The organism is Phormidium tenue FACHB-1052, from assembly GCF_014696675.1.
Taxonomy (GTDB): domain Bacteria; phylum Cyanobacteriota; class Cyanobacteriia; order Phormidesmidales; family Phormidesmidaceae; genus Nodosilinea; species Nodosilinea tenuis_A.
The window spans coordinates 169,675-215,553 of record NZ_JACJQN010000011.1 but is presented as its reverse complement, the minus strand read 5'-3'; the positions used below and the strand labels follow the sequence as shown (position 1 = coordinate 215,553).

Below are 45,879 nucleotides of genomic sequence, written 5' to 3'. Positions count from 1 at the left end.
TGCTGTCGATGCAAGCCGAGATTAAAGCCTTGACCAACTATCACTGGTGGCCCGCTTGACTAGCCTAATTATTTCGGGGGTATGCTATTCGGATTTGGTATGAGTTTTCTCTCCATGCTCTAGCAGCTGTTCGATCGCCCTTAGCCGATGCTGCCACGATCGCAGCCTGTAGCCACTATTTGCTGTATCCACCAACATCCCCTGGTTCACCGAGCTACGCACCCTAGCCAGTTCGACTTTCACCGTTTCTAGATTGCGCCGCGATGGCTCTTGGGCCAGGGCGTCAAACTCATGACCTAGACTATTGACCGCGCTGATCCAGGGTTCTAGGGCATTGCGATCCATCCAGAGGCGATCTTGGCTCAGCAGCCAGCTCCACTCGCGCTGGAGAGCGGCGTAGCGGCTAGCGGCCATGGCATAGGGAGTGGTGGGGCCAGGCGGTCTGCCGCTCTGGGTTTGGGCTAGCACGGCGTTTAGCTCAGTATTGAGATCGGCGGCGGCAAATAGGGCATAGCCGGGGGTGGGCAGGTCGCGGCTGGCCTGCATTTGGTCGAGGGTGGCAGAATTCGACAGGTTCAGCAGCCGAATCGCCGGAATCACCAGGGCTGAGCCAAAGGATTCATTCACCAGCCAGGGGGAAACAATGCGCTCAAAGCGGCTGGTGTCTTCCGCGTAGCTCATCAGCACAATCCAGTCGAGGTAGTCGGCTCTGGCCCAGGCTCCCCAGTCTTGCTGAATGCGCTGTAAACGCTCGTGCTCGGGGTTGGCAAACACCGCCGCCGACATAACCAGGTGAGGATGCTGCCGCCGCAGGGTGCTTGAGATGGATTGCACAAACGAGGTGACCTGCTGGACGCGAAACTCGTTCCAGCGCTCCCAGAGCACCTGCTGCTGAATGCGCTGGTTGCGATCGAGGGCACTGTCAGGTCGAGGATTAATGGTGACAGGGTCAACGCCGGTCATGCTCTGAAAGCGCCAGCGGGCGACTTCGCCATAGCCGTAGGTGCGGTTGGCCCCAGGATCTTGAAAGGGGTAGCGAATGTAGTCGAGGTGCAGACCATCGACCCCGTAGTTGGTGACGATTTCGGTCATCAGCCGGGTCAGGTAGCTGCGCACCTCGGGGTTAGCCGGGTCTAGGAACGGCTTGTCTTGCCCACGGGGAATCAGGCTGCCGCTGTTGTCGTAGGCGGCCCAGCTGGGGTGCCGGGAAATCAGCGGGCCGGGATAGGCAGCGGGCTGGTTGAGTAGGCGGTTGTGGCGCTGGTTGCCCGCCGCAAACACCCACACCCAGGCGTGTAGGGTCATGCCCCGCTGGTGGGCCAAATCTACGGCGGCGGCGAGGGGATCCCAGCCTTGGGTGAGGGGATTTTGCTCGGGAGCCACCTGGCTAGGGTAGATGGTATAGCCCGCATTCACGGTTTCAAAGAAGACGGTGTTGATACCGGCGGCGGCCAGCTTGTCGAAGATGGCGCTCAGCCCCTGGGGCGACCTGGCCCGCACAATGGTGCCGCGATCGAGCCACACGGCGCGAAGCTCACCCTGGTTGATGGGGCGATCGGTGGGAAAGTTGTCCCACAGGGCGGTGCGGCTGGCCAGCCAGCGATCGCGCACCTCCCCATGCTTGCCCGCCGCCAGCAGCCCATCCCAATCGTTTAAAAGCTGCTGGGCCTCGCCTAAGGTAGGGTGCAGATCGGCCCCGCGCCCCCCGGCCACATTGACCGGGTCGGCAGCAGCGGTAAGCACGGGTGGGCGATCGGGCAGGGTGAGCGCCGTGGGCGCATCCAGCGAGTTGGCCATAATCAGGGCGCTCTCAAAGCGGCCAATCAGGTTCTTGAGCTCCTGCTGCATGGCCAAAAACACCACCGGGTTGGGGGGTCGTCCGGTAGGCGACAGCTCAATCACCGCCGGGGCAATCTGCTCGGCGGGGTCGCCCGAGATGGGGCTGGGCGAGTCGCCTGGGCCACTGTCTAACGGAGCAGGCTGAACCACCCTGGGCCGCTGGGAAGGGGGCAGCGGCGGCGACGACGGCACTTGAGTGGGTCGCCGTCCGGGGCGGGGTGCGGGCGACGGCTCGGCGGTGGGAATCAGGGGAAAGCTCTCGGTCTCGGCATTGTCCGTGAGGTCGAGGTAGAGCTCTAGGTTGTCGGAGAGAGCGGCGGCGCTAGCCGGTTGCCCGGAGGAGGTGTCGGCCTGGGCCAAGACCGGCAGCATCGGCAGGCCCACCCCAACCAACCCGGCGAGGGTCAAAGATCGCCCCAATAAGGCCATCGCGACCAGTAAAAGGCCCTTGCCTGACTGCTGTGTCACAATGTCATCCCTCCATCACACGGCGCTAATTGTGGCACAGGCCAGCCCATTCGGCGCTGAAAAGGCGATCGCCCTCCAGCAGAGGCATAGCGGATCCAGACACGAATCACTCAGCCTAGGTGGTCTGCTACTTCTTCAGTAAACCCACTATGCTGGCAGGCTAACCGTGAAAGTAGTGCCCACACCCACCCGACTGGTGACCTTGATGGTGCCCTGCTGGAGTTGCACAAACTGCTTGACAATGCTCAGGCCCAGCCCCGTGCCGGGAATGTTGCTGACGTTTTGGCCCCGGTGAAAGGGCTCAAATAGCTGCCTGCGATCGCCCGCCGGAATGCCAATGCCCTCGTCTTGTACCTTGATGATGACCTGACCCCGCTGCTTGATCAGCTTGAGCCAGATGGGGCGATCGCCTGGGGTGTAGCGAATCGCGTTTGACAGTAGGTTGTTGAGGATCGATCGCAGCAGCCGCTCATCAAGGCAGGCCAGCACCTGGCGACTGCGGCAGCCAAACTGAATCGGGGCCTGGGGCCGCCGGTAGTCGCCCTCAGCCAGCAGATCCTGGCAAAACGCCATTAGATCGAGCGGTTTAGGGTTGACCTCTAGCACCTTGGCCTCGATCTTGCCGATCACCAGAATGTCGTCGATCATGTGGGTCATGCGCTCGACGTTGGCGTTGATAGTGAGCAGGTAGTCGGTTTTTTCGTCGGGGCGCAGCTGGGTGTCGTAGCGGTTGAGCGATGACACCGTCAGAGCAATGTTGTTGAGCGGATTGCGAAACTCGTGGCAGACCATCGAGACAAAGCGCGATCGCAGGTCGCTGAGCTGTCGCAGCTGCTGGTTAGCGGTTTGCAGCTCGGCGGTGCGCTCCTGCACCTTTTGCTCCAGCTCCTCGTTGGCCCGCTGCAAGATCTCCTCGGCCCAGCGCCGCTGGGTGATGTCGCGAAAGGTGACCACCGTGCCAATCAGCTGACCCTCTTCGTCGCGCATCGGGGTGCTGATATATTCCACCGGGAAGCTGCTGCCGTCTTTACGCCAAAACACCTCGTTGATCACCCGCCGCACGCTGCCATCCTGAAATGCGGCGTAGATCGGGCATGCCTCCCGCTGGTAGGGGCGACCATCGGCCAGGGAATGATGCATCACCGCATGCATTGACTGGCCAACTAACTCCTCCATTGACCAGCCAATCATGGCGGCAGCGGCGGGGTTGACAAAGGTGACATTGCCTGCGACATCCAGCCCGTAGATGCCCTCACCCACGGCATTGAGAATCAGCTGGTGCTGGCGGCGCAGGTGCTCTATCTGCCCCAGGGGTGCAGTGGGGGCAGCCGCCGCTCTCGGGGGTAGCCAGTAGGTTTGGGTCATTTAAGGGTTCGCGATCGCCATAAATATCTTGCCAGTCCCAGGGAAAGGTCAACCCCTCGGCCATCCCGTCGGCCAGGAAGAAAGTATCACCCTATACAACGGCCCGTTCCCCCAAGGTTTACTACAGAACTGTGGAGCCATTAACTATTCTCAATAGTAGCGGTAAGCATCTGCGATCTAAGCTCGGAGTTTTTCTGAATTACAGTCTGGTTTTAATACTGATCTGAGCTGTATTAATATTGCTTAGCCCAATAAATTTTGACAATCAATTTGAGCAAAAGAACCTAGTACCTAAACCACCCTAGCCTGCGCCACCGACCTAAAAAAGAGAATGCGTGTGAAGACTATTCTCATTATCGAAGACGAGGCCCAAACTCGCCATCTTTTTCTCAAATGCTTAGAGTTTGAGGGGTTTTGTGCCGTGGGGGCCAGCGACGGTACCACCGGGGTAGCCATGGCCCAGCAGCACACCCCCGACCTGGTCGTCTGCGACATCATGATGCCCGATATGGATGGCTATTCGGTGCTCTCGGCCCTACGCAAAACCAGACAGACAGCGCTGATTCCCCTCATCTTTCTCACCGCTAAGGTCACCATGGCCGACCTGCGCCGAGGCATGGAGCTAGGGGCTGACGACTACTTGACCAAACCCTGCACCGTTGAGCAATTTTTGGCCGCCATCAACAGCCGCCTGCACCGCCAAGAGCAGCTCTCAGAGCTTTACACCGATGGAGAAAGCCGCCCTCAGGAACCCTTCCCAACACCCCCATCAACCCATCTCTTTCCCACTGACCCCAGGCTAGCCAACGTCTTTTGCTTTATTGAAGCCCACTACCGACAGCCAATTACCCTCAATGATGTGGCCCAGAATGCGGGCTATTCCCCGGCCTATCTGACCAATTTGGTGCAGTCACACACCGGGCGCACGGTTAAGCAGTGGATTATTGAACGCCGCATGGCCGAGGCGAAAACTCTGCTGGCCACCACTGCCAAGAGCATTCGCCAAATTGCTGAAGCTTCAGGTTATAGCGATGCGGGCTATTTCACCCGCCAATTTCGTCAGTTCCACGGCGTTTCTCCCCAGACATGGAGACGAATTTCTGTATCAGAACTAACAGATTAGTACTTGTTTTTGAACCTAAAACTAATTCCAAAAGAAAGTCCTACTATATGCAAAACTTGCTCCAGTGCGTTTTTCGTTGGGACTTGATAATCTGTCTAACAACTTGATCTAACCTTGCAGATAAGAGTAGGGCAACAGCAGCAGTCAAATCCTCTTTGCCTACGTTGCTCAGTTGGGTTTTCAAGGTGATTGGGGAAAGGTTTTTGTCGCGTTCAACCATCTGTTTATGGTCATTTCAGCAGTAGCAAAGTCGCTCAACGACTGGGGCAGTTTGAGTTGCACATCACCCTCCCTGATGTGGCCCGGTCGCCCCTGTCGAGACTGCGGCACGGTGCATTTCACGGGCGACCACTCGCGGTTTATGGAAACCATGCCCCAGGATCCGGTCGATATGGTCGATGATCTGGTGAAAATGGGGGTCTATAAGCAAAACCAGCTGCGCGCCGCCGACACCGTCAACACCTACGAGCTACGCAAGGCGCTGTTTCTCAAGCGCGTGGGCCGCAACGACCCCAAGCGCGAAAAACTGATTTTGGCGCTGTGTGAGCAGGCGGGCGGGCTAGAAAATGCTTTCGCGGCGGCCTTTGGCCCCCAGGCGGGTTTGTTCTTTGCCGACTCGGTGCGTAACAGCGGCGCAACCCGCCGTGAGTTTCTCAAAAATATGGCGCTGGGGGCCGCCCTGGTCACCCTGGCGAGCTGCGCGGGTGGCAGTGAGGAGCCAGTGGCCGAAGACACCGCTGCCCCCATTGACACCAGCAGCTTGGAGAAGACCGACATTCAGGTAGGCTTTATCCCTATTACCTGCGCGACGCCGATCATTATGTCGGAGCCGCTGGGCTTCTACGAAAAGTATGGCTTCAACGCCTCGGTGGTGAAGATGCCGAGCTGGGGTGCCGTGAGGGATTCGGCGATCGCAGGCGAACTCGACGCCTACCACATGCTGGCCCCCATGCCCATTGCCATGACCCTGGGCCTGGGCTCCGCTGCTTTTGGCGTCAAGCTGGCCAGCATCGAAAACGTCAACGGCCAGGCGATTACCGTCGCTCAGCGCCACCTGGGCAATGTCGAAGGCCCCGCCGACTTTAAAGGCTTTGTGATTGGGGTGCCCTTCCCCTACTCGATGCACAATCTGCTGCTGCGCTACTACCTGGCATCGGGCGGCCTTGACCCCGACGTGGATGTGCAGATTCGCCCTGTGCCCCCGCCGGACAGCATCGCCCAGCTGATCGCAGGCGACATCGACGCCATGCTGATGCCCGACCCATTCAACCAGCGGGCGGTGTATGAAGAGGCCGGGTTCATTCACATGCTCACCAAAGACCTGTGGGACGGCCACCCCTGCTGCGCCTTTGCCGCCAGTGACGACTGGATTACCGCCCATCCCAACTCCTTCCGATCGCTGAATAAGGCGATCATCGAAGCGGCGGCCTACGCCCAAGACCCCGCCAATCGGTCTGAAATTGCCGCCGCCATCTCCGATCGCGCCTTTTTAAACCAGCCCGTAGAAGTGGTTGAGGCGGTGCTCACCGGCAACTTTGACGATGGCCAGGGCAACACCCTCTCGGTGCCCGATCGCATCGGCTTTGAGCCCTACCCCTGGCAGAGCTTTGCCAAGTGGATCTCATCGCAGCTGGTGCGCTGGGAGCTACTGGGTGAGGGCAACACCGCCGCCACCGTGAGCAATAGCGACATCGACCAGGTGGGGGCAGAGGTCTTTTTAACCGATCTGGCCCGCGAGCTGGCCCTTGAGCTAGGCCAAGAACCCCCCTTCGAAACCGATCGCACCGAAACCCTCGCCTTTGACACCTTTGACCCGACCGCATCGGCAGACTATGTCAAAAGCCAGATCGACCAGTTTGGTAAGTAAGTTGCTCTAGGCCCAAACCTGGGTTCCACCGCTAGCCTAGGGCCGGGCGGGGTCGGTGGAACCGCGATCGGCGCAGTTTTTAGGAGGTATGAATATGGCAGCGAGTCACAGCACGCCTGGATTGAACGTAGCGGAGCGGCAGACACCGCTCTGGCAAAACGAGAACGTGAGAGCATTCGCGCTGTTTATGCTCTCCCTCGGCATTTTTCTGCTTTTTTGGGAAATTGGCGCGAAATCGGGCTGGTTTGTGAAGGGCGTGCCCACCGCCACCGAAACGATCAAAGAATTTTGGTGGTGGGTGACTAACCCGTTCTACCGCAACGGCCCCAACGACCTGGGCATCGGCTGGAATTTGCTGATCAGCCTGCGGCGGGTGGCGATCGGCTACATTGCCGCGTCGCTGGTGGCGGTGCCCCTGGGGATTTTGATCGGCATTTCGCCGGTGGCATTTAAGGCGTTTAATCCCTACGTGCAGTTGCTCAAGCCGATTTCGCCCCTGGCCTGGTTGCCTTTGGGCCTTTACCTGCTGCGCGACTCCGAGAAAACCGGCATTTTCATCATCTTTATCTCCAGCATTTGGCCGACGCTGATCAACACCACCTTTGGGGTGGCCAACGTCAACCAAGAGTACCTGGATGTCTCCAAAACCCTGGGAGCCTCGCGCCTGCGTACCATTCTCAAGGTGATTATTCCGGCGGCGCTGCCGAATATTGTCTCGGGTCTGCGGATCAGCATGGGCATTGCCTGGCTGGTGATTGTGGCGGCGGAGATGCTGCTGGGCACGGGCCTGGGCTACTTCATCTGGAACGAGTGGAACAACCTGTCAATCCCAAATATTTTGGTGGCTATTTTCATTATCGGTTTGACGGGGCTGCTGCTGGATAGCCTGTTTGCCGCCCTGGAAAAATTTGTTGCATTTGGTCGAAACTCATGAGTGCTGTCCCTTTGAACGTAATAGATCCCGTCGGTACCCGGTCATCGACAGCCCAGCTGTCGATTCGCAATGTAGCCAAAGTCTTCCCCGGCAAAAAAGACCTGTTCAGCAAGCTCACCGGCAAAGCCCGCCGCGATTTTGTTGCCATTCAAGACATCAACCTCGACATCGAGCCCAATACCTTTGTGTCGATCATCGGCCCCTCCGGCTGCGGCAAATCGACCCTGCTGAATATGATTGCGGGCCTGAGCCCGATCTCGGGGGGCGAGATTTTGCTCAACGGTGCCCCGATCGCCGGGCCGGGGCCAGACCGGGGCATGGTCTTTCAAAACTACGCCCTGATGCCCTGGATGACGGTGGAAGAAAACCTGCGATTTGCCGTGGAAACGGTAGACCCCAAGATCTCGGCCAAAAAGCGCGATCGCATCATCAAAGAGCACATTCAGCTAGTGGGCCTCACCGGGGCCGAGCGCAAGCACCCCCACGAGCTATCGGGCGGCATGCGCCAGCGGGTCGGCATTGCCCGCGCCCTGGCCATCAACCCGCAGATGTTGCTGATGGACGAACCCTTTGGTGCCCTCGACGCCCTCACCCGAGGCTTCTTGCAAGAAGAGGTCGAGCGCATCTGGGAACAGCAGCGCAAGACCGTAATCATGATCACCCACAGCATCGAAGAGGCCCTGCTGCTGAGCGATCGCATCGTCATGATGACCCGTGGCCCCGCCGCCCGCATCGACGAGATTTTGGAGGTGCCCTTTCCTCGGCCCCGCGATCGCGAAACCATCCAGCAGCACCCCGCCTACTCTGGCCTCAAAGCCGAGATGGAGAGTCATCTGTTTCGTGAAACCCGCGCGGTGGAGGCGGAGCGAGTAAGTGGATAGAGAAGGGAGAGTTTTGAATTCTTAGTGTTGAGCTTTGAGTGAAAGACTTGAATTCAGCCCTTAAAACTCAACACTCAAAACTCCATTTCCCCAACTCTCGAAGTCTAGACTGCAAAAATTTTCTCAATGCAATTAGCCAGAAAAGAGGACTTGAGCATGACCGTTTCTTCCATTACCGAAAAGCTTCTGGCCGCTAAAAAAGCCGCTGGCCTCAGCTTTGCCGACCTCGAAGCCAAAATTGGCTGCGACGAAGTGTGGATCGCCTCTGTCTTTTACCGCCAAGCTAGCGCCTCCGTCGAAGAAGCCGCCAAAATCATCGAAGCGCTGGGTGCCGACGCCTCCCTCATTGAGGCGCTGACTGATTTCCCCGTCAAAGGCGGCCTCGACCCCGTCATTCCCACCGACCCGCTGATCTACCGCTTCTACGAAATTATGCAGGTCTACGGCATGCCGATGAAGGCCGTGATCCACGAGAAGTTTGGCGATGGCATCATGAGTGCCATTGACTTCACCCTCGATATCGAAAAGGTTGAAGACCCAAAGGGCGATCGCGTCAAAGTGATCATGAACGGCAAATTCTTGCCCTACAAAAAGTGGTAGACCCCAGTTACGCGTCCTGACTCACAATCTCTGGGCTGTTGGCGATCGCTAACAGCCTTTCCTATCTCGGCGTTGCTGAATTGAGGAATGAATTTGCAAAAGCAACAGTTGCTGCATCGGCCCCCCAACCCCCCAATTTTGGGGGACTTTGAAGTCGTCTGGTTCCCCCCAGAATTGGGGGGCTAGGGGGGCAAATCATACTGCTGATCAGCAACGCCCCTTTCCTATCTCTCCGCTTTTTCGTTCTTCTTTCCCCCCATTTCCCCACCCCTATGCCCACGCCCATCGTCCCGCCCTTTACGCTAGAGACTGCGATCGCCAAAGCCCGCATGGCCGAAGACGCCTGGAATAGCCGCGACCCCGATCGCGTCGCCCTGGCCTACACCGAAGACAGCCACTGGCGCAACCGAGCCGAAATCTTCCAGGGCCGCGACGCCATCCGCGCCTTTCTGCGCCGCAAGTGGGATAAAGAACTCGACTACCGCCTGATTAAAGAAGTCTGGGCCTTTGGCGACAACCGCATCTCGGTGCGCTTTCAATACGAGTGGCACGACGACGCCGGTCAGTGGTACCGCGCCTACGGCAACGAAAACTGGGAGTTCGACGAAAACGGCCTGATGCGCCGCCGCGAAGCCAGCATCAACGATCGCCCCATCGCCGCAGAAGAACGCCGCTTCTTTTGGGATACCTCTGGCCCTCGTCCCCAAGACCATCCGGGACTGATCGATTCGCCGGTTTAGCCCACGATCGGGCCATACTCCAGGGCTGAGGTGCTCGCCGAGCAAATGTCTTTCCCTGGGTAGACCTCAGCCGCAGCCACCTCTGAGATGCTGGAGGACACACACCATGGCCTGAGGGGCGATCTATGGCTGGCATGAATCTGTTCAGAACCTTTGCGCTGTTGGCGTTGCTCAGCGGGTTGATTGTGCTGGCGGGCTACCTGCTAGTCGGTAACGAGACGGGCCTGCTCTACGGGCTGGGCTTTGCGGCGGTGAGCAGCTTTGGCTCGTGGTACTACTCTGACCAGGCGGCGCTGGCGGCCTTTAAGGCCCAGCCCACACCCCGCGACGAGGCTCCTGAGCTGTATGCGCGGCTCGAAAAACTGAGCGATCGCGCCAACATTCCCACCCCCGCGCTCTACCTGGTGCCTTCGGAGTCGCCCAATGCCTTTGCTACCGGGCGGGATCCCAATCATGCGGCGATCGCCCTAACCAAAGGCATCATTGACCTGCTGCCCGACGACGAACTCGATGCCGTCATCGCCCACGAACTCACCCACGTGCGCAACCGCGACACCCTCACTCAGGCGGTGGCAGGCACCCTGGCCGGGTCGCTCACCTTTTTAGGCCGCATTCTCACCCTGGGAGCGCTCTACTTTCCCATGGCGCGGGCCGGTGGGCGGCGCGGCAACAACCCCATCGCCATTCTGTTTTTGCTGGTGATTGCGCCCTTTGCCGCTGGGCTGCTGCGTATGGCGATTTCGAGAACGCGAGAGTTTGCCGCCGATGCCGGAGCCGCCGAAATCACCGGCAACCCCCTGGCCCTGGTGCGGGCGCTAGAGACTCTGGAATCTATGGGGCAAAAGGTACCTATCCACGGCAATCCGGCCTTTTCGGCCATGTTCATTGTTAACCCCCTCTCCAAGGAAGGGATGATGACGCTGTTTATGACCCACCCGTCCACCGACGATCGCATCCAGCGACTGAGGGCCATGGCCGAGCAGGCGATCGCAGGCAAAACCGATGAGAAAGCCCTCAGCCCTAGCGCTTAGAAAGCTTCAAGCTTGACTTAGCTCAGTAAGGCGAACCATCTTTGTGGTTGAATTGCCACTGGCCATCTGGGGTGAGAACCGCTTCAATGTCGTCATCGGGGTACAAAACCCGGTCGTTGGGGCTGCGATCGCCCATTTCCAGATAAACCACATCCTCGCTGGTTTGATTGACGAGGCAGTGGGCGTCGCCATCACCTGCTTTAAACCCAGCACACATACCCGGTTGCAGCAAGGTTTCGCCAGCGTTAGTCACTAGCGTGGGCTGTCCCGAAATAACGTAAACAAACTCATCTTGAGTGGCATGGGCATGGCGCAATGCTGAAACCCCACCGGGGGCTAAGGTCACATAGTTAACACCAAAGTTTGACAACCCAAAGATACTACCCAAAGGTCGCTTTTCACGACCCGCCATTTTAGAGGCAAAGGGCTCTGGGTAAAGTGACGGTCTCGTTCGCAGCGGAGCTTCAGAGGCTAAGACTGCGACGGGTCTGGGGAGGTCGCTCATATGTTTGATTTCAAGCCTATCGAGCATTGTTTTGCTCTTCTATTTTCGTTCTTTTGCTGTGTTAGGGTGCATTGTGCGATCGCATTCCCCCTCACCGCTCCAACAGCGGCAATCTCACGGTAAACGTTGCCCCTTGGCCCTCTCCAGGGCTTTCTGCTTGCACAGTGCCACCGTGCAGCTCCACTAGATTTCGCACGATCGCCAGCCCCAGCCCCAACCCGCCAAACTTGCGAGTAGTTTTGCCATCCTCCTGACGAAAATATTCAAATACATGGGCGATAAAATCGGGATGAATGCCTTTGCCGCTATCGCTGACTTGCACCTGAGCCTGGGTGCCAACCCTCGACAGCCGAATCATCACGTCACCACCCTCACTCGTAAATTTAATCGCGTTGCTGAGCAAATTCCAAAATACCTGCTGAAGCCGGGTGGGATCGCCTAAAACTTGCCCCACCGTCAGATCTAAATCAGTTTGAATAGTAATCGACTTTGCTTCTGCGGTTAGTCGCACTGTTTCGATCGCGGCTTCAACAATCGTCCCGACATTAACCGCCATCATGTTGAAGCTGAGCTTGCCCTGCATAATGCGGGTAACGTCTAACAGATCTTCAATCAGCTGGGTTTGCAATTTAGCATTGCGCTCGATCGCCTCTAGGGCAAATGCTGTTTTTTCGGGGTCTAACCGGCCCGTGCGCAGCAGACTAGACCACCCCACAATAGGATTTAGGGGGGTGCGCAACTCATGGGAAAGCACCGCCAAAAATTCATCTTTAATGCGATTGGCCGCCTCCGCTTCTTCTCTAGCGGATTCTGCCCGCAGGAGGTGTTCGGTGCGCTCTTGCTCTCGCTGCGACAGCAAATTGGCCGCAAATTCTAGCGATTGCCCCAGCAAAACAATCTCCCGGATGGAAAGCGTGCTCACCTGCGGCGGCTCACCGTTGGCCAGCGCTTCTGCCGCCAAAGCCGCCTTAGTAATGCTGCGAGAAATCTGGCGCGACAGCAAAAAAGCCCCCACGCCACTGACCAAAAGCAGCGCTAAACCCGGCCCAATCACCAACCACATCGCCCGTTGCACAGGCCGTTGAATCACATCAACTGGCACCGTGACTGCCGCCGTCCAAGGAGTATTGTGAACTCGGCTAAAGGCGACATACACCTGGTTTCCTTCTAGGCTAGTGTCCCGATAGACGCCCTCCTTAGCTGCCCCAACGCGCTGCAAGAAGGAGGGTGTGCCAGGCTTTCCCACAAAGCGTTCAGGATTGCGGGTGCGAGCGACGACAATACCCTCACCATCGACAATGGTGCGCGTCCACTCTCCTTCGACCGGAATGCGAGCGACCACCACTTTAGACAGGGTCTCAGGCGTAATCACAGCCGTCAGAATGTACTGTAAACTCCCCTGCTGGATGATGGGTACGAGCACCGGAAACGTAAAGTTATGCCCCAATTGCCCCTGCCCTAAATCACCTACCGTAGGCTGACGGGTTGCAATCAGCCGCTCTAGGCTCTTCGGCTCATGGGTGTAGGGCAGGGGCCGGCTCAGGGCGTGCCTACTGTTTAGCAATTCTTGCCCATCAGGTGCCAGCAGCATGGTGGTCAACCAAGTCGGCTGCGTTGCCGTGAGGCGCTTGGCCTCACTGTGAAAGCTGTCGAGATTGCCTTGATAAAGCTGCTCAGAGGCCGCTAGGGCCTGGAGCGTTCGGGTTGTACTTGAAAATTCACTTTCTACGGTTGAGGCCAGGTTGCGAGCTTCTCGCAGCATCAGCCGCTCCGATGCCGCCTGCTCCTGGTTTGACAGCCTCAACACAACTGCGGCAGCAAACAGCACCACCGGCAGCAACGTCCCCGCGACCAATAGAACGAGGTACCACTTCAGCGAAAGCGCCTGACCCCCAGACGAGATCGGAACGGGTTGCGGGGCTGCCAAGGCAATGCGCTTAGCCAGCGAGTCAAAGATAATACCAATTCGTCTAAGGGGTTTGTCTACCATTTATTTGTATGGCATGCGCTGTGGAGTTTGCCGTAGGAGGCGACGATCGCCCTGCCCTCCCAACGCTGCACTCGTTTCCCACAGTTGCTCGTTCAGATCATTATGCTACCCAGCATCCCACAATGGTCTCTACTCACGAATGCAAACGGGGCAATCATCAGTCTTAGGATAGATTTTTGCGAAACCCGTCGCAAGGCCGAGAGCAACCAAGGTAAGGGCAGCGATCGCCCCCCACATTCCAAACCATCGCGGGTTCAAAATATTACAGGCACCTAGCATTAAGCCTAAAAAATCCATCACGGATTTTGCCAACCTGCTGCACAACAGCGACAACACAAATTTTACGACTATTGGATTTTCCTGCTGTTTCTTTTAAGCTTTAAATTACAAAAAGCGTATTCAAAGCGATCGCATTGGCACTCAACTCGCTCATTGTATCTCTCCATACTCTGCATCGAAGCCTATAGGCAGTTCATCAACTTGCTAACGACACCTTCTATCAAATGGGTGATGAATTGTTGCAAATTTACCTGATATAACCGTTGAGATATTTTATTTCCTAGCCCGTGCCGGAATGCCTACCTCCCCATCCTCAGAATCATCAATACCGAACTCAGTTTCTGAACGTCTCAAGCAGAATTCTAAAAAAATTCTGGAGATATGGGAAATACGCACCCGCGACGAACTAAGTGCATCGATTCATCAAAATTCGCTGGCTTTGCGAAACTCTTTGCCCCTTTATCTAAATCACTTAGCTGATGCAATCTCAGATCAATCTGACAAAACCTCTGCCCAAATTCAAACCACTAAGCTAAAAAGCACCCACGTTGGCAAGCAGCATGGCCATGAGCGCGCCGGCTATGCTGACTACACCGTCAGCCAACTCATTTTGGAATACCATATTCTGCGTCAGGTCATTTTCCAAGTTTTAGAAGAGGAAGCTCCTTTAGAGATAAGAGAGCGCGACATCATTATCGACTCCATTGAGCAAGCCGTTAACGATGCTGCTACACAGTTTTCTGATACGCTAAGGGACATTCAGGAAATGTTTATGGTGACGTTAACCCACGACCTTAGAGGGCCGGTTAATATCGTTAAGATGGGCACGCAGCTAATTTTGCGCCGATTTGAACGCGGCGATGCCCATCTTGATATCACCGTAAGAATGATCAGCGCCATCGATCGCATGGATGCCATGATTCAAAACCTGCTTGATGCGAGCCGGTTGCGGGCAGGCCAAGGCTTAAACCTAGAATTTGAGGAATGCAACCTTCATCAGTTGATCAAAGATATTGTCGAAGATTTGAACTTTACCTACGGGGATCGTTTTGTCGTCGTCTCAAATTCAAGCATCACAAGCCGATGCAGCCGCAAGCAAATTCGGCGAGTAATCGAAAACTTAGCCAGCAACGCCGTGAAATACGGCGATCCAGATACGCCTGTTACGGTCAAGCTTTGCGAAACTGATGACCACATTTGCCTGACCATTCACAATCAAGGCCCCCCTATTCCCCCAGACACGCAATCTATTCTCTTTCAGCAATTTCGTCGAACTCCCTCTGCCGAGGAAAAGACCGGCTGGGGGTTGGGGCTATTCCTAGCCAAGAATATCGTTGAAGCCCACCAAGGGACAATCGAAATTGAAAGCGCAGCAGGCAAAGGCACCACCTTCGTTGTCAAGCTGCCTGCTTAGATTTGGCTGCGCAAAGCATAACGTTCTGCGGCTTTTCCTAAACCTATTTCGCTGGCAGATAAACAAATTGCGGCGTCCAAATCAATCTTTGAACTCCGCAATTGTGTTGTGTAGCGATCGCAGCTAGCGCTTATTTGAAGCTGGTGTCGTTGTTAGAAACGTTCTGCTCACGCCGATGCCATGCATCCTGGCTAGCGTGCCTTGCTTTATCCCAGCCCAAACGATGGGTACCATGCTGCTCATAGCTTTGTCTCAGATGAGGCTCAGCATCTTGGTAAGACAATCCCTGTTTCGAGTAAGTTGAATAACCTTCATAGCCAACGCGATAGGCAGGGCCATAGTCTTCATAGCTATGGTCAGTCTCTACATAGGGACGGGTGGCATAGTTATGGCGCCAATACTCGTCTTCAACTGTGGGGTCTAGGGTCTCAGCCACTCCCTTACCCAGCAAACCACCGGCTACCGAGCCGACCACAGCCCCTACAGCACCCCCAATTGGGCCACCAACAATAACCCCAACAGCGGTGCCTACTGCGCCTGCGCCTGCTGCACCAACCCCTGTACCCACGGGACGAGCGCCATGCTCTCCAGTGATCGGGTCTGGGTTGCTATCAGGATTTGGCTTGTGCTCAGGCGTCAATTTATAATCTGGATCATGGTTTGGATCCAGTCTTTGGTTATTCCTTTCGTTAACATTCATATTGACTATATTCCTTGCTAAAAGTCACTACTCAATAGAAGCTAACAGCCGATTTAGTTCTACTGAACCATGCTTAAAACGTTAGTTGTTAACCCACCTGAATAAAATCGACTTTTCGGCGGAGATTCATCCATCAACAAGGAAGAGATTAAGTCCAAGTCAGAATTTGAGCCCAACGCTGACCTGCTGTGATCCCCGCAGAGCATGGGGTCTTGACACTATCGGTAGAATGCTAGGGCGCAAACTCTCTGGATGAGTCAGCTCTACCTGTCTAGGATATAAGGCCTATATGAGTCCAACGGAAATTGTTATTCACGTTTTAGTCGCCATTTTGGTCGTTATTGGCCTTTCCCGATTGGTAGGGTACGGATTTAATCAGATTAAGCAGCCCTTGGTGATTGGCGAAATTGTCGCTGGGATCATGCTAGGCCCCTCGCTATTGGGTTGGTTAGCTCCTACATGGCAAGCGACGCTGTTTCCAGCAGAGATCATGCCTTCGCTAAACGTGCTATCGCAGGTGGGGCTGATCTTCTTTATGTTCTTGATTGGGCTTGAACTCAACCCCAAGTATCTCAAAGGAAATCTTGATGTTGCCATCTTGATCTCCCACGTCAGCATTTTGGCACCGTTCTCCATGGGGAGTATTTTAGCGCTTTTGCTTTACCCGCTGGTTTCTAATGGGGCCGTTTCGTTTACAGCGTTTGCCCTGTTCTTAGGCGCTGCAATGGCCATTACGGCGTTTCCGGTGCTAGCTCGCATCATCACCGAAAACAATCTGCAAAAAAGCCGTTTGGGCACCCTGGCATTAACCTGTGCCGCAGTGGATGACGTGACTGCCTGGTGTGTCTTAGCTTTGGCGATCACAGTGACTCGCACCAACAGTATGGTAGGTGCTCTACCAACTGTTGTTTTCTCACTAATTTACATCGGGCTGATGGTAACGGTGGGCCAGCGTTTCCTCCGCAATCTAGGCAAATACTACGAACGCACCGGTAAACTGTCGCAACTGCTCGTTGCCGGCATTTATATGGCGGTGATCGCATCGGCTTTAATTACAGAAATTATCGGCATTCACTTTATTTTTGGCGCATTTTTGCTTGGGGCTGTGATGCCCAAAAATGTCGGTCTAACCCGAGAGCTAGCCGAAAAAACTGAAGACTTTGTCTTGATATTTCTATTGCCAGTATTTTTTGCCTATAGCGGGTTAAAAACTCAGGTGGGCTTGCTCAATAGTCCTGGCAAATGGCTACTGTGTTTGGCTGTGATTGGCGTGGCGATCGTAGGTAAATATGTTGGCACCTATGTAGCAGCTCGATTCTCTGGCATTGATCACCGAGAGTCATCTGCCCTGGGCTGGTTGATGAATACCCGAGGGTTAACTGAGCTAATTGTGCTCAACATTGGCCTAGAGCTGGGGGTTGTCACACCGTTACTCTTCACGATGCTGGTCATCATGGCTCTGGTAACAACCTTCATGACCTCTCCATTGCTAGAGCTGATATATCCTAAGCGGTTAATGCGCTTAGATGCTTTAGAAACCGATGTAGACGCTGACGCCGAAGATGGTGAGGGGACTGCACCCTACCGGATTTTAGTACCTGTTGCCAACCCCAAAAGCCAGAAGGGGTTGCTCAGATTGGCCGTGCAGCTTGCCGGAAACCAACCATCTGCGAGGGTTGATCTTTTAAACCTAGTTGAAATGCAGGAAGATTATGCTTTTTCAACAACGCCGACTGAAATCGATCGCTTAATTGAGCAACGGCAGCAATCGCTCAATCAGTTAATTGAATCCTTAGGTATTGCCACATCGAAGCAAACCATTTTGCCGATTGTCCGAGTTACTAACGATGTGGCGCGCGAAACCTCAGAAATCGCTCAGTTAGAATACTCTAATTTGATTGTGATGGGCTGGCACCGACCTGTGTTTGACCAAAACCGATTGGGTGGTCGGGTTGGGCAAGTGTTGAGTGCTGTACCCAAAGATGTAGCAGTTTTTGTCGGGCGAAATCTAACGTCTATCGACACCGTTTTGGTACCCTACATGGCCAGCCCGCACAATGATTTAGCCTTGGAGCTGGGGCTACGGTTGGTGGCCAATATACCCACATGCCACCTAAAAATCTTGCAGCTTATGATTGACGACTACAGCGAACATACATTGAGCAGTGAGTTTAGTACGGTGATAGCTCAGATGAACGAGGTGATGGGCGATCGCATCGAAACTGTTGTGAAATCTACTCGTGAACCAATCGCAGCCATTGTGGAAGCCTCTCGCAACGCTGATCTGACCATCGCTGGAGCCAGTCGCGAGTGGGGAGTAGAGCGTCAAACCCTAGGGCGCTATGCCGATGCGCTGTCTAACCACTGCCACTCGTCGCTACTCATTACCCGAAAATATCGTCAGGTGGCCTCTCCCCATTTGGCCTCTGTTTTAAGTACTTCAGCCAAGGCTGCATCTTAGTTAGCTGAGCACTTAAATCTGCTCAGTTTCTCATTTTCTTAACCTTATTTCTTCCGTCGAGGATTGCGATTTGAGCCACTTTGATCGAAAGTCTTTGATTTTTTACGGGGTTGCCATTAGCTCTGTAGTGACCCTCTTCAGCGTAGTCAGCCGGTATGGCACAACTCGTCTACAAGCCCCGACCGCGATCGGAGGTGACTATCAATTGCAAATTGAGCCCAGCGAGCAGTGTTCTGAGCCCCCCTCCTTGCAGTTGCGCCTTCAGCAGTCAGGTATTTTCGTCAATGGAAAGCTAGTGGCAGATAGCCCCGAGGCGCAGTCGGCCGAAGCAGGGGGCGAGCCCTTTAATCTAGACGGGAGATGGCGCTCTCCCGATCTCGATTTGACCGGTAGCTCACCGGCTATGACGGTATGTGGGCAGCCGGTTGAGAGCGTTGCGATCGCCAGCACCCACGAGGGAGAAAGCTTTAGCGGACAACTCACCTTCGCGGGCTTACCGGCTCCGTTGACGTTCAAGAGCCAGCTCATACCCGATCAAACCTCTACCAGTGAAACGTCATCCCATTAGGTCACACTAGGCTGAACACCTGTCTTTAGCCCAGAACTCTTGTTCAGTTAATGCCTTTAGGTTCTTAGCTTAAAGAAATAGCTCAGGGAAGTAGCTCAGCCGCAGAACTTAATGAATTCATCTGCGGTTAGGTTCATCAGACCTAATGTAGCCGCTAAAACTCCTAACAGTTGGGCAGCCTAGACGACGCCTAACCCGGCCTTTTATGCTCGATAAGCTGAACTTGACCCCAAGTTTCCACCCTGTGTTTGTAGTTCTAGACACGATTCTTTCAAACAAGTTAAAGTGGTACTGAGTATGAATTACCTCTTCTACCATGGATGAGTTAGCTGTCCTGAAAAAGCCTATCACTTGCCTGGACGATGCCATTGAGCGCTGCCAGGCCCTTGGCATGCGGCTAAGTCGGCAGCGACGCTACATCCTAGAACTCCTGTGGCAGCATCAGGGCCACCTCTCCGCCCGCGAGATTTACGATCGCCTCAATCAGCAGGGCCGCGAGATCGGCCACACCTCCGTCTACCAAAACCTCGACGCCCTATCCGAGCAGGGCATTATCGAGTGTGTTGAGCGCGCCGATGGTCGTCTCTATGGCCACCTGAGCGACTCCCACAGCCACGTCAACTGCCTCGACACCAACGAGATCATCGACATTGACGTCACCCTGCCCGCCGACCTCATTCAGCAGATTGAAGCCCGTACCGGGGTCACGATCACTGACTACCGTATCGACTTCTTCGGCACCACTGTCACCGCCAAGTAGCTTTGGTCGTTCTAAGGCCAGCCTCGCGGGTTGCCAGGTTGCCAGATGCAAAAGTCGGAAAGTTCAACTTGCTAGCTGTTTGACCTGGCAACCCAATCAAGTAGAACGAACGGGGCGCTGTTGACGTTGCACCGGCTTGGCCGGGGCTAAAATTTGCACCATAGAATCGACCAACCAGGGCACCAACCGCTGCGCCCAGACCACGGCGTGGCTTTGCCAACCCACCAAAATCTCAGACTGGCCTTGCTGTAGCCCCCGCACCAGCGCCTCAGCCACTTGCTCTGGGGTCGAGGGCTGCACGCCGCGAAACCGCTCAAACCCTTTCACCATGTCAGTGTCGGTCAGCGAGGGCAGTAGCGCCACCACGCGTACTCGGTGGGGTGCCAGTTCACCTCGCAGCGCTTGGGTAAAGCCCACGATCGCAAACTTGGTCGCTGAGTAGGTCGCCATAGTTGGGGCTGCCACCTTGCCCATTAGGCTCGACACGTTGACAATGCAGCCCTCCCGGCGGGTCGCCATGCGGCGAGCGATCAGGCGGGTAACTGTGTAGAGGCCAATTAAATTGGTCGAAATCTCAGACTGTACCTGGGGCAGTTTGGCCTGCAAAAAGGGGGCCTGATGGGCCACCCCAGCACAGTTCACCAACAGATGCACCGGGCCGTGGTGCTGCCAGGCGCGGGCAATCACCACGTTGGCCGCAATTGGATCGGTCAAATCTACGGGCAAAATAACGGCCTCTGCCCCAAGTTGCCGCACCTCGGCGGCCACTTCCTCTAGGCGCTGGGCGCTGCGGGCAACCAGCAAAATGCGCTGCATGCCTTGGCGAGCTAGAGCATGGGCAATGGCACGGCCAATGCCGCGAGAAGCGCCAGTAATCAAGGCGGTTTTACCGTGAAAAAGCATAGAAACCTCCTGCTGAGTCTGAAGCATTTCAGCCAGCGTAATTAGAGTTAAGGTGCTGCGCAGAATCAGCCGTTTAGCGAAGCGCTGAATTCTGTAGCACTACAGCCGTACTTGAAGTCAGGTCAAAAAAGTTGAATGAGTCAGAACTACCCGTGGTGTGTGCTGAGTTCAGATGATGGGGGCAAGGGGCGTAGCTACGCGCTGAATCTGAACCGAGGGACAGGGCGCTGGCCTAACGCGCCAAAAGAGATGCTCTGTAGGGTTGGGTCATGGTTTTAACTCTTTTTGCTGTAAGGCTATCCGAACCATGACTCAGACGTTAGCACCGGGATCAGACACCGACAACGATCCTGAAGGAAGTCGCCGGATTGTAACAGTGCTTATCAGCATTCTCATAAACACAGCATTTGGGAACGCTGAGTTCCCTAGAGCCACTTTTTATAGCCCATAGAGAATTCTTAGCCTAAAGGAGTTTCAGGGCTTTAATAGCTTCCATGAGAATGGCAAAAGTGGGGAACCTAAATCTGAGAAAGCAGGCGTGTAGCCTAAGTTACGTATCGTTGTGTTGCAGAAAACAAACTGCCTGGCCTGTTTGTAGCGATCGCCCTACAACCAAGGACTGTCATCCCACCGCGATCGGAGCACCAGATCGCTGGCACCTCAGCCCGGCGTAAACATGAGTCCGTATCATGGTGATTTGATAGTACCGGAACAAGGTATTTCTCAGCGATGAGCGTTGCCCCCATGACCACCCCAACTACCGCCCCCGGCGATATTTTGATTCTCTCCAACGGGCCGGGGGAAATTTCAACCTGGGTGCGCCCGGTGGTGCAGGCGCTGCGATCGCGTCTGCCCGACTCCGATCAAGTCCGGATTTCTGTGGTGCTGTCGCCCTGTGCCAACGCTTCGGGGCGCGAGGCCGAGATGGCCCGTAGCCTGCCGGGGGTCGATCGCGTTCAGGGGCCAGAGCATTTCTTCTCCTTTTTGCTGTCCGGCAAAACAGCGGAAAACTGGGACTGGCACCCCCACGGTGTAGTGCTGTTTTTGGGCGGCGACCAGATCTATCCGGTCGTGTTTGGCAAGCGTTTGGGCTATCGCACCGTCATCTATGCCGAGTGGGATGCCCGCTGGCACCGCTGGATCGATCGCTTTGGCTGCATGACAGCCAACATTGTGGAGGCGGCCCCCGATGAGTTTCGCAGCAAGTGCGACGTGATTGGCGACCTAATGGCCGATGTGCAGGGCGATGGGGACGGGCAGTCGGTGCGCGATCGCCTTCACCTCAAACCCGACTACGACCTGATTGGCCTCATGCCCGGCTCAAAAAAGAACAAGCTCAGCGTGGGGTTGCCCTTCGCGCTGGCCACCGCCGAGGCCATTCATCGCCTGCGCCCCCAGACCCAGTTTGTCATTCCGGTAGCGCCGATGTTGTCGCTAGAGGCGCTGGCCCAGTTTGCCGACGCGGCCCGCAACCCAGACCTGCGCCTGGTTGAAGGGGCCACGACGGCCAAACTGATAGAACCAGATGCAGCCCTACCCCGCTTGCAGACCCCCAGCGGGCTAGAGGTGCTGCTGTGGCAGGGCACTCCCGCCTACGATGTGATGGGCCAGATGCAGTTTTGCCTGACCACCGTGGGGGCCAACACCGCAGAATTAGGATCCCTGGGTATTCCAATGATGGTGCTGCTGGCCACCCAAAAGCTAGAGGCGATGAAAGCCTGGGACGGCATTCCGGGCCTGATGGCTAACCTGCCTCTGATAGGGGATGGCTTTGCCAAACTCATTAACCGGCTGGTTTTGCGACAGGTATATAAGGAGGGGCGGCTATTTGCCTGGCCCAACATCTGGGCAAAACGCGAGGTGGTGCCCGAGCGCATTGGCCCGATCATCCCCCAAACTGTAGCCGCAGAGGTAGTGGGATATTTGGAGAATCCAGACGCGCTGAGGGCTATGCGTGGGGAGCTGCGATCGGTGCGGGGCGCAGCGGGAGCTTCGGCCAAGCTGGCGGACATGGTGCTCGAAGAGCTAAGGTCGTCTTACTCACGCGACGCGAACGATTAGCGCTCTATGGAAAAACCTGCGGCAAAGTCGATTCTCTGGGGCCCGGTGTGGAGCCTAGCGTTTATGCAGGGGGCGATTACCCTGCTGTGGGTGATTTACAACCTCTATTTGGTGCAATTGCTCACCCGGCTGGGGTTTTCCCAGGGGCTGGCCGTAGGTTTGTTAGTGGTCGAGAACCTGTTAGCCATGGTCGTAGAACCCTTGATGGGCACCTTCTCTGACCAGATGCAGCATAAAATTGGCACCCGCCTGCCCATTGTTAGCCTTGGGGTGGTACTGGCGGCGGGCATATTTGTCGTGATTCCAACGGCGCTGCTGTGGGGGCAGGGGGTGCTGCGCTGGAGCCTACCTCTACTACTGGTGGCCTGGGCACTGGCGATGTCGGTGTTTCGCAGCCCGGCGCTGTCGCTGCTGGGGCGCTATGCCATGGGCACCCAGTTACCCCAGGCGGCCAGCATTTTGACGCTGGTGGGTGGGGTGTCGGGGGCCATGGGGCCGCTGGCGGGCCAGTTTATTTTGGGCCTAGGGCCGTTTGTGGCCTTTACGCTAGGGTCGGTGGTGCTGCTGGTGGCCACCCTGGCGCTGCGCTGGGCGAATCCTAAGCGTGGGGATGAATGGGTGGAGGGTGGGGCGATCGCCCCCAAACCAACCTCTATACCTTTGCCATGGGCCAAGCTGGGCCTGATCTTTGGCACCGGGGTCGGGGTGGGCCTGGGCTTTCGCCTGGTGATGACTGCGATTCCTGCAACCCTGGCCCAGCGGGTGCCCGAGGCCAATACCCCCCTGGTGCTGGGGGCATTATTCATCGCCCTGGCCCTGACGGCAATTCCGGCGGGGCAGCTAGCTCGGCACCTGGGCAATCGCCGCGCCATGGTGCTGGGGCTGAGCGCCATGGCCTGTCTAGCCATTTTAGTGAGCGTGATCTCAAGTACAGCCGTAGGCATGATGCTAGCGGCGCTGTTTGGAGCCGCCCTCAGCCTGGTCTCGAATGGCACCCTGCCCTTTGCCCTGGGGATGGTGCCCCCCGCCCGCGCCGGGTTAGGGACAGGCACCTACTTTAGCGGCGGTGCCCTGGCGGCTAGCGTCGGGGGCGGGCTGTTTAGCAATAGCGGGCTGACTCCGACGGTGGTCACCCTGGTGGCGGCCCTGGCATTTTTGGTAGCGGGGTTGTGCGTGGGCGCTAGTGGACGAGTGGGGCAGAAAGTGACAAGTGAAGTATAGATCCGAGGAATAAAGGTTTAAGACAACCTACCCCCTTAACCCTCTACTCCCTACTCCCTCGATCTGCCGAGTTACCTCTAAATAAACATGCTCCAGCTTCACCGGGCTACGAGCGATCGAGTCGAGGGGAATGCCGCCGAAGCGATCGATTAGATCCTTTAGCTCTAGCTGGTCGGGCACCCAAAAGGCCAGGTCGCCGCCGTAGGTGCGGTGGGGGTAGCCTAGCTGTTGGGCCCGGGCGATCGCCCCCTGTCGATCCTTCGTCTCCACCGTGACAATTTCTCGGGCGGGAATGCGCGATCGCAGCTCCTCCAACGTACCCTCCGCCAGCAACTCGCCCTGGCGCAAAATGCCGATCCGCTGGCACAGGCGCTCGACCTCATCTAGCAGGTGGGAGGTGAGCAGCACCGTCACCCCCATCGATTTGAACTGGCGAATTAGCTGCCATAGCTCTTGGCGGGCCTCAATATCAAGGCCAGTGGTGGGCTCGTCGAGAATTACCAGCTTGGGGCGGTGCAAGATCGCCGCCGCCATGCTCAACCGCCGCTGCATGCCGCCGCTGAGGCGCTCAACGGGCACGTGTTTTTTGTCTAACAGTTTCACCGACTCTAGGCAGACATCTACCCGCCGCTGACAGTCCTGGCGGGAGAGGCCGTAGAGACGGCCAAAGAAAAACAGGTTGTCACTGCACGTCAGGCTGCCGTAAAGCAGGTTGCTCTGGGGCATCACCCCCACCCAGGCTTTGGTGGCCTCCCCGGCGGGGCGATCGCCAATGGTGACGGTGCCGCTGTCGGCCTTGAGCAAGCCGCAAATAATGTTGATGGTGGTGGTTTTCCCGGCCCCGTTGGGGCCGAGCAGACCGTAGATTTCTCCCGGCTGTAGGTTCAGGCTGAGATTTTGAAGAACAGGCTTAGAACCGTAGCGCTTACAGAGATTGACGAGTTTCAACATTGGGGTGTGCAACATTGCTGCCGGAGGTGGTTGCCTCCCCCTACCGTTGGTTATGCTCAAGACGGGAGGCAGGGAAAGCCCCTGTATCTTATCAGTGAGGACCCTATGGCTGGCGATCGCGAACTGGTCTTGGCCGCAAACCAGGCTTTCTACCGCTCCTTCGAGAAGAAGGACATCGAAGCCATGGAGGCGGTCTGGTCAAAGGGCATGGGCTGCCTCTGCATTCATCCTGGGCGCGATGCCCTCAAAGGCTGGGTCGAGATCCGCGAGGCCTGGGCACGCATTTTTGAAAACACCAGCTACCTCGAAATCGACACCGACATCCTCACCGTAGAGATCAGCGGTGACCTGGCCTACGTGGTGCTGATTGAGAATGTGCTGCAAATCAGCGGCAGCGAAGCCGGGGGCGATCGCTTTGGCAGTCGCCGCTTAGAAGCCAGGTCAATGGCTACCAATGGGTTTGAGCGCCTGGCCGGACAGTGGTACATGATTCACCACCACGGCAGCCCGGTGGTCGATTGAGGACGATCGCCCCAGCAATAACCCCAAAAAAACGTCGCTCGTCAGCGTTAGAACCAGTCACAAATCAACCCTAAGATAGGTGCATTCAGGTTAATTTTTGCCGCGTTTTCACCCCCAGTTAATGTGAAACCGATATCCTACTCAATAATCTTTGGGGATGGTGGAGAACGATGAGTAGTTTTAGTTCTGATTTGATCGGTCGAGACTACGAGGTCAAAATCGGTGATTACTTTAGCCGAGGGTGGGAGATCTTTAAGGCCAAAGCACCGCTGTTTGTTGCGTTTACGCTGCTGCTGGTGCTGATCCAAATTGTGATCTCGATTCTGCCCGCTCCTATTGGTACCAGAGGCTCGGATGGTGCCAGCGGCGGCATTCTCAGCCTCGCCTTTAACATAGTTGCCCCAGCTCTCACCGCAGGCTATTACTTTGTGGCCTTTCAGATCGCACGTAATCGCGATGCAGTGTTCAACGACTTTTTTCAAGGGTTTAACAAGTTTCTGCCGATCTTTCTGGTTTCGCTAGTTTCGACTATTTTGACCGCGATCGGCTTTGTGCTGCTGTTGCTGCCAGGCATTTATCTGGCCGTGGCCTACCTATTTGCCCAACCGCTAGTGATCGACAAAGGCGCTGAGTTCTGGCAAGCCATGGAAACCAGCCGCAAGCTGATTACCAAAAAATGGTTTTCGTTCTTTGGGCTGCTGCTGCTGATTTTCTTGCTGAATGTTGTCGGTGCCATTCTGCTCGGCGTTGGCTTGCTTGTCACCATTCCGCTATCGGTTTGCATCATCGCAGCTGCCTACGAGGACATTGTGGGCCTCAATTCAGTGTCCGATGTCGCCGTTTGAGCGATCGCCCAATCCAGAGTTTTTAGGGGCTTCAGCTTTGGCTGAAGCCCCTATTTTTTGACCTCTTTAGCTTTTTCTAAGGGATGCGATCGCCAAGGCCCATCCCACACAAACTGCCATCGCGCCGTGGCTGGAGAGTATCATCAGCTTTGGGAGTTTTCGTGCGGTGTTATGCGGTTATTTAAAACATGGCAGCTGCCACCCACAGCCCGCTGGATGCTGCTGTGGTTTGGGTTCGCCCTGGCAATTCGTTTCCTAGGATTGGTGAGCAAGCCCCTCTGGATGGACGAGGCCGCTACGATGATCTTTGCCTTGGGCAACAGCAGCTACTCGGCTCCCCTCGATCAGGTCGTTCCCCTAGACCAGCTACTTACGCCCCTTCAGCCCCGACCAGAGGCGACCGTGGGCACAGCCATCCACTACCTCATGCAGGAAGATAACCATCCGCCGGCCTACTTTGCGATCGCCCACCTGTGGATGAACCTGTTTCCCGACGTGCAAGGGGTGGCCTCGCCCTGGGCGGCGCGCGCCCTGCCCGCTCTGTTTGGTGCCTTGAGCGCGCCAGCGGTGTATTTGGCTGGGTGGTTAGGATTTCGCTCAGTGTGGGCGGGGCAAATTGGTGCTGCCTTTATGGCCGTGTCGCCCTTTGGCGTGGCCATATCCCAAGAGGCTCGGCACTACAGCATGGCCACCCTGCTGGTGGCGCTGGGGCTAGCCTGTTTTGCCGTGGCCGGCTGGAGCCTGCGCCCCCCCCGCCCTGGGGAAGCCACGCCCCAACCCATTTCCCTCCCCTTGGCACTGCTGTGGGTGGGCATCAACGCCCTAGCCTTTGCTACCCACTACTTTACGGTGCTGGCGCTGCTAGCCCAGGCTTTTGTGCTGGTGGTCCTCGCCCTTCACCAGGGGCAAACCCAACCTAAGCTCCTCTGGCAGCGCCCCTGGCGACGGCTGTATGGGGTCATGCTGGGAACGCTAGCTGCTTGCCTGGTGTGGTTGCCGGTGCTGCTCAACTTCTATGGCAGCAGCCAGTCCTCCAATTTGGCCATTGACCTCAGCCAACCGAGGGTTTGGCTTGACCCGATCGCCCAGACCCTCGTCGGGCTAATCTTCATGGTGATCACGCCCATTACTAATGCCCAAGGCGTTGCGGGTATTGTCGCCGTGGTGCTGTCGGTGCTGGTGCTGCTGCCCGTGTTGCTGGGGATGGTAGCGCGACTCATCCAAGCTGGCCGCCTGGTCAAGCTGACCGACCAGGGCCGGTTTGGCCTATTTTTGATGGGCGGGTTCGTGCTGGCGGCGATCGCCATCTTTTTTGCCGTCACCTACGGCTTAAGCATGGATATCACCCGAGGGCATCGCTACAACTTTGTGTTCCATCCCGGTGTGATGGTGCTGGTGGGGGGGCTATTGGCCGTCTACTGGCCAGAGACCACAGTGCAGCCGCGATCGCTCCGCATTCCCTTTACCCAGCAAAAAATCTCCGGGCGACGAAGTGTTCAGGTGTTTTGGCTGGCGGGCCTGGTCAGCGCCCTATTTGTGGTGAGTAATCTGGCCTTTGCCAAATACTTTGCACCAGCCGAACTTGTGCGCACCATTCAGGCAGAATCCACCCATCCGGTGCTGATAGGCTTCCCTGCCCAGATCGAAGCAGGCAAGCCTACGGTGATTGGTCATGAGATGCTAAGCATCGGTTGGGAGATCCACCGCCATTTCCACCCCAGTGACCCAAACAGCGGGTGGACTGTGCCGCCCCAATTTTTTCTTTGGAGTTTGCCCAGCAACCCAACCGCTCCCCCCGAAGAAAAGCTGGCCGAGATTCTCTCCACCATGCCTCGCCCCTTTGACCTCTGGTTTATCCACATTGGCTCAGATTTGAGCGCCAACGGCTGTCAGCAGCTTAGCCAAACGGGCAGCGGTGGCCATCCCTACAGCCACTACAAATGCACGCCCTTTTAGACGACTTGAGGCGACAGAAGTCCACTTCTTCGCAACCTTGGGAACTTGTAGGGATGAGAAACCGTCCTTTCGAGACGGACTAGCTATGCTCCTTAGAACGCCCTTAAACGATATAAATCTACGGGGAAGCCGGTATTCCTAACTCCCACGCAGCATCTGATTAACGCTTCAGTCCAAAAACTTTTAGGCCTAGTGTCAGACCCATAGGTACTGAAGGATTCTCTTCGTAAGAAATTAAAAAAGCCTTCTTGTAACCTATAAACACCCGTACTTTATAAATCTATGTCTTTAGGTATATGTTACGAATGTGTCTGAGCCGTCGCATTTTTTAACGTTTATCCTTAAATGGGAAAAGGCCTCTGGCTATGGTTCGATTACGTAACGCGTGGGTGTTGGGTTAAACCACCATGAGAGATCTCTGGAATGCTCAGCGACCAAAGCTGCGGTCGGTGCGACTCAAGTCTGTCCGGGTCAAACCGCTGCATCCCAAACCACTGCCATGGTCTTGGGCATTGGGTAGTAAGAGCCGCCGCATTAAAGTTTTTGGTGGGTTAGTTTTTGCCAGCCTGCTGCTGGTGCAGGTGTCGGCGACTCCTTTTGGGGGTCGGGATACAAAGGCCGGTAACCTAAGCCCAGTTCTGTGGGAAACCACGGGCATGGTGCGGCAGTCCATTGTCGATCTCTATCGGGCGCGGCGATTGCTGGTGCAGGCCACGCTGCCCGCCGATGGCGAGGCGACCAGTACCGCCGTCAAAGCTCCGACAGCAATTCCTGCTGCCTCGGCCCCCGCTAGCCCAGCGGTTAAGGCCCCGGCTGCGTCTACCAACCAAGCCACCAACTCTGGGGCAGCGCGATCGCTACCCCAGCCCTCGGCCCCACCGGCTCCTAGCAACGCTGGCGCTGCCTTTGACCCCGGCAAAACCATTGACACCAACTTAGAAATGCGGGTGGCCGTGGCCAAAAACGCCTCCAGCCTAGAGGTGGCCACCTCCGTAGACGGCTACCTGATGGATATCAACGGTCAAAACCACTGCAACCTGCCTGCCCAGAGCAGCCTGGTGCTCAAACCCCAGGGTTCGGGCATGGCTGTCGGCAACTGCGCCCTCAGCAACACCGCCTGGCTAGAACCGGGCGAAGGTGGCTATGTCTTTGTGGGCGACAGCTGGTACAAGGGCCGCGTGCTGATGATCACCGATGGCTCGGGTCTGATGGCCGTCAACTTTGTGCTGATGCACGACTATCTCAGCAGCGTTGTCGGCAGCGAAATGTATGTAGATTGGCCAAACGAAGCGCTCAAGGCCCAAGCGGTAGCCGCTCGCTCCTATGCGCTGGTGCACCATGTGCGTCACGCCCAGCGCGCCTACGACCTCGACAATACTCAGCGCTACCAGGCCTATAAAGGCATTGCTAAAGAAACCAATACGACCCAGGCGGCGGTGGCTGACACTACGGGCGAGTTCATTAGCTATAACGGCGGCATCGTTGAATCGCTCTACGCGGCGTCGGATGCGATCGTGCAGGCCGCCCACGGTGGCAACGGCATGAGCCAAACTGGCGCGATGGAACTGGCCTCTAAGGGCTACAGCTACACCCAAATTTTGGGCAACTACTATCCCGGCACCAGCCTCTCCCGCCTAGTCGTAGAGTAGAAATATCGACCACCGACCGAAGTAGCCGCGGATTAGATTGGCTTCTCGCCAGGGGTTAGCCGACGCCAAAATTGGCGTTGCTGAATTGAGGAATGAATCTGTAAAAGCAACAGTTACTGCATCGGCCCCCCAACCCCCCAATTTTGGGGGGCTTTGAAGTCGTCTGGTTCCCCCCAGAATTGGGGGGCTAGGGGGGCAAATCATACTGATGATCAGCAACGCCCCAAAATTTAACCCTGATCCTTAAACGCTCATCCTCGCAGGGTGAGCGTTTTTATTACGTAACGTACTACATGTGTCACACATTGCTTTCTACCTTCACTTATGAGCGAGGGGAGAAAAGGAGGCACATTTGCCATGACTATCTTAAATACACCAATCAGAGCCATGCTAGAAGGCAAATTTTATCCCGGCGTTGGGGTGATTCACTCTGTGGAGCAGCCGGGTTCGGAGTGGGTCGTGCGCGTCAACGGCGTGTATTGGACAGCTCGCGCTGCCCTGGCAAGCTACAGCTTTCAGGCTGGCGACGCCATTCGCCCAATCGATCGCCAGGGCAACACCCTGCTAATTGAACCTGCCTAAGCGTTGAAGACAGCGGCGGTGATCTGTTGCTGAATTAGCCCGGTTAAGTTTTCAGCCAGGGGTTGGTAGGCATCCATTGTGCCCAACGGCTCCATGGGCAGCAGCAGACTCACCGCCACCCAGGGGGTGAGTTGGCGCTGGGTGAGCTGAGACCACTGGTTGGCCCAAAACCAGTGGCTGGGCGACGGATGGCCGCCGCTGGGCAGGGCATACCACTGCACGATCGCAAAGCTTTGGCGATCGCCCCAGGCCCGAAAAAACCTGGCCTCTACCGGCCCAGTCTGGGCAGAGGTAACCTTGAGCCTGCGCCGCGACTCAATACGCCATTTTTGCGACCCGGCCAGATCGATCCACTCTAGCTGAGGCTGGTTGCTGTGCCAAGGCTGGGGGTGCAGCAACACCGCAAACTGCTGCACCGGGGCTGATTGGGCCTCAGGGGAATCTGCCCGATACTCCGCCAATGTCCAGGTTTGGCGGTTGATCGGGACGGGCTCAACGGTGGTTTGCTGCCAGCCGGGCAGAGCCAACCCTTCTTTTTGCAGGGCGCGGAGCTGATCGATCTGGGCGACCTGGGGGCTGTTGGCCCAGGGCCACTGCCCGTTCAGGTAGGCAGGCAAAATCGCCATCCCCGCCAGAGCAGCAAGCACAGCCACCAAAGCTAAGTTGACCCAGCGGCTGGGGAGCAGGCTAACAGACGAAGGTCGAGGGGTCATAGAAGCGATCGCATTCCACAAACAACAGATCTACACCGACGATGACGGCGACTGCACCGCCAGATTGAGGCGATCGGGCACCCGATCTTGAATCAGCCGCAGCAGCAAAATGATAGTGAGCAACATTAGGGCCGAGTAGAGGTCACCGCCCCAGCTCTCGTGCAGCCAATCAAACGCGCCATCGCGCCCCGTGCCGTGGAAGTAACTCAAAAACGTGTTGCGGAGAATGTTGCCCACCACGCTAATGGCCACCGTTCCGCCAACGAAGAGGACGGTTCTCAGTCGCGATGTGTAGGCCCCAGTCCAGTAGGCCAGCATCAGGGCGACGTAGAGGCTGGTAAACAGCATCTTAAGCCCGGCGCAGTGGGGGGCAACCTCTACTGTTTGACCATTCACGAACAGGTAAATAGTCTCGACCGTCACCGGAACGCCGAGCTGCACCAGCAAGAACCCCGCCACCGACGCAATCAACCGCTGCAAAGGCAAAATGTAAGGCTCAATTAGGTAGGGCAGCTGGTTTGGCGTGGCCAGCGCCACCAAAATGAGAGAAATCGCTTGCAAACGCAGCCCCGCAATCGATTTCAAGCTCAGACACAGCCCCACTAGCATCACTGGCAGCGATAGATTCATCCAGTCAGGCAGATGGGTGAGGTACATCAGAGCCGCCAGCCCTACCAACCCTAGACCCAGAGGATGACAGCGATTGGGCAATTCAGCCCAGGCCTGGCGCTTACCCCAGGCGATATAGGCGGCAAAGGGCAGCCCCAACAGCCCATGGCTAAAGTACTCGTGCTGAATGCTGATGGACTTGTTTAGCCACCCATCGACCCAGTGGAGCAGCAGCGGCCCGTAGAGGATAGCCAGGAGCGCGGCGATCGCCCAGGGGGGAGTGAGGTAGCGGCGGAGGGAGGGCATGGGGGAGGTGGGGAGGATGAGGGAGGTGGGGAGTTTTGAGTGTTTGGTTTTGAATTTTGAGTTCTGGCTTTAATTCAAAACTCAAAATTCAAAACTTAAAACTTTTCTTCACCCATTCACGGCTTGCAAAACACCGACAGATCTAGCGGCGGTGACTGCTTCAACCATAGCGTCTACGACGTAATCGACCTGCTCTAGAGTCATGCCGGGGTACATCGGTAAGGAGAGAATCTCTTGGCTGAGGGCTTCGGCTTGAGGGAAGCTGCCGAGGCCATAGCCGAGGGCGCTAAAGGCGGGTTGCAGGTGGCAGGGGATGGGGTAGTGGATGCCGGTTTGAATGCCAGCGGTGGTGAATTGGGTCTGGAGATTGGCACGGCTGATGGGGCAGGTGTCGGTGATGCGCACCACGTAGAGGTGGTAGACATGGCCGGGGCCAGCGCCGTTGCCTATGGGAAGGATGCCGTGCTCAACCAGGGGGGCGAGGCGGCGATCGTAGTGTTGGGCGATCGCATATCTCGCCCGATTCCACCCTGCCAGGTGGGGTAATTTGACGTTGAGCACGGCGGCTTGCAGGGTGTCTAACCGGCTGTTGGTACCCAGGGGTTCGGTGTGGTAGTACTTGCTGGTGGCTCCGTAGTTGCGTAGCGATCGCGCCATCCCCGCAATCAACTGATCGCCGGTGACAAACATGCCACCGTCGCCTAAAGCGCCGAGATTCTTGCTGGGGTAAAAGCTAAAGGCAGCCCCAAGGCCGATGCTACCAGCGGTGTAGCCCTCGCGCTGGGCCAGGTGGGCCTGAGCCGCATCTTCAAAAATAATCAGCCGGTGGCGGTGGGCCAGATCCAGCAATCCCTGGGGCGAGACCATTTGGCCATAGAGGTGGACGGGCACAATGGCACGGGTGCGGGGGGTAATGGCGCGCGCGGCAGCGTCGAGATCGATCAGGGCGGTGGCGCGATCGCAGTCTACAAACACAGGCGTTGCCCCCGATCGCAGCACCCCCATCAGCGTCGCCACAAAGGTGTTGGCGGGCAAAATCACCTCATCGCCGGGGGCAACGCCGCAGGCAATCAGACCCAGGGCGATCGCGTCGGTGCCGCAGCCTACCCCGACGCCAAACTGAGTACCGCAGGCCAAAGCAAAGTTCGCCTCAAAATCGGCCAAGGCCTGGCCTAGCACAAAGTCTCCCTGGATGATGACGGCATTAATTACCCCCTGAATGGCCTCCTGCAACGGCCCATGCTGCCAGGTCAAATCGACAAAAGGAACCGCCAAAGGAGCTGCCAGTGGAGAAGGGATGGTCATACGCACCTGTGTAGGTTTGGGTGAACAACGGGCGATCGCCAGTTACGCTCAGCTTGCCCGCATACTGTGACGCCTTATCAACTGAAGGAAGACACCGTTCTACAGTTCCATGCTGCTGAAATCCGACCAGACGGTAAACTGGGGCAAACTTAGCGTCGACTCAGCCGCAACCATCAGCACACGCGGGGCTAAATCACCCTATTCAGCTACCGTTAACCCTATGGATTTTGAAACCTCTCGCGAATTTGTCGTCCGCCAAACCCTTGGCACCAGCGAAGACCTGCCCGATACCTTTATCGCCTGTCTACGCCAGGGCAAACCACCCGTGCCGGGGCAGGTCACCTCTCTGCTGCTCGCCCTCAAAGCGCTGTTTGAAGGCCTCAAGAACGAACCCACCCTCGATCGCACCCTCACCAAAGCCCTTTTCATCCTCTCCTATGAGAGCCGCCAGCTCTACGCCCAGGGGCAAAAAACCGGAGTCACCTGGCCACCGCTGCTTGACGAAGACCTGGGGCGGATTGGGAAAGCGGCGCAGTCGATTGTGTTTGGGGAATGGCAGGGGTGAGTGGGGAGTGGATGGGTAAGGGGTGGATGGGTGGATGGGCGACCCGGTCCCATGACTCTTTTGCCGGTTTACGCCTTCACTTCGTTAAACTCATCCACCCATCCACCCCTAACTCCCCACCTTTAAGTTCGGCAAACCACACCTCCCAGAGAATTGCGGAGAGAACTTTCTGGCGGCTAAATTAGCACTCAGGATGCGCGAGTGCTAACGCATTCTGAATTACTCAAACGTCTACTAAGCAAACCTTTGGAGGTACGTTATGGCCGCAGTCACCCTGAGTGTGTCTACTGTGAAGCCTCTGGGCGATCGCATTTTGGTCAAAGTCAGCGAAGCCGAAGAAAAAACTGCTGGCGGCATTTTGCTACCCGACACCGCTAAGGAAAAGCCCCAGGTGGGCGAAGTGGTGCAGGTCGGCCCCGGCAAGCGCGATGACAACGGCTCGTTCCAGCCGGTGGAAGTCAAGGTCGGCGACAAGGTGCTCTACTCCAAGTACGCCGGTACCGACATCAAGCTTGGCACTGATGACTACGTGCTGCTGCGCGAGTCCGACATTCTGGCTGCCCTCGGCTAAGTCAATTTTGGATTTGCGATTTTGGCTAGGTAGGGTGGGCAGTGCCCACCATTCACCGGAGCGATCGCAGCTCAACCCGTAAGGTGCATCCGCGCTAGCAATGCACCGCCCGGAAAGCACCTCAAGGCGATGTCTCATCCACTCGAAACATCCCTGCAAAACAAACCTGGTGCGTTACGGCTTTGCCTAACACACCCTACAAACTTCAACTAAACGCAGTTAGTCAACAATTCACCTTTTGTTGGGAGGATTATTTACCAATGGCTAAAACGATCACCTACAACGAAGATGCCCGTCGCGCCCTGGAGCGTGGCTTCGACATTTTGGCTGAAGCCGTGGCCGTTACCCTCGGCCCCAAAGGCCGCAACGTGGTGCTCGAGAAAAAGTACGGCGCGCCCCAAATCGTCAACGACGGCATCACCATCGCCAAAGAAATTGAGCTAGACGATCATATTGAAAATACCGCTGTGTCGCTGCTGCGCCAGGCGGCCTCTAAAACTAACGACGCCGCTGGTGACGGCACCACCACCGCTACGGTGCTGGGCCATGCGATCGTCAAAGAAGGCCTACGCAACGTCGCCGCTGGGGCCAATGCCATTTCGCTGAAGCGCGGCATCGACAAAGCCACCGCCTTTCTGGTTGAGAAAATTGCCGAGCACGCTCGTCCCGTCGGTGACTCCAAGTCCATCGCCCAGGTCGGTGCTATCTCCGCTGGCAACGACGACGAAGTTGGCCAAATGATTGCCAACGCCATGGATAAAGTCGGTCGCGAAGGCGTCATCTCCCTAGAAGAAGGCAAGTCGATGACCACCGAACTGGAGGTCACCGAAGGGATGCGCTTCGACAAGGGCTACCTGTCGCCCTACTTCGTCACCGACACCGAGCGCATGGAAGCAGTGCTCGATGAGCCCTACATTCTGATCACCGACAAAAAAATTGCCCTGGTGCAGGATCTAGTGCCCGTGTTAGAGCAAGTGGCCCGCTCCGGCAAGCCCCTGATGATCATCGCTGAGGACATTGAGAAAGAGGCCCTGGCTACCCTGGTCGTGAACCGCATGCGCGGTGTGCTGAACGTGGCGGCGGTGAAAGCGCCTGGGTTTGGCGATCGCCGCAAAGCCATGCTCGAAGACATCGCCGTGCTCACCGGCGGCCAAGTAATCTCTGAAGACACCGGCCTCAAGCTCGACAACGTGAAGGTTGACATGCTGGGCAGCGCCCGTCGCCTCACCATCACCAAAGACACCACCACCGTCGTCGCTGAAGGCAACGAGCAGCAGGTCAAGGCTCGCTGCGAGCAGATCCGTCGCCAGATCGAGGAGACCGACTCGACCTACGACAAAGAGAAGCTGCAAGAGCGCTTGGCTAAGCTCTCCGGCGGTGTGGCTGTAATCAAGGTCGGTGCCGCCACCGAAACCGAGATGAAAGACCGCAAGCTGCGCCTCGAAGACGCCATCAACGCCACCAAAGCGGCGGTTGAAGAAGGCATCGTCCCTGGCGGCGGCACCACTCTGGCTCACCTGGCCCCTCAGCTCGAAGCTTGGGCCAGCGACAACCTCAGCGGCGAAGAGCTGCTGGGTGCCCAAATCGTCACCCGCGCCCTCACCGCCCCCCTTAGCCGCATTGCTGAGAATGCGGGCTTCAACGGTGCTGTCATCGTTGAGCAGGTGAAGGAGAAGGACTTCAACATCGGTTACGACGCGGCCAACAACCAGTTTGTCGACATGTTCGAGGCTGGCATTGTTGACCCCGCTAAGGTGACCCGATCTGGCCTGCAAAACGCGGCCTCGATCGCCTCGATGGTGCTGACCACCGAGTGCATCGTGGTCGATAAGCCCGAGCCTAAGGCTCCTGCCGCTGGCGCAGGCGCTGGCATGGGCGGCGACTTCGACTACTAAATCTGTTAAGGCAGCCCGTATTGGGTCTGCTTTGAGGTAAACAAAAAGAGTCTCGGTTAATTGCATTAGCCGGGACTCTTTTTTATCGAGAGAAACTATGCTTGCCCAGGCTCGCTCAAACCTCAGATTTATTTTAGATTTGTCGAAGCTGTGAACTAATTAATGTATACAAGGTATTGGTAGAATCATCAGTTTTGCTTATTCTGTCACCGGATAGATGTTTGCAGAGATTGAGCAAATAGGCATAGAACATAGAGATTATAGGCCTTAACGGAGAATCTCTGTGATCTTTTTGACCTGTTGATGATAGAGGTTACTGACAAGCAGGCTATATACAAAGTTGTTTAGATGCTTGGTATTTTAATACTAAAGTGCTGCTTTTAAAAGAAAAACTTTTTCTGGAACACTTTGTCGATTTAGGAGTCTTGGACAGTTAGCCATCAAGTCTAAAACCTGATCCCCGTCAAAGTCCTTAGAGGTCTTTGACTTAGCTTTGCTGCGGGGGTGTGAGGTTGGTGGTTTTTGTGATGATCGATAAAGGGTTCAGAATCAATGACCATGTCACAAGCTGCTTCTATACCGATGAACCAGACCTCGCCCGTGAGAACCACAGGCGACGCCGCAGCACCTAAGGAAAACATTGTGTCGTCCAAATCCATTCTCAGTGTTGATTTGGGGCGCACCTCTACAAAAACTTCTATCAGCCGTGATCCGAATGGTGTTGTCTTCATTCCGGCGAATGTCAAACACTTGTCGATAGAACAGGTGCAGGGAGGCGCGTTCGAGGCCCGTGCAACGGATCCTCTATCTGACATTTGGATGGTTTATCAGGGCAGCGGCTATGCCATGGGACAGCTCGCAGAAGATTTTGGTGCGAATTTAGGGGTTGGCCAGTCTAAAGTCAACGATGCTTTGGTCAAGGTCTTGGCCTGTGTCGGTTACTTTCAAATGCGAGATGAGATCTCGGTAGTTTTGGGACTGCCCTATCATTCTCAAGATCAGTTTGAGCGCGAGAAAGAGCAGCTAATGAGCTTGCTGTTGGGGCCTCATGTGATGAGCTATCGGGGTGAACCGATCACTATCACCATCAATAAGGTTTGGGTCATGCCCGAAGGGTATGGCAGCATTCTCTGGAATGAGGTGCAAGAGAAGAAAGACATCAACATTGACTTTACTAAGCTGCCGGTTGCGATCGTGGATATTGGGCATCAAACCACAGACTGCATCATGGTTGATAACTTCAGATTTGCGCGTGGCGTTTCTAGAAGTGAAGCATTTGCCATGAGCCAGTTTTATGAGCAGGTCGCATCTCAAATTGAGGGAGCCGATAGCCAGTCTTTGGCGTTAATCGCGGCTGTAAACCAGCCTAAAGGGGAGCGCTTCTACCGTCCGCGGGGAGCCAATCGGCCCACTAACTTAGACGATATCTTGCCTAACCTCAAAGAGAATTTTTCTCGGGAGATGTGCAACCGACTGTTGGCCTGGCTGCCGGAGCGGGTTACAGATGTCATTCTCACGGGTGGTGGCGGCGAGTTCTTTTGGGAAGATATTCAGCGCTTGCTGAAAGAGGCCAAGATCAATGCCCACCTCGCTACGCCGAGCCGTCAGGCTAATGCCCTAGGGCAGTATATTTATGGAGAAGCCCAGGTGGCAGGAGCCCGTGCGGCCCGTGCGACAGCTTAGGCTTTTTGATTTGGGCGTTAGCCGTGCCTAATCTCTTCCTAATCGAATGTTGATTTTGCTTGCTGGAATGAGTGTTTTAGGAAAGCAAACTCTGCGTCGATTGGGAAGGGATTTTGACCAGTGGGTGGCACCATGGTTTCAGGATGAGAATGATGGTATTGAAGTGGTTACGCCAGACGAAGAAGTTGGTTCTTTTTCGTCAAAGTGAGCTTGATCAACATCTATTAGCGGCTATAAAGGCTGAGCTAGATAGACAGCCGGGCTTGAGTTTTAGCGGCCTGTGCAAAGAAGCGCTCCACCAGCTTTTGCTGAGTAATCACTCTTACCCTAGTCAACCATCAACAGACAAACGCATCGAGAGCCTTGAGGCTCAGCTGCTCAGTGTAGAGCAGCGTTTTTTTGCCCAAGAGAAAAACCGATTAGAGCGGTTGGAGGCTCAACTGGCGCAGTTGTCTCTTCAGGTGGTTCATCTGGCTGGCTCTGGTTCTGCTGTCCCAAGTTTTCCCCAGCCAGTCTCAGACGATGTGCACTACGCAGAAGAAGTTGAAGAGGTGCCTGAAGATCCCGTTTTGGCTCGCCTGAGTGGCTTAATTGATGATTTTTAGCCCCTGCATGGTGCATGGCTTTGCGTTGGCGGAGCCTCGCCTGAGCGTTATGCACCCTACTACAAGACCCAAAAAGTTAAGCTTGACGCTGCACTATGTTAAACCCAAAGAACCCCGGCTTTTTGAAGAAGTCGGGGTTCTTTGATTAGCAAGGCTAAAGCGGGAGCACCAGTCGTTAAGCCGCTGTGCGGCGACGGGGACGTTTGCGATCGGATTTTTTCTTATAGCCGACCGACTGGGCTTCGTGGCTGTCGGGGCCAAATGTACCTCGTACGTTTGCTTTCATGGCCATTACGCCATTGTGGAATTCCCACTCGGCTTGGCGTGCTTCGTCGGCAGCCGCTTTGGCTAGGGCCAGCATTTCGGTTTCTTTTTGCTGCTTGGCCTGCATGGCTTTTAGATTAGCTTGCAGCACCTCGGCGGAAGCTTCTGGGCGACGGGCGGTGTACTCTCGGACGGCGGCAAGCCCTTCGTATGCCTCGATGTCTTGCAGTATGGAGCGGGTTGGTAGACGGCGGCTGGTATCAACAATAGCCATGATAGTTACCTCATTATGTTTAGGAGTTTGATGTTTTTTGAGTTTTTGGCCTTGAGGCCAGATTTTCAGGAATTTTGGGCCGTAGAGCTGCAAGTTCAACTCTTTGATCGGTACGGCGTAGTCTCATGAGGTAATGCTGCCCGGTGAATTTGCGATCGCACCAGAAACAGGAGGTTTTTGCCAAACCTCGGTCAAATGGCGGAGTGAAACTAGCCAACGCAGGGCAGAGGGATTGCTGTAGCCTGCACAGAGCTAAGTTGTGGAGTGAAATTATCAAACAGATGTGCCAGTTTAACGAGCACAGGGCTGTGTTTAACGATCAGCGAGTGATGATCGCTAAACAGCTATGCCAGTTTGCTAAACAGCTGTGCCAGTTTAACGATCACAGGGCTGTGTTTAACGATCACAGGGCGCTGATCGTTAAACAGCTGTGCCAGTTTGCGTTTAGCGACCGGGTGCCTGTTGTCTTGACCCAAGACGTTGCTAGCAACAGCAGGCACTCGGTCTCTTTGGGAGCTGCTACTCAATGAGTAGGGTCTTGGTCATGATCACCATCCATTGGTTGGGGTGGTCGGTTGCTGCGGCACTGCTCGGTGGCACGGGGATGGGATCGCTCCAGTCGTTGGGGTTGGCGTAGCCGAGGGAGTGGAGGATTTTGATGGTGCGATCGATGGCGGCCAAACTGCCATAGAGCAGGTGGCGCACTTTCTCGGGGTTTAGGGACCGGGTCCCTTTGTTAATAGCTCCAGACCTGGGTGGCAGCGGCAGGGACCCGGTCCCTGGATCAACCTCAGACTCATCATGATCGCTAGGTTCGAGATATTCAAACATCGGTTCTGTTTCCTTTTTTGGTTGCGGTGAGCAAGCCCTGCCCCCGCAAGGGGTGGAAGGGTGAGGAAAACAGAACGCGAAAACCCTAGCCACCCGCAGTTGAAGTGCAAACTGGAGTGACTAGGGTACGATCTCCCTAGCCTCGCAATCTGCCCGTTAGATTTGCGGGGTTAGCTGTCGGTTGGTGTTAGCCGCACCTTCCGGCAGCGCCAAAGTTTTCGAGTTCTGTGTGGCAACCGCTCTGGTCGAACGGCTTAGTGGATGAGTGTACTAGTGCAAAAGCAACTCGTCAACCGTAGTGAAAAGGCGTGAGGAGAATCGCTTTCCTTCTTTGACCAATTAGGGGACTGCGGTACTGGCATTAGCAAATGCTGGATAAACCCTAATTTGGGGATATTATCCAGCACTTTTGACGGACAATACCCCCAATCTCCCTGCTTAAGCCTCAAACCTACTGAATAAAACCCCGAAACGCCAGGCTTATCCAGCAGATTTGATGTTTAATTTCTTAAGAACCGGGTGTTATCCCGCAGATCTAACAGATAATGCCGATTGTGGAGGGTCTCATCCAGCGAATATGACACTTAATATATAACTAGACAGACAAGTTGAAAGGTAATTTAAGGAATCTGCATTGCAGAGTTCTGATGCATGTGTAGTTATCTTTGTTAATATTCAAACACAGTTCCGATGTTAGTTTATGCAAGAAAAATATACATACCCAGTTCTTGGTCTTTTTATTGGCGCTATTGTTAATGTTATTCTCAACTTGATTGCTGCGGCTATTCAGCAGCGAGCGATTAGTGAGAAATTTAATGATCGAACGATTTTATGGATGGTTCTATTCGCGATTGTTGGTTTGCTAGCTGGGTATTGGTTAAGTCTCAAGACAGAAAGTCCAAACATTTTAGGTTACAGAGGTGGCATTAAAGCTAAGGGTGTAACAAGCCGAGAAGGAAGATTTGTGGCAGATGAGAGAACTGGACAAGGTATTGATGCAGAAAACATTAGAGCTAGAGATGATGTAATTTTGTCCAGTAGCAACGCACAAGAAGATCTTCCTTCAAACACTTCTGGAATGAATCCTACAAGTGGTCTAGCTGCTCAAGCGTTAAATGCAGGTGGCAATATCACAATTCAACAGTTTGTCGGTAATCAAGCTACTCTTATTGAACAATTTGCTTTCTTTTCACAACAAATTGGTATTACCAATCCAAAACAGGCTTATGCTAACTCTCAATTTGAAGCTTACTGTAACGTTTGGAAAAGTTTACAAGCATTAAGATTAGCTGGAGATGACCTATGGGAGCGTGCAAGTGAAGATAATCTTCTTAACTTTGCTAATCAACTGAGATCCGCAAAGCAGACAGCTCACGAAGGTGAAATTTTCTTTGAGGAAGAAGATCTTAGCCATTTAAACGTGGTACTACGCGCCTTCAGTCAGTTTCGGCTAGGCAAAACTCGTTTAGTAAACATTCGTTCAAAACAAGGCTTGGAAGAAATTGTTGATGATTTCGGGATCGAAAATTTTGAAGAAGAAGTTGATTGGCAGATAAGAGAGAATCACAAATACAAGCTGGAATATGAAAAGATTTTGAATGAAATCAGAAAATCGTTTAACGGGAAACTGTCGCGCTAAATACATTCAAGAGACAAAAGCGCGATCGCAGATCTCCTGTAGGTTGGGTTGAGCCAGCGAAACCCAACAATTCCAGTTGAACAAAATGAAAACCTAACTCAGTCGAGGATATGTTGGGTTTCACCGAGCCTCAACACCAACCTACAGATTGATCTGGACGCGCTAGTTGGGTTAGCTGCGAAACCCAACAATTCTAAAAAATTTTATTCCCAACCCACTGTGTCTTGAAAAGTGATTTCTCTACCAGCTCCCCAATCGTTTGGGTAAACCCCCTGCTCAACATAACGACGGAAGCTCGAATAAGGCCAGTTACAAGGGGCATCTACTAACTGGTGACTCACTAGATTGTAATGAATATAATCAACATGCCGTTCAAAGTCTCCTTCATTACGAATCTGGTGTTCCCAAAATCGCCGTTGCCAGATAGCCTGTTCCTGTTTCTTCAAACGAGCTAACGAGCGATAACATTTGTGTTTTTCTGGGCAATGCCGACTGAAGTAAGTTTTGACCAGCCGCCAGCGCATAGAGAAATTAGCGTCGTCTTCGGGCAATGTCCAAATACATGGGGATGATCGGGTAAAAGGACAATGGCATTAATGTCAAAAGAGTAGCGCTGTTTGACAGTGTAAAAGGCGTGTCAAAGAAGCTGAATAGTTGCGTCGGTTTTAAATAGGTGCTGGCGATTGAAAGTAACGACAGTGAAAAAATAAGTGGCACCAGCCGTTTTGGCACGACGGTATTGCATAGGAATTGCCCATCGGGAATAAACCTAGGATAGGCAGGTGGGGTGCTAAATTAACGGTGAGTGTTGGGTTTCGCTAGCTCAACCCAACCTACTAACTGGATGGCGCTCAGCAGAATCCAACAAAGCCTAGTTTGGTGTCGGGTTTCACTCCGTTTCACCCAACCTACCTTTTCATGCCCAACTTAACTCATACTTAGACCGCTAAAGACTTTGATTGAAAGAGTGCTTGAAGATAATCTCTCAGCAGTCTGTGTTAAGTAGTTGCAAAGTTATCTATTAAACAATATTTCAGAATTGCTGATGAAGAAAGTTTGAAGATAAGTTGAAATTATACACAAGTTTCTGTAGATGGAGGTCAAACTTGTGTTTAAGTAAGAGTCGCTATGCCATTTACATCGCCATGCCATCTACTTTCTATAGAATTGGAACAAAATACTACGGAAAGAGAGATCTGTTAGAAGACGGATCGTTTATCACAACTGAATGGTTCGTCCTAATCGATATACCGATTATCCCCTTAGGTTCTTTTAGAGTAGTTCCTATCGGAAGTTCGTTAAATATCGTGGTTTTTAAGGCGAGCGAGTATCTCGTCACAAGAGTACCTCTAAATTGGCGGCAAGTGAGAAATGTCTATATTGTCGCCATTGCTCTTTTAGGTGCGTTGTTTGGAGTAGTCGAATTGCTTATAAGGATAGTTCCTAGTTCAAGTCCCTCAGTACCAACGCTGTCTCAGACAGCTCCTTCTTCACCAAGCCCACCATCTGTTGTTCGCCCGGCTGTTGCAGATAATGGATCTTCTTTTCCATCAACGTCAGATTACATAGATGGATATTCACAGGAATTTACAGACGGTTATTCATCTCTAACCGTTGACAATTCAAAAAATGACTCAGACGTATTTATAAAGTTATTTTCCCTTGATACTCCCTCTCCAAGACCAGTACGAGTCTTCTTTGTCCGTGCTAAGGACGTATTTACGGTTGAGAACATAAGAGCAGGGAATTTTGAAGTTAGATATCGTGATCTAAATTCAGGAGCTTTTTTACGTACCGATGCGTTTAATCTTGAGGAGGTGCCAACAGAGAGTGAGATTCAGTTTAGTAGATTAACGTTAGCTCTATACAATGTGAGCAGTAGTAACGTGCAGATGCACACGATTTCAGAAGAAGATTTCTAGGTGCTTGCAGTCTAACAATTCGTTTTGGTTGGACTATGAAGCGCGATCGCAGATCTTCTGTGGGTTAGGTTGACGAAGGAAACCCAACAATCTCAGCAGCAGATGTTGGTTTTTCTCCTAAGGGAGATGCTTCACAAATGCTAGCTCAACCCAAACCTACTAACTAAATTTCACAGAGAGCCAAGCAAAGAGGTCTTTTATGAATGTTCCATTTTCAGGCGGCTGCGCTTGCGGTGCCATACGCTACGAGTGTCACAGTGCGCCTTTGGCAATGCTGAATTGTCATTGCAGTGATTGCCAACTATCCAGCGGAGCACCGTTCGCATCTGGCGTAGTCGTATCAACAAAATCCATCAAAGTCACCGGCTCACCAAAAGAATATTCTGTTCGCGCGTCAAGTGGCGCTCAGACCACACGAAGCTTCTGCTCGAACTGCGGTAGTCCCTTGTTCACAACCGGCGAAGCGATGCCAGATTTCATATCCATACGCTTTACAACATTTGACGACCAAAGCGATTTCTCCCCTGCGCTAGACATTTGGACATCAAGCGCGGCCCCTTGGGTTTGCCTGAATGAGGAATTGCCACACTTTTCGCAATCGCCCTCCCCAGGCGCACAAGTATAACGGTATGTACATGGGTTCGTCCGATGGGCTGAACCAAATTGAATGCGATCGCAGATCTCTTGTAGGTTAGGTTGACGAAGCAAACCCAACAATCTCAGCGGCAGGTGTTGAGTTTCTCCTCAAGGAGACGCTGAGCGCAAAACACACCCTACGCGATCGCGATCGCTAGCTCAACCCAATCTATTAACTGATACTTTATACATAGTCGCGTTGCTTGCCCGCGGCTCAGTTGCATATCATAGGAATTATGATTACGTTTGAAGAAGCCAAGCAAATTGCACTCAACAAAATAGGATCAGACTGCGCTTTGTTCGAGGATGCAACCATCGAGAAGCCATATGGCTGGTATTTCTATTATCAAAGCAAAGCTTATTTTGCATCTGGCGACTGGGACGACGGGCTCATCGGAAATAATGGGTTCTTTGTCGAGCGAGAAGATGGACGAGTGCTTGAATTCGGCTCAGGTTATGGTTTAGAGCGTGATTTCGCCGCCTATGAGGCTGGCTTCAAATCTCACTTCCATGATCTAACAATAATATCGGTGTCTGACAAAAAGCAGACCATTCGCTTGCTGCACAAGCTCGATATGATTTACGTTATTCCTGAGTATGCGCATGGGGCCGTTTGGAAGATCCCGCAAAAATTCACTAAGTCTCAAATTAGGTCTTTAATGAGCTCGTTTCCCCGTACTTTTTACGCTCAAGATTTCTATCCCAAAATCGAGGTATTTGCAGAGATAGATGCCACCGGCTGCTGTAAATATGCGCTACGAGAACATCCGACAGAATAATTAGACAAGCAACACAATAAATCATTGTACCCGACTGTCTATCTTTAGGCTTACATACCTGCCTCTGGCCCTCTCGCTATAGTTGTTGCATAGCAGCTGTAGAGAGACCTGCAACATGACCGATCGCACTCACCCCGATAGCGACGCACCATCGCCCGCCGAAACGCACCCAGCCACAGCAAACCCCGGCGTTGAAGACGAGTCTATCCCTGCTCCTGCGGTTGGCGGCGGTCTGCCGATCATTCAATATTGGGCACAAAAGACCCTTTCCCCCCAGGGGCCGCAGATTTGGAAAACGCTGTTTCACAAGAGCGCCTGCCTGTCGTGCGCCTGGGGCACCGGGGGGCAAAACGGCGGCTTTATCAACGAGCTAGAAGAACCACTACAGCGCTGCATGAAGAGCGTGCAGGCCATTTCGTCGGAGCTGCAACCGGGCCTGAGCGACCATTTCTTCGCCCGCCACACCATCGCAGAACTGCAAGCGCTCACCTCCCGCGAGGCCGATCGCCTCGGTCGCCTCAGCTTTCCGGTGATTCGCCGCGCCGGGTCTGATCACTATGAACCGATCACCTGGGACGAGATCTACCGGCTGACCACCGCTGGCTTTTTGCTGCCGCCAGAGCGGGTGGCCTCCTACAGTTCGGGGCGATCGTCCAACGAGGCGGCCTTTCTGTTGCAGCTCATGGTGCGGGCGATCGGCTCCAACAACCTGGCCGACTGTTCTGACCTGTGCCATGCCCCCTCCACCGTCAGCCTCAACAAAGTCTTTGGCACCGGCACTTCGCTGGTCAGCTTGGAGAGCCTGCGCCAGGCCGACTGCGTGGTGCTGGTGGGGTCAAACGCCCCCGCCAACCATCCCCGACTGATGAATGAGCTGATTGAACTGCGCGATCGCGGCGGCAAAGTCCTTGTCATTAACCCGGTTAGAGAGGTGGGTCTGGCCAAGTTTGGCTCCCCAGCCCACCCGCTGCGGCTGGTGCAGGGCGAAGAGATTGCCTCGCTGTTTTTGCAGCCATTACCGGGCAGCGACCTGGCCCTGTTCGTCGGCATTCAGAAGGTGCTGCTAG

Annotated in this window: 41 protein-coding genes (1 of these 41 only partly in view); 28 read left to right on the top strand and 13 right to left on the bottom strand. The window is 54.8% G+C overall.

Annotation, left to right across the window (positions count from 1 at the left end; all coding sequences use genetic code 11):
• Positions 1–84: 84 nt before the first annotated feature.
• Entirely contained in the window at positions 85–2,307 is a 2,223-nt protein-coding gene (locus H6G07_RS16335) for a glycoside hydrolase family 10-like protein (protein ID WP_199312150.1), read from the bottom strand.
• Positions 2,308–2,454: 147 nt separating this feature from the next.
• Positions 2,455–3,672, bottom strand: a complete 1,218-nt coding sequence (locus H6G07_RS16330; RefSeq protein ID WP_073608846.1) for a PAS domain-containing sensor histidine kinase — start codon at positions 3,670–3,672, stop codon at positions 2,455–2,457.
• Positions 3,673–4,009: 337 nt separating this feature from the next.
• Here H6G07_RS16330 and H6G07_RS16325 point away from each other — a divergent pair, with 337 nt between their 5' ends.
• The 7 genes from H6G07_RS16325 (at position 4,010) to H6G07_RS16295 (ending at position 10,848) form a co-directional block, all read left to right on the top strand.
• The gene (locus H6G07_RS16325; protein ID WP_084173219.1) at positions 4,010–4,795 is read left to right on the top strand and encodes a response regulator transcription factor; all 786 of its coding nucleotides are present in this window, start codon (positions 4,010–4,012) and stop codon (positions 4,793–4,795) included.
• Between the two features lie 226 nt (positions 4,796–5,021).
• On the top strand, positions 5,022–6,662 hold the full coding sequence (locus H6G07_RS16320; protein WP_073608848.1) for an ABC transporter substrate-binding protein: 1,641 nt from the start codon (positions 5,022–5,024) through the stop codon (positions 6,660–6,662).
• Between the two features lie 94 nt (positions 6,663–6,756).
• Positions 6,757–7,596 (top strand): nitrate ABC transporter permease, encoded by an 840-nt coding sequence (gene ntrB, locus H6G07_RS16315; protein ID WP_073608849.1) that lies wholly within the window; start codon positions 6,757–6,759, stop codon positions 7,594–7,596.
• Between the two features lie 11 nt (positions 7,597–7,607).
• The gene (locus tag H6G07_RS16310; protein ID WP_242026823.1) at positions 7,608–8,477 is read left to right on the top strand and encodes an ABC transporter ATP-binding protein; all 870 of its coding nucleotides are present in this window, start codon (positions 7,608–7,610) and stop codon (positions 8,475–8,477) included.
• A 156-nt stretch (positions 8,478–8,633) separates the two neighbouring features.
• A complete protein-coding gene (gene cynS, locus H6G07_RS16305) occupies positions 8,634–9,077 on the top strand; it encodes a cyanase (protein WP_073608851.1) in 444 nt (147 codons plus the stop codon).
• A gap of 272 nt (positions 9,078–9,349) precedes the next feature.
• The gene (locus H6G07_RS16300; RefSeq protein ID WP_073609174.1) at positions 9,350–9,817 is read left to right on the top strand and encodes a nuclear transport factor 2 family protein; all 468 of its coding nucleotides are present in this window, start codon (positions 9,350–9,352) and stop codon (positions 9,815–9,817) included.
• A 125-nt stretch (positions 9,818–9,942) separates the two neighbouring features.
• Complete coding sequence (locus tag H6G07_RS16295) at positions 9,943–10,848, top strand: M48 family metalloprotease (protein ID WP_073609021.1); 906 nt, start codon at positions 9,943–9,945, stop codon at positions 10,846–10,848.
• Between the two features lie 22 nt (positions 10,849–10,870).
• Here the strand turns inward: H6G07_RS16295 and H6G07_RS16290 are convergent, their stop codons facing one another.
• Both H6G07_RS16290 and H6G07_RS26935 read right to left on the bottom strand, forming a co-directional pair.
• Positions 10,871–11,194: a cupin domain-containing protein gene (locus tag H6G07_RS16290; RefSeq protein WP_280522654.1), complete on the bottom strand. Its 324-nt coding sequence runs from the start codon at positions 11,192–11,194 to the stop codon at positions 10,871–10,873.
• Between the two features lie 250 nt (positions 11,195–11,444).
• Positions 11,445–13,343, bottom strand: a complete 1,899-nt coding sequence (locus H6G07_RS26935; RefSeq protein ID WP_073609023.1) for a sensor histidine kinase — start codon at positions 13,341–13,343, stop codon at positions 11,445–11,447.
• A gap of 574 nt (positions 13,344–13,917) precedes the next feature.
• Here H6G07_RS26935 and H6G07_RS26480 point away from each other — a divergent pair.
• Positions 13,918–15,036 (top strand): sensor histidine kinase, encoded by a 1,119-nt coding sequence (locus H6G07_RS26480; RefSeq protein WP_139297064.1) that lies wholly within the window; start codon positions 13,918–13,920, stop codon positions 15,034–15,036.
• A gap of 130 nt (positions 15,037–15,166) precedes the next feature.
• Here the strand turns inward: H6G07_RS26480 and H6G07_RS16275 are convergent, their stop codons facing one another.
• Positions 15,167–15,736, bottom strand: a complete 570-nt coding sequence (locus H6G07_RS16275; protein ID WP_242026822.1) for a hypothetical protein — start codon at positions 15,734–15,736, stop codon at positions 15,167–15,169.
• 289 nt (positions 15,737–16,025) lie between these two features.
• Between H6G07_RS16275 and H6G07_RS16270 the strand changes: the two genes are divergently transcribed.
• From H6G07_RS16270 to H6G07_RS16260, 3 genes are all read left to right on the top strand, one after another.
• A complete protein-coding gene (locus H6G07_RS16270; RefSeq protein WP_073609024.1) occupies positions 16,026–18,197 on the top strand; it encodes a cation:proton antiporter in 2,172 nt (723 codons plus the stop codon).
• Positions 18,198–18,324: 127 nt separating this feature from the next.
• Positions 18,325–18,765 (top strand): hypothetical protein, encoded by a 441-nt coding sequence (locus H6G07_RS16265; protein ID WP_139297065.1) that lies wholly within the window; start codon positions 18,325–18,327, stop codon positions 18,763–18,765.
• A 316-nt stretch (positions 18,766–19,081) separates the two neighbouring features.
• Positions 19,082–19,525 carry a Fur family transcriptional regulator gene (locus tag H6G07_RS16260; protein ID WP_073609026.1) on the top strand — a complete coding sequence of 148 codons (444 nt, stop codon included), beginning with the start codon at positions 19,082–19,084 and terminating at the stop codon, positions 19,523–19,525.
• Between the two features lie 96 nt (positions 19,526–19,621).
• On the opposite strand, the gene H6G07_RS16255 is transcribed toward H6G07_RS16260, so the two are convergent.
• Positions 19,622–20,428 (bottom strand): SDR family NAD(P)-dependent oxidoreductase, encoded by an 807-nt coding sequence (locus H6G07_RS16255; RefSeq protein ID WP_073609177.1) that lies wholly within the window; start codon positions 20,426–20,428, stop codon positions 19,622–19,624.
• Positions 20,429–21,172: 744 nt separating this feature from the next.
• Between H6G07_RS16255 and H6G07_RS16250 the strand changes: the two genes are divergently transcribed.
• A complete protein-coding gene (locus H6G07_RS16250) occupies positions 21,173–22,489 on the top strand; it encodes a glycosyltransferase family protein (RefSeq protein ID WP_073609027.1) in 1,317 nt (438 codons plus the stop codon).
• A gap of 6 nt (positions 22,490–22,495) precedes the next feature.
• Positions 22,496–23,710, top strand: coding sequence for an MFS transporter (locus H6G07_RS16245; protein WP_073609028.1), 1,215 nt, complete (start codon positions 22,496–22,498; stop codon positions 23,708–23,710).
• Between the two features lie 27 nt (positions 23,711–23,737).
• Here the strand turns inward: H6G07_RS16245 and H6G07_RS16240 are convergent, their stop codons facing one another.
• Complete coding sequence (locus tag H6G07_RS16240) at positions 23,738–24,661, bottom strand: ABC transporter ATP-binding protein (protein ID WP_073609029.1); 924 nt, start codon at positions 24,659–24,661, stop codon at positions 23,738–23,740.
• A 105-nt stretch (positions 24,662–24,766) separates the two neighbouring features.
• Here H6G07_RS16240 and H6G07_RS16235 point away from each other — a divergent pair, with 105 nt between their 5' ends.
• The 5 genes from H6G07_RS16235 (at position 24,767) to H6G07_RS16215 (ending at position 30,215) form a co-directional block, all read left to right on the top strand.
• Entirely contained in the window at positions 24,767–25,183 is a 417-nt protein-coding gene (locus H6G07_RS16235) for a nuclear transport factor 2 family protein (protein WP_073609030.1), read from the top strand.
• Positions 25,184–25,353: 170 nt separating this feature from the next.
• Entirely contained in the window at positions 25,354–26,028 is a 675-nt protein-coding gene (locus tag H6G07_RS16230; RefSeq protein ID WP_073609031.1) for a DUF2189 domain-containing protein, read from the top strand.
• A 171-nt stretch (positions 26,029–26,199) separates the two neighbouring features.
• Entirely contained in the window at positions 26,200–27,984 is a 1,785-nt protein-coding gene (locus H6G07_RS16225; RefSeq protein WP_073609032.1) for a glycosyltransferase family 39 protein, read from the top strand.
• Positions 27,985–28,391: 407 nt separating this feature from the next.
• Entirely contained in the window at positions 28,392–29,633 is a 1,242-nt protein-coding gene (locus tag H6G07_RS16220) for a SpoIID/LytB domain-containing protein (RefSeq protein ID WP_199312148.1), read from the top strand.
• A 357-nt stretch (positions 29,634–29,990) separates the two neighbouring features.
• Positions 29,991–30,215, top strand: coding sequence for an NfeD family protein (locus H6G07_RS16215; protein WP_139297067.1), 225 nt, complete (start codon positions 29,991–29,993; stop codon positions 30,213–30,215).
• Here the strand turns inward: H6G07_RS16215 and H6G07_RS16210 are convergent.
• The 3 genes from H6G07_RS16210 to H6G07_RS16200 form a co-directional block, all read right to left on the bottom strand.
• A complete protein-coding gene (locus H6G07_RS16210; RefSeq protein WP_084173222.1) occupies positions 30,212–30,928 on the bottom strand; it encodes a cyanoexosortase B system-associated protein in 717 nt (238 codons plus the stop codon). The two genes, H6G07_RS16215 and H6G07_RS16210, sit on opposite strands and share 4 nt — an antisense overlap.
• Positions 30,929–30,958: 30 nt before the next feature.
• Entirely contained in the window at positions 30,959–31,843 is an 885-nt protein-coding gene (gene crtB, locus H6G07_RS16205) for a cyanoexosortase B (protein WP_073609034.1), read from the bottom strand.
• A gap of 108 nt (positions 31,844–31,951) precedes the next feature.
• On the bottom strand, positions 31,952–33,148 hold the full coding sequence (locus H6G07_RS16200) for a DegT/DnrJ/EryC1/StrS family aminotransferase (RefSeq protein ID WP_073609035.1): 1,197 nt from the start codon (positions 33,146–33,148) through the stop codon (positions 31,952–31,954).
• 220 nt (positions 33,149–33,368) lie between these two features.
• Between H6G07_RS16200 and H6G07_RS16195 the strand changes: the two genes are divergently transcribed.
• From H6G07_RS16195 to fcmC, 5 genes are all read left to right on the top strand, one after another.
• Positions 33,369–33,713, top strand: coding sequence for a Dethiobiotin synthetase (locus H6G07_RS16195; protein ID WP_073609180.1), 345 nt, complete (start codon positions 33,369–33,371; stop codon positions 33,711–33,713).
• A gap of 259 nt (positions 33,714–33,972) precedes the next feature.
• Positions 33,973–34,284 (top strand): co-chaperone GroES, encoded by a 312-nt coding sequence (gene groES, locus H6G07_RS16190; RefSeq protein WP_073609036.1) that lies wholly within the window; start codon positions 33,973–33,975, stop codon positions 34,282–34,284.
• Positions 34,285–34,544: 260 nt separating this feature from the next.
• Positions 34,545–36,179 (top strand): chaperonin GroEL, encoded by a 1,635-nt coding sequence (groL, locus tag H6G07_RS16185; RefSeq protein ID WP_073609037.1) that lies wholly within the window; start codon positions 34,545–34,547, stop codon positions 36,177–36,179.
• Positions 36,180–36,731: 552 nt separating this feature from the next.
• Entirely contained in the window at positions 36,732–37,862 is a 1,131-nt protein-coding gene (fcmB, locus tag H6G07_RS16180) for a filament morphology actin-like protein FcmB (RefSeq protein WP_073609038.1), read from the top strand.
• Positions 37,863–38,014: 152 nt separating this feature from the next.
• Positions 38,015–38,467, top strand: coding sequence for a filament morphology membrane protein FcmC (fcmC, locus tag H6G07_RS16175; protein ID WP_073609181.1), 453 nt, complete (start codon positions 38,015–38,017; stop codon positions 38,465–38,467).
• 175 nt (positions 38,468–38,642) lie between these two features.
• Here the strand turns inward: fcmC and H6G07_RS16170 are convergent, their stop codons facing one another.
• Together H6G07_RS16170 and H6G07_RS26090 are read right to left on the bottom strand one after the other, a co-directional pair.
• The gene (locus H6G07_RS16170) at positions 38,643–39,005 is read right to left on the bottom strand and encodes a hypothetical protein (protein ID WP_073609039.1); all 363 of its coding nucleotides are present in this window, start codon (positions 39,003–39,005) and stop codon (positions 38,643–38,645) included.
• A gap of 519 nt (positions 39,006–39,524) precedes the next feature.
• A complete protein-coding gene (locus H6G07_RS26090) occupies positions 39,525–39,710 on the bottom strand; it encodes a hypothetical protein (RefSeq protein ID WP_199312146.1) in 186 nt (61 codons plus the stop codon).
• 826 nt (positions 39,711–40,536) lie between these two features.
• On the opposite strand from H6G07_RS26090, the gene H6G07_RS16160 reads away from it, so the two are divergent.
• On the top strand, positions 40,537–41,475 hold the full coding sequence (locus tag H6G07_RS16160) for a hypothetical protein (protein ID WP_073609042.1): 939 nt from the start codon (positions 40,537–40,539) through the stop codon (positions 41,473–41,475).
• A 203-nt stretch (positions 41,476–41,678) separates the two neighbouring features.
• Here H6G07_RS16160 and H6G07_RS26475 read toward each other — a convergent pair whose 3' ends face one another.
• Complete coding sequence (locus tag H6G07_RS26475; RefSeq protein WP_242026820.1) at positions 41,679–42,026, bottom strand: REP-associated tyrosine transposase; 348 nt, start codon at positions 42,024–42,026, stop codon at positions 41,679–41,681.
• A gap of 594 nt (positions 42,027–42,620) precedes the next feature.
• On the opposite strand from H6G07_RS26475, the gene H6G07_RS16150 reads away from it, so the two are divergent.
• The 4 genes from H6G07_RS16150 to H6G07_RS16135 form a co-directional block, all read left to right on the top strand.
• Complete coding sequence (locus tag H6G07_RS16150) at positions 42,621–43,397, top strand: hypothetical protein (RefSeq protein ID WP_139297068.1); 777 nt, start codon at positions 42,621–42,623, stop codon at positions 43,395–43,397.
• 199 nt (positions 43,398–43,596) lie between these two features.
• A complete protein-coding gene (locus tag H6G07_RS27115) occupies positions 43,597–44,022 on the top strand; it encodes a GFA family protein (protein WP_073609043.1) in 426 nt (141 codons plus the stop codon).
• A 247-nt stretch (positions 44,023–44,269) separates the two neighbouring features.
• A complete protein-coding gene (locus tag H6G07_RS16140; protein ID WP_073609044.1) occupies positions 44,270–44,812 on the top strand; it encodes a YrhB domain-containing protein in 543 nt (180 codons plus the stop codon).
• A gap of 115 nt (positions 44,813–44,927) precedes the next feature.
• A protein-coding gene (locus H6G07_RS16135) for an FdhF/YdeP family oxidoreductase (RefSeq protein WP_084173224.1) crosses the window boundary here: on the top strand, positions 44,928–45,879 show its 5' portion. 1,373 nt of this gene lie beyond the right edge of the window; the window shows 952 of its 2,325 coding nt (coding positions 1–952); its start codon is at positions 44,928–44,930; the stop codon falls past the right edge of the window.

Coding starts and splice junctions, on each gene's coding strand:
- H6G07_RS16240 (WP_073609029.1), bottom strand. CDS start 24,661: ATGTTGAAACTCGTCAATCTCTGTAAGCGCTACGGTTCTAAGCCTGTT.
- H6G07_RS26935 (WP_073609023.1), bottom strand. CDS start 13,343: ATGGTAGACAAACCCCTTAGACGAATTGGTATTATCTTTGACTCGCTG.
- H6G07_RS16210 (WP_084173222.1), bottom strand. CDS start 30,928: ATGACCCCTCGACCTTCGTCTGTTAGCCTGCTCCCCAGCCGCTGGGTC.
- H6G07_RS16320 (WP_073608848.1), top strand. CDS start 5,022: ATGGTCATTTCAGCAGTAGCAAAGTCGCTCAACGACTGGGGCAGTTTG.
- crtB (WP_073609034.1), bottom strand. CDS start 31,843: ATGCCCTCCCTCCGCCGCTACCTCACTCCCCCCTGGGCGATCGCCGCG.
- H6G07_RS16295 (WP_073609021.1), top strand. CDS start 9,943: ATGGCTGGCATGAATCTGTTCAGAACCTTTGCGCTGTTGGCGTTGCTC.
- H6G07_RS16170 (WP_073609039.1), bottom strand. CDS start 39,005: ATGGCTATTGTTGATACCAGCCGCCGTCTACCAACCCGCTCCATACTG.
- groL (WP_073609037.1), top strand. CDS start 34,545: ATGGCTAAAACGATCACCTACAACGAAGATGCCCGTCGCGCCCTGGAG.
- H6G07_RS16235 (WP_073609030.1), top strand. CDS start 24,767: ATGGCTGGCGATCGCGAACTGGTCTTGGCCGCAAACCAGGCTTTCTAC.
- H6G07_RS16230 (WP_073609031.1), top strand. CDS start 25,354: ATGAGTAGTTTTAGTTCTGATTTGATCGGTCGAGACTACGAGGTCAAA.
- H6G07_RS16250 (WP_073609027.1), top strand. CDS start 21,173: ATGACCACCCCAACTACCGCCCCCGGCGATATTTTGATTCTCTCCAAC.
- H6G07_RS16150 (WP_139297068.1), top strand. CDS start 42,621: ATGCCATCTACTTTCTATAGAATTGGAACAAAATACTACGGAAAGAGA.
- H6G07_RS16220 (WP_199312148.1), top strand. CDS start 28,392: ATGAGAGATCTCTGGAATGCTCAGCGACCAAAGCTGCGGTCGGTGCGA.
- ntrB (WP_073608849.1), top strand. CDS start 6,757: ATGGCAGCGAGTCACAGCACGCCTGGATTGAACGTAGCGGAGCGGCAG.
- H6G07_RS16195 (WP_073609180.1), top strand. CDS start 33,369: ATGGATTTTGAAACCTCTCGCGAATTTGTCGTCCGCCAAACCCTTGGC.
- H6G07_RS16200 (WP_073609035.1), bottom strand. CDS start 33,148: ATGACCATCCCTTCTCCACTGGCAGCTCCTTTGGCGGTTCCTTTTGTC.
- fcmC (WP_073609181.1), top strand. CDS start 38,015: ATGGTATTGAAGTGGTTACGCCAGACGAAGAAGTTGGTTCTTTTTCGT.
- H6G07_RS16275 (WP_242026822.1), bottom strand. CDS start 15,736: ATGAATGTTAACGAAAGGAATAACCAAAGACTGGATCCAAACCATGAT.
- fcmB (WP_073609038.1), top strand. CDS start 36,732: ATGACCATGTCACAAGCTGCTTCTATACCGATGAACCAGACCTCGCCC.
- H6G07_RS16245 (WP_073609028.1), top strand. CDS start 22,496: ATGGAAAAACCTGCGGCAAAGTCGATTCTCTGGGGCCCGGTGTGGAGC.
- H6G07_RS16255 (WP_073609177.1), bottom strand. CDS start 20,428: ATGCTTTTTCACGGTAAAACCGCCTTGATTACTGGCGCTTCTCGCGGC.
- H6G07_RS16225 (WP_073609032.1), top strand. CDS start 26,200: ATGCGGTTATTTAAAACATGGCAGCTGCCACCCACAGCCCGCTGGATG.
- H6G07_RS16300 (WP_073609174.1), top strand. CDS start 9,350: ATGCCCACGCCCATCGTCCCGCCCTTTACGCTAGAGACTGCGATCGCC.
- H6G07_RS26480 (WP_139297064.1), top strand. CDS start 13,918: ATGCCTACCTCCCCATCCTCAGAATCATCAATACCGAACTCAGTTTCT.
- groES (WP_073609036.1), top strand. CDS start 33,973: ATGGCCGCAGTCACCCTGAGTGTGTCTACTGTGAAGCCTCTGGGCGAT.
- cynS (WP_073608851.1), top strand. CDS start 8,634: ATGACCGTTTCTTCCATTACCGAAAAGCTTCTGGCCGCTAAAAAAGCC.
- H6G07_RS27115 (WP_073609043.1), top strand. CDS start 43,597: ATGAATGTTCCATTTTCAGGCGGCTGCGCTTGCGGTGCCATACGCTAC.
- H6G07_RS16160 (WP_073609042.1), top strand. CDS start 40,537: ATGCAAGAAAAATATACATACCCAGTTCTTGGTCTTTTTATTGGCGCT.
- H6G07_RS16140 (WP_073609044.1), top strand. CDS start 44,270: ATGATTACGTTTGAAGAAGCCAAGCAAATTGCACTCAACAAAATAGGA.
- H6G07_RS16260 (WP_073609026.1), top strand. CDS start 19,082: ATGGATGAGTTAGCTGTCCTGAAAAAGCCTATCACTTGCCTGGACGAT.
- H6G07_RS16270 (WP_073609024.1), top strand. CDS start 16,026: ATGAGTCCAACGGAAATTGTTATTCACGTTTTAGTCGCCATTTTGGTC.
- H6G07_RS16330 (WP_073608846.1), bottom strand. CDS start 3,672: ATGACCCAAACCTACTGGCTACCCCCGAGAGCGGCGGCTGCCCCCACT.
- H6G07_RS16215 (WP_139297067.1), top strand. CDS start 29,991: ATGACTATCTTAAATACACCAATCAGAGCCATGCTAGAAGGCAAATTT.